A 57,671-nucleotide genomic window follows, 5' to 3' on the forward strand; every position below is an offset into this window, starting at 1 on the left:
CCTGTCCAGGCATCAGGGTCAGGTAGAAAAGAGAGTTTTCCTTGTCAATATCAGGATGGATAGTTATTTTTTTATTATTATCTTCTGTGTTGCCGGTGTAAAGTCCCCAAAGAAGGTCGAAAAAACTGTTGCCGTACAAGTTGAAATCATCTTTATCCCAGAAAACCTTTGCAGGATTTTCACAATCCAGATTAACCAGAATCAGCAATTTTTTTTGCAAATCTTTGTGAACACGTAAAAGAGCAAGTGTTTGGAGCTTTTTGTCATCCTGATTGTTGTTTTTATGGATAAAGGTGATTGTGCTGTTATTGAAAAATACAGGATGATTTCTAAGAAGAAGGTTCAATGTACGAATTTGGCTTACTTGATTTGATGGAGAACCCCAGTTAAGGGAAGGAGATTGATGCACATCAATTTTTTCAGTTGCAAACCACTCCACTCCGGCAGTAAAACCAAATCCCCCTGAAACGGAAAAAAGAGCACAAAGAGCCGTGCGCATCATGGCATATCTGGAAGAGACAGAGGCAAGCCTTGGATTGTCATGGGTCTCTGCAAAATGGATCATCAATCCATATTTTTGGGAAATATCTGTGGATAGAGGCAGGTATTTTTCAATTTCATCTTTCTGATAATTTTGAAAAAGTTCTGAATATGCCCAGTTCATGTTGGCTTTGTTCAAAAGATCACATGTTGCCTGTATGCTGCCCCCAAGTCCTTCCAGAAAAAAAAGGGTGTCAGGAAACTCCCGTCGTACCCTTGCAACAATATATTCCCAGGTAGGAACAGGAATCATGTAGGCAGCGTCGCACCGAAATCCATCCACACCACGACGGCACCACACAAGGAACATTTCTCCCATATACTGCCAAAGATCTTTGCACGAATAATCAAGGCGGGTCAAATCTTCCCATTTGACCCCCCATGCCCCGGGAACTTCAATTTTTCCCTCTTTATCTCTGACAAGCCAGTGGGGATGGCTCTGGTGTATGCCCGATGCCCATCCTGTATGGTTGATTGCAATATCAAGAATAAGATAGCCACAATGGGAGTGAACTTTATCTGCAAGCTCCATGAACTGCTCCATTGGTGTGGCAGAAGTATCAAATATGGCAAGTGCCGGATCCACATCCATGAAATCAAGTGCTGCATAGGGGCTTCCAAAACGCCCCATACGGGCGTAGGTGGTAGGCGTGGGATGAATCGGAAGAAGCTGTAGTACCCTGCATCCAAGTTCAGAAAATACAAAATCAACATGTTGAATAAGATCCCTGAATGTACCGGATGGCGGAATAACTGTGTAGCCAAGGGCATCAAGATTTTCAACCATTTCATTGATATGGCTATTTTTTGAGGAAGTCAGATTTGATGGGGATAGTTTATTACACTTAGCTTCTTTTGGGGAAGAAGGTGGGGAAGGAGATAAGGTGTTGTTGTTCCCACAAGATTCTTTGTGGGAATCTGCATTAGAAGAGATGTTATTGTAATATTGGTTTGATGCATTTTTTTGGGGTGAATCTGCATCAAATAAGATGTTATTGCTCCATTTTGTATTGCCAAACTGTCTTGTAAAAGCATTATATATTATATTGGCGCAGCATGCTCCGGCTGTATCAACATTTATGACGCAGTTTTCACCTTCCGGCCACATTGGCTGCATACAGGAACCAGGCATACAGTGTGAATCCGTTGCAGAATCTGGTTCAAAAAAGCATTTTGCCTGGAAATGGCCTGTTTCAAAAATTGGAAGGGTTATGGAAAAAAGAGTGTTGGAGAGGCGTGTCATCTTTATGTCATGCCACGCCTCATTAAGCTTGATCTCATCCAGCTCAACCCGGTTGATAATCTCCTGCCTTGATATGGATGCCCGTCCAAGATCTGTCCGTATCCAGGCGTTGCCGGCAATATTTTCAGGAACTGTGAGGGTAAAGGTGATGCAATCCCCGCAGAACATCACCATTGATCGTCCGGGTTCAGGATGCTGGATCACCATATTGTTATTTTTTCTCCCATCCGCCTATCAGATGAAGATGAATATGAAAAATCACCTGGCCACCGCCTTTTTCAACATTGAAAAGCAGTTTGTAGCCTGATTCATTCACGCCTTCACTCTTTGCCATCTGTTTTGCCACAAGAAAGAGTCTGCCTAAAAGGTCTGTGTCTCCATCTTGCAGATCATTGATGCTCCGGATGTGTCTTTTGGGAACAATCAAAATATGTACAGGTGCATGGGGGTTGATATCCCTGAATACTACGCAGTCATCATCCTCATAAAGAAATTCAGAAGGGATCTGGCGATTTACAATTTTGCAGAACAGACAATCTTCACTCATTTAATAAACTCCTTTTTTAAATGTTACAATAGATCTTCATAAAAATAATTTTACAGTGGAAATAGATACATTGTTTCCATGTTCGGGGGTGGCTGACTTCCAGCCATGATCGTTTACCATGAAAATGAGGCATCCTTCATATGAACCCAACAGTACTTTACACTTTTTTGTGAGAGATTCCCACCACTCAGAGCTTTCTCTCAGGAAAGTGTAAACTGGAAAATGAAGCATGCCGAAAATGACTATCATTTTTATATTTGGGGGTGATTAATACCTTAAAATCGACACCTATAACATCTTAAGCCTTGTCAATACTGTCTGAATCAGGATTCTCAAGATTAACAAGATAAGGCAGGATTATCTATCCTTAACATCCTATCCATCCTGGTTATCCTGATTCAGACAAATGCAATAACTGCTGATAAAGTAGTAAGATGTCGATTTTGAGTAATACGCAATCATGTCCGTTTAATAGTAGGGTTGGGATCTTTTGATCTATGCAGATTTAGAACTTGTTTCAACTGGCTCAACCCTAAATCTTAGCTTTGACGAAGCACTAACATTCGCACCGATAAAATTATTAATCTGGAATGTTATTATTCAGAATCAATGGCTTCAACAAGCAGTTCCATCATCTCTGTTGCCTTTCCCTGAAGAAATATATCTGTGACACTGCCGGTATAAGATGATTCTGCTATGTTGATTTCAATAATTTTTGCACCATTTCCCTTTGCCATTCGAGGAATCATGTTTGCCGGTGCAACCTCCCCGGTTGAGCCTATGAGTATAAACAGATTCGACCTTTCAGCTTCCCTGAATGCGCTGGTATAGGGATTTTCAGGAATGCCTTCACCAAAAAAAACCGCATCTGGTTTTAAAATCCCCTGACATTTTGTGCATCGGGGAGGAAGTATATCAAGAGAAACCTTTTCAACAGGAATTTTTTTGTTGCACTTAATGCAGACAAGTTTTTTAAGTGAACCGTGGAATTCGTGGACAACTGCACTTCCGGCATCTGTGTGAAGATTGTCAACATTCTGGGTGATAATGCCTTGAAGCATGCCCCTTGCTTCAAGTTCAGCAAGTGCATAATGGGCAGCATTGGGCTTTACATTGCCAAACAGATCATAAAAGATATCACGCATCACTGTCCATGATTGCTGTGGGTTGCTCATAAAATAATTTATGTCAAATGTAGCTGGATCATATCGGTTCCACAGGCCGTTTTCACCCCTGAAGGGCGGAATACCGCTTTCTACGGAGATGCCTGCGCCGGTAAATGCAATTGTTCTTCTGGATGTCCTGATAAGTTTTGCAGCTTCCTCAAACATATTTTCCTCCTCACGAGTGACGCCTATACTAAATTATCTTATTTGATGATCTCGTAAAAAGTCCACAACATCAAGATGGCTATTTATAATTTCAGTGGGTTAAGAGTAAAAAAAATCTCGAAATCGGATTTTTTTATACTCGATGTTCGAGTTTTTTTATGAGTATATTGGTATGATTATTGCTGAAACACTGAATACTCAAGAAAACCTGAAATAAACTGATCAATTTAAACATTTAATCTGTAAAATAATAATGTTTTATGGATTTTTACACTCAAGCTATAAACTTAGATTTTTTTTGATATAAAAATAAAATATGCTTATTTGAATTATAATATCAGGGTCTTACAAGCCAATAGCAAGTTTTATACCATTTATTGAAACTAAAAACTCGAACATCGAGTTTATATGTTCATCTTATTTCAATTCTGGGCTTTCTTTTTTTACAGGTTCATCATTATTTCAATTCTGGGCTTTCTTTGGGTATCACTATTGAAGTGTCATTATATCAAAAGTATTTGTCATAAGATCAGCTATAAAAAGACGATTTCTGAGGGTATTTCCTCTGTTTAAAATCACTTTGAGAGTTTCCGAAGCCTGAATAGAAGCAATAAAAAGGGCACAGTAAGATAGATTTCCAAGAAGGCTTTCAATGCCTTTTTCACTATATCTGGTGTCAGTTGTTTTACCATATATAAGCTCAAAACCGCTGTCATCAGGGTAAATTGTGGTTACCTGTCCCGATGTTCCGGCAATGGCACCGGATACAAGGGGAATTTTTGCCTTTTGGGCTGCTTTCTGAAGCATGAAACGATCATTGATGGAGTCCAGGCAATCCACAACAAGATTATTGCCATTAAGAATTTTATTGCAGTTTTCATGTGTCAGGAAAGTTTCGTATATTGTGACATTGACATCGGAATTAATAGCTTTTACACGTTGAAGTGCAACAGAAGCTTTGGATGCTCCTATTGTGGCCTCTGTGGAAAAAAGCTGCCGGTTAAGGTTGCTTGCTTCAAAGATATCTCCATCAACAAGGGTTAAATATCCAACCCCCACTCTTGCAAGCATCTCTGTTACAGCTCCCCCAAGTCCGCCAAGACCTGCAATGCACACTTTTGCTTTTAAAAGCAAAGATTGCTCTTGTTCAGTTAATGTATTGAAATTACGGCTGTATCGTTCAATTAGTTTGTTTTTTTTCATTTTATTTTTTCTTGTCCACAAAGTACCATGCAAGGTGAACCAGTTTGATATTTCATTTTTGAAAATCAATTGCTATTGAAGTAAATATCATGGATATTGGTTGTATGAAATCAAAAAAAACTGTTACTGATGAGTTAAGAAGTAGTAACCCAGGAGACATTAATATGCCTTATAAAAATATAATGGCTGATATTATAGCACAGGAGATCATTGATTCAGGAATAAAAATTCCCTCCCTGCCTTCTTCTGCTGAACATCTTATGAAAATGGTTCAACAACCAGTTGACAAAATTGATATAATTGAGCTTGAAAAACTGGTTGAAAGAGACCCTGTACTTTTTGCCCAGATTCTGAACCTTGCCAATTCACCATATTATGGCACTGGTATTGAAATAACAGGTCTTCGCACGGCACTGATGCGTATTGGTCTAAGTGAAAGCATCTTTGCACTATATATGTACCTTTTTAAAAGTGCATTGCCACCATTTCCTGATTTAAGTGGATTTTCCGACAAGGAGTTCTGGGAAGAGTCCTGGGCATGTGCAATTGCAAACAGAAGGCTTGGTGACCCAAGGCTTCTTGTTGAATCATTGCCGGGAGAGCTTTACATTTCAGGGTTGCTACAGGGAATAGGCAAATTGATACTTGCTGTTTATGATCCCGCAGCTTTTAATAAATGTATTGCTGTTGCCAGAAAAACCGGAACACCTCTTCATGAGGCTGAATTCAAGATATTTAAAACCACAGGAGGTCTTCTTGCAAGTAAAATTCTTGCTTCATGGCATCTTCCGGAAAAGATATGTGCAGCAGTTGCATATTGGCCATCCCCTGAATTCGCAGACCCTGAATATAGGGAAATAGCAGCTCTTACCCAGTTTGCCTGTTCCATAGTGCGATTATCAGGACTTGTGGAAACCTGCGAAAATACTCCTGGTGTCTCAACAAGTTCAGCTCTTGCCGATCTTTCAAATACTTATCTTCTTAAAAATGGTTCATCTTCGTTTGCAAGTACTGGTAAACAATACAAGATTGTTCAGGAGATTGTATCGTTACTGGAAAATCATTTTGATCTGGTCAACAAAGAGAAGTCAGAAAACAGTCCTGATAAAAATAGAAAAGAAAAAAATATAAAAAATGAAAAGAAACGTTCATTGAAAAGAGAGACTGAAAAACATCATGGTTTCACTGAAAATAGTGATTTTTTTTCATGGGTACGGGCATTTTTCAAGTAGTAGAAAACGGTCATGGCCGGCATTCAGCCACCCCCGAATATGGAAATTTGTATCTATTTCCACGGTAAATAAAAGAACATGGGTTTTAAGTTATCAAGTAATCATTTCTAATTATTCCTCGTCAGTTATAACTCCTCTGGATGGCGATCATAAAGTTGCCTCTTTATATTCTTTACAGGCAGGTAAAAATCGGCTTGACAGCGGAGCTAAAATTCTATACTTGTAAATACAAGTTTATACAACTACCTTTCGTAAGCGATAATTTATCATTTTTTAGTTCTACTTTGTTATCTTCTTATATTGTCTGAATCAGTATAGTCAGGATTCACAGGATAAAAGTTAATTATGCAAATCTTGTTAATCCTGAACATCCTGGGCATCCTGATTCAGACACCAAAAATAGGAAGCTAAGATAAGCTAACAAAGTAGTATTAGTAATACCTCAAGAATACAATTTAGGGGATCAAACATGTACAACCTGTCAAATTTTGAAATTGGATTTGAACCAAAGCTTACCTTTTTAAGCGATGGAGACAAGGAAAAGCTCTATACCTCTGCACTGAAAATTATTGAGGAGACCGGAATGCTGGTTCTCCATGAAGATGCTGTAAAATTGTTGAAAGCGGCAGGAAGTAAAGTTGAGGATAGAAGTGAGGGAGCCTGGGTTAAAATACCTGCAACTCTGGTGGAAAAGGCAAGAGAGACCGTTCCCAACAATATTGCAATGTATGATAGAGAAGGCAACCATGCCATGGATCTTGGAGGACGTCGAGCCTATTTTGGAACCGGCTCTGACCTTATGTGGTCTGTGGACTCCAGAACCATGGAACGCCATCACACAAAACTTGAGGACATCAAAAGGGCAGCAAAGGTGTGCGATGCTCTTCCCAATATTGATTTTATCATGTCCTTTGCTCATCCTCATGATGTAACGCCATCCCGTTCCTATCTTGAAAGTTTTAAAGCCATGTCGGAGAACTGTACCAAACCCATTGTCAATACAGCAGAAGGGAGAAGGGATCTCAAGGCCATGTGGGAAATCTCCAAAGCCCTACGGGGAGGAGAAAAGGAGTTGAGGGAGAAACCCTACTGGATTCAGTACGATGAACCCATAAGCCCCTTAAAACACCCCTTTGACAGCATGGACAAACTTATCTTTTGTGCAGAAACAGGTTCCCCTGTGATTTACTCCCCGGCACCAATTGCTTGTTCAACTGCCCCCATGACAGTTGCAGGCCATACTGTGCAGGGTCTTGCAGAATCGTTTTTTGGTATGGTTGTGCATCAGCTTGCAGCACCAGGAGCACCTTTTCTCATGGGAGTGGGCGCAGCAGTTCTTGACATGGCCACAAGTCAGTGTTCCTACAATGCTCCGGAATATATGATGACTTACATGGCAATGGTGGAGATGAGCAAATGGCTTGATATTCCTAACTGGGGCTATGGCGGAACAAGTGATGCCCAGATTCCTGATATGCAGGCATCCTATGAGGCTGGCCTTGAGGCTTTCATGTCCGTGTTTGCTGGTTCAAACCTTAATCATGATGTGGGATATCTGGATTTTGGACTTAGCGGAAGCCTTGATATGATCGTCATAGTCAATGAAATGATTGATCAGATTCGTCGGATGTACAAAGGTATTCCAGTTAATGATGATACCCTTGCTTTAAATGTTATTCCCGAAGGGGCTTCACAGAATCAGTTTTTGACCCATCCGCATACCTTTAAACATTTGAGGAAGGTACAGTGGAAACCTGAACTTTTTTGTCGTCAAAGCCATGATAAATGGGTGGCGCAGGGCAGAACAACACTTCTGGATCGTGCCCGTGCAAGGCTTGATGAGATTCTTAAAAATCACAGACCCATGCCCATTGCTTCTGAAAAGCAAAAGGCCATTGATAAAATCGTTAGTCAGTTCGATTAAACCTTCATAACGGTTTTTTACGGTAAATTTAAGAAATATCAGGAGTATATAAAATGACAACCATTTTTCTTGATAAAGAGATCATCACCAATGATGATCTTGTGGCAGTGGCACGCCATAATGCTGTTGCTGCTTTCTCTTCCAAAGGTGAGGCCAGGGTGGAGAAGACCAGTGCCCTTATCCGGCGCTGGATAGCTGAAAAAAAGGTGATTTACGGCATAACAACAGGTTTTGGGGCACTTTGCAATGTAACAATACCTGAAGCTGACACCCATCAGCTTCAGGAAAATATTATCATGAGCCATGCAGCAGGTGTTGGAAATCCTCTTCCCGAGGAGGTTGTGCGGGCAATAATGGCTTTGCGTATCCATGATCTTTCCATGGGATATTCCGGATGCCGCATTGATACCATACGCCACATGCTGACTCTTTTAAACAAAGGAGTTAGCCCCATTATCCCTGAAAAAGGTTCTGTGGGTTCCAGTGGAGATCTTGCTCCCACAGCTCATCTTGGGCTTGTGCTGATAGGTCAGGGAGAAGCTATCTACAATGGAGAACGCAGGCCAGGAGGTGAAATTCTCAAAGAGATCTGCCTTGAACCTTTGAGACTGGAAGGGGGGGAAGGGCTTGCTCTTATCAACGGAACACAGGTGATGACTGCAATAGGTGTTCTTGTTGTAAATGATGCTGTACAGCTTTCCAAAACAGCAGACATTGCATGTGCAATGAGCCTTGAGGTACTCATGGGCAGCAACTCTGAATTTGATCCCAGAATTCACCAGGTTCGCCCCCACCCGGGTCAGATTGCAACTGCGGATAATATTCTCAAAATGATTCAGGAGAGTGAACTTATTGATTCCCACAGGGGATGTGCAAGGGTTCAGGATGCCTACACCCTTCGATGTTCTCCCCAGATTCATGGTGCCAGCAAGGATGCTGTTGCCCATGCAAAAAAGGTGATTGATATAGAGATCAACTCCACCACCACCAATCCGCTTATCTTTGCTGATACAGAAGAGATTCGTCTTGGAGGTAATTTCCATGGTCAGCCCGTTGCAATGGCTGCCGACTATCTCTCCATGGGTATTGCAGAGCTTGGAAGTGTATCTGAAAGAAGGATTGAACGCATGGTCAATCCACAGCTAAGTGATCTTCCGGCCTTTCTTGTCAAAAATGGTGGTCTTAATTCCGGCTACATGATTGCCCAGTATGCAGCCGCAGCTCTGGTATCGGAAAATAAGGTGCTTGCCCATCCTGCCTGCGTGGACTCCATCCCCACATCTGCCAACAAGGAGGATCATGTGAGCATGGGCACCATCGGCATTCGCCAGACCCGAGAGATTCTTGGTAATGTTGAAAATGTTGTGGCCATTGAGCTTTTGTGTGCAGCCCAGGCATATGATCTGATAACAGAAACTAAACCCATGAAAGGAGGGCTTGGCACCCGTGTGGCCTATGATGTGATCAGAAGACATGTGCCCTACCTTGAGAAGGACAGGGATCTTTCCAAAGATATTGAAACCATGGTAAAGGTTCTGAAAAGTGGTGAGATTGTTGAAGCGGTTGAAAAGGCTATTGGAAACATTAAAGGAAGCTGAACCTTGAAGCAACAGTACTGACAAAAATAATGGAGTTGATTTATATGTCACTGAAAGCCCCTAAAGCACTTTACGAGCAGGTAAAAGACCATATAATGTCCCGTATCCAGTCCGGAGAGTGGCTACCTGACAGCCGTATCCCCTCTGAAAATCAACTGGTAAAGGAGCTTTCCGTTTCAAGAATGACCGTAAACCGAGCTTTAAGAGAGCTTTCCAACAGCGGTCATCTTGTCAGAATCCAGGGGGTGGGAACCTATGTGGCACAGCCTAAACCCCTTACAGCGCTTTTTGAAATTACCAGCATTGACGAGGAGATCCGGAGCAGGGGAGGAGTTCATACCTGTAAGGTGCATCTTCTTCAGGAGGAGGAGGCTAATCCTGAGCTTGCCGCAGCCATGGAAATTATGCCTGGAACTCCGGTCTATCATTCAATTATTGTGCATCAAAATTGTGGAAAACCTGTTATGCTTGCAGATCGCTATGTAAACCCGTTGTCTGCCCCTGATTATCTGAAGCAGGATTTTACCCTTATCACACCATCTAATTATCTTTTGAATGTTGCACCTGTAACTGATGTTGAGCACATTGTGGAGGCAGTAGTGCCGGACGCAATGACACGGCAGCTACTCAACATTTCATCCAGTGAGCCTTGTCTGGTGCTGCACCGACAGACCTGGGATGATCAGCGGGTGGTAACCCACAGCCGAATGACATATCCTGGTTCCACCTATCGTATTGGTGGAAGATTTAAACCATTGTCTAATGGGTATAACAACAAGATAAAATAACAATAAGATAAATAATGTTAAGGAATAGTAATGATGAAACAATCTATATGGATAAGTTTTGACCTTGGAGTCAGAGGGGATTATGAAGGTTTGTATCAGTGGCTTGATTCAAAAGGGGCGATTGAGTGCGGAGATAATTTTGCATTTTTCAAATATGAAAGTTCAGGAGATATCATTGAAAACCTGAAAAACGAGATTGAAGAGAGCATTGAAATAAATAAAAAAACCCGCATATACATAATATACCGCAATGGTGTGGACGCAAAAATGAAGGGCAGATTTATCTTCGGTACAAGGAAAGCAGCTCCATGGACAGGCTACGCAGAGCATCAGGAGTTCATTGAGGAAGAAGAAGGTTGATTAATCAAAGGAGATTTAGATATAATGAATATAATTAATAATTTTAATAGTAGTGATGTAGCACAGTCCATGAAAATCCGCCTTGATGATGAACTTCCTGAACCTAAAGCATTCAGGGAGGGCATTCGACGTGCACCGGACAGGGGGTTTAGGTTAACGGAAAGCCAGACTCGTACCGCCTTGAAGAATGCCTTGCGTTACATTCCGGAACAGCATCATGCCGCTCTAATACCGGAATTTCTGGAGGAACTCAAAACCCGTGGCCGCATTTACGGATATCGCTTCAGACCCAACGGTGCCGTTAAGGCAAAAGCCATTGATGAGTATAAGGGAAATTGCCAAGCCGGCAGGGCATTTCAGTTGATGATGGACAATAACCTTGATTTTGATGTGGCTCTTTACCCTTACGAGCTTGTGACCTATGGCGAGACCGGCAGTGTCTGCCAGAACTGGATGCAGTATTGCCTTATCAAAAAATATCTTGAAGTTATGACAGAATATCAGACCCTTGTTATGCAGTCCGGCCACCCTTTGGGGCTTTTCAGATCATCTCCTGACAACCCGAGGGTCATTATCACCAATGGTCTTATGGTGGGGCTTTATGACAATCCGGATGACTGGGAGGTTGCCGCACAGATGGGGGTCTCGTCCTATGGCCAGATGACAGCCGGCGGCTGGATGTACATAGGCCCCCAGGGCATTGTTCACGGCACCTACAACACCCTTCTCAATGCCGGTAGAAAAATGTGCGGTGTGCCAGAAGACGGTGATCTTGCAGGACTTCTTTTTGTTTCATCAGGGCTTGGCGGTATGAGTGGCGCCCAGCCCAAGGCAGCAATGATTGCCGGTGCTGTCTCCATAACAGCCGAGGTTGATCTATCCCGCATTCTTACCCGACATGAGCAGGGATGGGTGGATCTTGTCTCCTCTGATCTGGACGAAATCGTCTCCCTTGCGTCAAAAGCCATTGATGAAAAAGCACCCACATCCATTGCCTACCATGGTAATATTGTGGATCTTCTGGAGTATCTAATTATAAATGGATCTAAAAAGGGGCTAAAGGTTGATCTTCTTTCTGATCAGACCTCATGCCATGTTGTATATGATGGCGGATACTGTCCCCAGGGAATCACCTTTGAGGAGCGCACACGTCTTTTGGCAGAGGATCGTTCGACCTTTAAAAAACTTGTGGACAAGAGCCTTCGTCGTCACTATGAACTGATTCAAGAGATTTCACAGCAGGGCACATTCTTTTTTGATTATGGCAATGCCTTTTTAAAGGCCGTGTTTGATGCCGGTGTCACTGAAGTTGTCAAAAATGGCGTGGATGCCAAGGATGGTTTTCTCTTTCCATCCTATTTTGAAGATATCATGGGGCCAATTTTTGATTATGGATACGGCCCTTTTCGCTGGGTTTGCCTGAGTGGAAAGCCCGAAGATCTGAAAAAGACAGATGAGGCTGCCATGTCGTGCATCAATCCTGATCGCAGGCCCGAAGATCGTGACAACTATATCTGGATACGTGATGCCGATGCAAACAAGCTTGTTGTGGGAAGTCAGGCAAGAATTTTGTATCAGGATGCGGGGGGCAGGGTAGCAATTGCACTTAAATTCAATGATATGGTTAGAAATGGAGAAGTTGGGCCCATAATGCTTGGGCGGGATCATCATGATCCAGGTGGTACTGATTCGCCTTTCAGGGAGACCGCAAATATCAAGGACGGCAGCAATGTGTGTGCAGATATGGCAACCCACTGTTTTGCCGGAAATGCCGCACGGGGCATGTCCCTTGTGGCGCTTCATAACGGTGGCGGTACAGGTATTGGCAAGGCAATCAATGGTGGCTTTGGCCTGGTGCTGGACGGCAGTGAAAGAGTGGATGAGATCATAAAATCAGCCATGTCATGGGATGTAATGGGAGGCGTTGCCCGTCGCAACTGGGCAGGAAATCCCAATGCAGTTGAAGTTGCCATTGCCTACAATCGGAATAATGAAAACGGGGATCAGGTTACCATTCCCTTTGTTGCAGATGATAAACTTGTTGGCCGGGCAGTGGAAGATATTTTTAAATAACGGCCAGGCAGACACTTCTGCGACAACGAACATTGAAACGTACTTGGCGGATTACCGCCACAATGGAAAGAATCAAAGTCATTTTTAAACAGTTAGTTATGGACGTTTTTATATGACTTGCATGGCGGCGATGAGGTTTCCCATGATCCGAAAATTATTCAAGAATGCAAATATATATACACCCGTTGATTACGGCAGACCCGCTGCCGGTGAGGCACAAACTGTGCTGAACCATTTTCCCCATGGTGCCATTATTGTTGAAGATGGCCTTATTAAGGCTGTGGGAAATGAACCGGAGCTTTTTGCCGGTGTTGAGAAGTCATGCGCAGGTTCCTGTGATGTTCATATGGAAATTGACTGTGCTGGAAAATGCCTGATTCCTGGATTTGTTGACCCGCACACACATATGTGCTTTGCTGAAAGGCGTGAAGGTGAATTTGAGATGAGAATAGGGGGGACTCCCTATCTTGAGATCCTTGGAAAAGGCGGAGGCATACTCTCATCTGTCAGAGCGGTTGCAGATTCAGGCGAAGAAAAACTATATGCTGTAACCCTCAAAAATGTTTTATCAGCTCTCAAATTCGGCACCACAACCGTTGAGATTAAAAGCGGTTACGGCCTTGATACACAAAATGAACTTAAAATGCTAAATGTGATTGACAAAGTTGCAAGAACCACTCCTCTTGATGTGGTTGCAACATTTCTTGGTGCCCACGCTGTTCCGCCAGAATACAGAAATGACAAGGATGGTTTTATTGATCTTGTGATAAGGGAGATGCTGCCGGCTGTCAAGGCACAGGGTGTTGCAATGTTCTGTGATATTTTCTGTGAAAAGGGCGTTTTTACAATTGAACAGGGAAGAAGGCTTCTGAAGGCTGCCAGAAAACTTGGGTTCGGAACAAAAATTCATGCAGATGAAGTGCACGATTTGGGTGGTGCAGCTCTTGCCGCTGAAATATCCTCCATATCTGCTGACCATCTGCTGGCAGCAAGTGATGAAAATATGGAAAAAATGGCAGCAGCCGGTGTGGTGGCAACCCTTTTACCGGCAACTGCATACAGTTTAAGAAAGCCCTATGCCCGTGCAAGAAAGATGATAGAAACAAATCTTCCGGTGGCACTTGCAACGGATTGCAATCCAGGATCAAGTTTTACCGAGTCCATGCCTTTCATTATCGGCCTTGCCGTCCTTAATATGGAGATGACTCCGGCTGAGGCTTTGACAGCAGCCACTCTTAATTCAGCATACGCAATTGACATGGCATCCAGGGTGGGAAGCCTTGATGTTGGAAAACAGGCAGATTTTCTGCTTCTGGATGGGAAATCTCCGGCTGTTCTTGCATATCATGCCGGTGTTTCTCCTGTAAGTTCGGTGTACAAATTGGGTGAAAAGATTGTTTGATAAATGAAGTATTACGCGGATTTTTTCAATGAGTGTAATCGTTTAATCCGTTTAATCAGTGATTCAGACAAATAGACCGAGACAGAAAAAGTTTAAAAAATTTCAAAAAGATATCATAATTTCAAAAAATATAAAAAAACAATAAGAAAAAATAGAAATAAGGATTAAAAATGAAAAAAATAGTTGAATGCGTCCCTAATTTTTCAGAGGGGCGTGACCGTGATGTGATCAATGCAATTGCCGATGCCATAAGTAAGACAGAAGGGTGTACCCTTCTTGATGTTGATCCAGGAAAATCCACACACAGAACTGTATATACCTTTGTGGGAGATCCAGAAAGTGTAATTGAGGGAGCACTTGCAGCGGCTCGTGTGGCTTTTAAAAGAATTGACATGCGAAAGCACAAGGGAGAACATCCAAGATTTGGTGCCATGGATGTCTGTCCGTTTATTCCGGTGGCAGGTGTTACAATGGAGGAGTGTGCAAAGATTGCAAAAAAGTTTGCTCAACGGGCAGCAGAAGCCTTGAATGTTCCGTTTTTTCTCTACGAAGAGGCTGCAGAACATGAATATCGGCGCAAGCTTCCGGATGTACGCAAGGGTGAATACGAAGCCTTAGAGGAGCGCCTCAAAGATCCAAAATGGAAACCTGATTTCGGCCCTGCCAGTTTTGTTCCCACCTGGGGTGCCACAGCTACAGGTGCCCGCATGTTCCTTATAGCTTATAATGTCAATATTCTTGGCACCTCCAACCAGGCCCACCGTATTGCCCTGAATCTCCGTGAAGCCGGCAGGGGAGAGGATGAACCAGGCCGCATGAAGGATGTAAAGGGTATGGGATGGTTTGTGGATGAATACAACATGGCCCAGGTAACCGTCAACCTTAATAACTACCATGTGACCGCCATCCATGAACTCTTTGAATCAGTCAAGGAGGAGGCTGCTGCCTTAAATGTTGGTGTTGCTGGTTCTGAAATTGTGGGAATCGTGCCCCTTGAATCCCTTATCATGGCGGCTGACTACTACATTGAAAAGGAAAATCTATTTATTTATGAAGAGGATCAAAAGGTTCGACTGGCAATAGAACGTCTGGGGTTAAATTCTGTTGCCCCTTTTAATCCCAAAGAGAAGGTTATTGAATATATTGTTGCAGAACCACCGGATGAACCTTTAGCATCCTTGAGTGTCAGAGGATTTATTGAGGAGATTGCCGCTCGCACATCTGCTCCTGGAGGCGGTTCTGCATCGGCTGCAATGGCAGCCATTGGCACAGGCCTTGGTTCCATGGTGGCTAAGCTTACCTATGGTGTAAGAAAATTCGAGAATGTGGATGCACACATGAGAAAACATATTCCTCTGCTCCATGATCTGACACAAAAACTGATTCCCATGATCGACGCTGACACCTCTGCCTTTAACGAATATATGGAAGGTCTCAGAATGCCAAGGGGAACAGATGAAGAGAAGGCCGAACGACATGCCAAGATGCAGGCGGGTCTTAAAACAGCGATTAATGTTCCACTGACGACAATGAGGCTTGCAGATGCTGCATGGGATGCTCTTTGCGAGGTTGCCAGATATGGGAATCCAGCATCAAAATCAGATGTCCAGGTGGGGGCAAAGGCTCTTGAGACAGGCATCTGGGGTGCTTACCAGAATGTCCTTATCAATATGGAGGATGTGGAGGATGAGGCTTACAAATCCGAGATACTTAAAGAGTCTGAAGCCATAGAGAAAAGAGCCAGGGAGAAATGCTCTGAAGTGCTTTCTTTGTTAGGTTGAACTTCTCTGAGTCTTAATTAAGTCTAAATCGTTGTATTTTTTAGCATCTTTCATTTGTCGGTTTACACTTTTTTTGAACCATGATTTTCATGATTAAGGGATTATCTTGATTTTTAATCGTGTTAATCCTTAAATCCTTTAATCATGGTTCAGCATAAGATCATAATTTATTGCAGATTCACGGCTTATAACTTCAAAGCGACTTTGGCTTATTTCTAAACCCAACAATTTGTTAAGAGAAATTTGGGATTCTTTGAAACTGTCGCGAATATTACAAATATTCATCCATTCTTGTAACAAATAAGAATAACATCTATCTGGAAGGTTAGCCATGGCATCTAAGGGCATGACGCCGGCTTCATATTCACTTCGATAACAACTCCTGGGAACTTTTAATTTTCCAAAAATTAAAAAATAATCTCGTCCGTAAAGACCTGGCTGTTTTGTCAGCACAGTACCATTTTCCAATAACGTACATGGCGGATTACCGCCACAATCGAAGGGATGAAAGTCGTTTTTAAAACAGGCTGTTACGGAGACTTTCATATAAATAATTCTTGCCCCTTATCCCCTGTCCCTATTGTCGCAAAATAGGCTGTCATAGCAGATAAGCCTATGTTCATTAATCTCGCAAAAATGGCTTTTTCCATTTCATAGGCTTCTAAATTAGAGCTCATGTTTACAACAAACTCAAAAAGATATAGTACTTGATTTTAACCTTTAATTCTGCTTTGTTCAATTGAAAAAGCTTGCATCGTAATCTCCTTTTTTAAAACGTTAATGATGGTCATTAATAATGCCACAAATTGGGGGATGAGTGTAAGCTTTTTTTTATAACGGCCATGGCAGACACACCTGCCACAACGAAGCATGAAAGTCCTTAGAACCTTAAAAGACAGGGACTTTCTTATAAAACAGAATATTATCTAATAGTTATGTGTTGATCGAAAAAGGGTACACTCAATTTAGAATTGCTGCATCATTGACAAAGATTATTGTTGTATTACTTTTCATTGAAACAACTAAAAACTCATGAAGGGAGAAGAGTATGCAATTTGATAAACTGACCATAAAATCACAACAGATGATCCAGAGTGCCCAGTCCATTGCATTGAGGAAAAACAACCAGGCCATTGAGACAATCCACCTTTTGAAGGCAATGCTGGAGGACAAAGATGGTATCGCTGTATCCATAATAAGGAAAGCCGGAGCAACACTTGAGCAGATTTCAGCTCTTCTGGATAATGCTATTAATAAGCTTGTTCAGGTGACAGGAGCCGGAGAGATTTATCTTTCAACATCATTGAAAAAAGTTATTGACAGAGCTTTTATTGAAGCTGACAAGATGAAGGATCAATATGTAAGCCTTGAACATCTGCTTCTGGCAATGCTTCATGTTCCTGGGATTCATCAGGATATACTTAAACAAAGTGGTGTATCCCTTGATATTGTGCTTACAGTTCTCAAGGAAATCCGAGGTAACCAGACCATCACTGACCAGAATCCTGAAGAGACATACCAGGCCCTTGAAAAATACGGTCGAAACCTTACAGAACTTGCAAGAACCGGAAAGCTTGATCCTGTAATTGGAAGGGACGAGGAGATAAGGCGTATTGTTCAGGTTCTATCAAGACGCAGAAAGAACAACCCTGTACTTATTGGAGAACCAGGAGTTGGCAAGACAGCAATTGTTGAGGGGCTTGCCCAGAGAATAGTGGCAGGAGATGTATCTGAAAGCCTTAAAAATCGTAAAGTGATTGAACTGAACATGGGCGCACTTGTAGCAGGAGCAAAGTATCGGGGGGAGTTTGAAGAGCGCCTAAAGGCAGTTTTAAAGGAGGTAGAAGCTTCCCAGGGCGAGATAGTTCTATTTATTGATGAACTTCATACAGTGGTTGGTGCCGGTGCCGCAGAAGGGTCAATGGATGCTTCAAACATGCTTAAGCCTGCCCTTGCAAGGGGTACTTTAAGGTGCGTTGGAGCAACAACCCTTGACGAGTACCGCAAATATATTGAAAAAGATGCTGCCCTTGAGCGCCGTTTTCAGCCTGTATATGCTTCAGAACCCTCTGTGGAGGATACTATATCAATATTGAGGGGGCTTAAGGAGAAATATGAGGTTCATCACGGAGTGAGGATTAAGGATTCAGCCATTGTTGCTGCAGCAGCCCTTTCAAATCGCTATATTGCCGATCGCTTTTTGCCTGACAAGGCAATTGATCTTGTCGATGAATCTGCTTCTCGCTTGAGAATTGAGATCGACAGCATGCCACTTGTGATTGATGAGGTGCAAAGAAGGATTACCCAGGCCGAAATTGAGAGACAGGCACTGAAAAAAGAGAAAGATCCTGCATCAATGGAGAGGCTTCATAAGCTTGAAAAGAAACTTGCAGAGATGCATGAAGAGATTGGCCCTATGAAACTGCACTGGGACAATGAAAAACGTTTGATTCAGGAGATAAGTAGCATAAGGGAGCGCATGGATCAGGCACAGACAGAAGCTCAGATTGCAGAGAGGGAAGGGGATCTTGCAAAGGTAGCTCAGATCAAATACGGCACCATTCAAGGATATCAGCGGGAACTTAACGAGAAAAAAAGCGAGCTTGACAAGGTACAATCTGAACGCAGAATGCTAAAAGAGGATGTTGAAGAGTCAGACATTGCTGATGTTGTCTCTTCCTGGACAGGCATTCCTGTTTCAAGGATGCTCAAAGGCGAGCAGGAGAAACTGATTCAGATGGAATCACATATCAGGAAGAGGGTGATTGGACAGACAAAGGCCATTGACGCTGTTTCCAATGCTGTCAGGCGTGCACGTTCAGGTTTGCAGTCTGCTGATCGTCCCATTGGAACATTTATTTTCATGGGACCGACTGGTGTTGGAAAAACCGAGCTTGCCAAGGCGCTTGCTGAGTTTATCTTTGACAGTGAACAGGCAATGGTAAGAATTGACATGTCAGAGTATATGGAAAAGCACTCTGTTGCCCGTCTTATTGGTGCGCCTCCAGGATATGTTGGCTATGAAGAGGGTGGTGCTCTTACCGAAGCTGTGAGAAGACGTCCCTATGCTGTTCTTCTTTTTGACGAAATTGAAAAAGCCCACCCTGATGTATTTAATATTCTGCTTCAGGTGTTAGATGATGGCAGAATGACCGATGGACATGGAAGAACTGTTGATTTTACAAACACCATAATCATAATGACATCCAATGTAGGCAGCCGTTTTATACAGGAAGCAGGAGTCTTGGGAAAAATTTCAGAGTCTTCAGATCAGGCTCTCTATGCCACAGGAATTGCTCAGGCTTTGAAAGACTCTTTTAAACCTGAGTTTCTTAACAGGATAGATGAGATAATCACCTTTGAAAATCTCTCAAGGGAAGATATAAAAGCAATCGCAATGATACAGATAAATGGATTAAACAGACGTCTTGCTTCAAAAAAGATTGAGGTGGAACTTACTGAAAGCGCCATGGATTTCATTGTTGATAAAGGGTATGACCCTGCATTTGGTGCAAGGCCATTAAAGCGGGTTATTCAGCAGCATATGGAAAATAGACTTGCCATGACCCTTTTGAAGGGAGATGTTAAAGATGGTGAGAAGATCGTTTTTGATGTTGAGCCCGAAGGGAACAGTCTGGTAACAATGAGGCTATAAAACGGCATTATTATAGACTTCCAGAAAAATATTTTTCCATCTCTACTTTGAAGGGCAACCACATAGGGTTGCCCCTACGTTGTGCTTGCAAATTTAATTATCTGGAAAACTATATAAGCTATGTTTTCCTGCCTTGATGTGAATATAACGTCTTATACTGTTCCAGATAATTAGAGCCTGTTTAAATATTACTGGCTCTTAACCTTTAATCCCGGGTATCATGCTTCAGACCAAACATGATCTTGCAACAAAAATATGCACAAACAGTTAAGTCACCTTTATTCAATAAGTATCGAAAAGACCATCAAGGTGTCGCTTTTGAGAAGGCAAATTCAGGCATTGAGACAGTTTGCTGGCAATAATACTGAATTTGCTGAAATTATGCGTGGTCTTGCACTGCTTTAATGAAAAACGGGAGAATTATTTTATTTATAGATGCTTCTAAATTACATTATTCTGACTCTGCTAACTACTATCTTTCAAAGTGAACAAAATCAATAAGAAAAACCGCTCCCATAAGCATCGCCTTTTGGCTTATGTCAGCATCATGTGGAAATTCAACTCCGAAATCATCAGCTTTACTGAAAGTTTCCTTAAAAAAGCCGCTCCATTTCTTTGTGATTTTTCCAACCTCCATTCCGTTTTTAATGATTTTAAATGTCCAGGGATGGAGAATAGGGCCAAAAAGCCTAAAGATTTCTCTTTCAAGAGCATTGTAGATAATATATTCCCTTCTTAATATTCCGAATTGCCGCCTGATGGTTCCAAGCAGTTCTCCATTGGAATTGAAAACATCGAGTTCGTGGAAAAAAAAACGGAAAGGTCTTTCAAGGCTTAGGGCAAGAGAGCCATCACGATTAAAAACTTCAAGTATAAATGGCCGCCAGTTTCCCATAAACAGTCTTGATAAAATTGCACTTATGGCAGTACTCGTTTCAACAGCTTCAAAAAGGTTGAAATTTACAGTGTAACGGTTACGGTTCTCAATCCCTAACCACACTTCTGATTTTTCCATATGTTGCTGAATAAACAATTTGCGGCTATCTTTTAGCCCTGCCAGTTCATGACCCTGGTTTGTATTACCCATAAGAGCCTGTCTTTCTAACTCTTTCGTTTTTCTTGCAATAAATTTTGAGACTATTATTCCACATTCTGGGCATTCAAAAAAATTTTCTTCCCCTGTGAAATTACATTTGGGACATTTATTGGTTGATTGTAAACTCTCCATCTTGATAATCCTCTATTGCTGGGCAAAATGGTTTTATGTTAGATCAATTGGATTATTAGATTCTTATCTCTAATTTTTAGCTGGGATGCAGCTATTTACATACAGTTAAACCTTGAAAGAGGATTAAGTGACTATCTAATTGCTATAAATGAGACAAAATTAAACCATTTTAGCCAAATATCTATTTTTTTGAATCCTGCCCGTCCAAGGCGTTCCATATGGGATTTTGTTGTTTCAGGAATCAGTATATTTTCAAGAGCCTCTCTTTTCCTGCTTATTTCAAGTTCTGAATATCCGTTATCCAGCTTGAAATTCTTGTAAAAATCCTGCTGAAGCCCGCAAATATCTCTATCTTCATGGGATATTTTTTCCGATAAAATAAGAATCCCGCCAGGAACCATGCCATCATGAATTCCCTTTATGAATTGATCTCTTTTGGAAAGCTTTATGAACTGCATGGTGAGGTTGACGATAACAGCAGATGCCCTGGAAATGACAATATCTTCTGCAAGAGAACATACCAGACATATTTTATTGTCGCTTTTCTTATTGCTATATCCGCCTTTATGAAGTCTGTTTTTGTATTTTGCAATCATGGGAAAAGAGCTGTCAACGGCAATCATTGTGAATGGGTGGCTATTTTGCATTGAAGGACGTGGATAAAGACCATTATTAATGCCGGAAAAGAAGTTCATCATCATTATCCCAAGATTGCCATGGGAGCAGCCAAGATCATACATAAAAGTACCTGGCTTGTAAAATCTTTGTGCCATCTGGCACTGACGCTGAATACTTTCCATATACAGGGGAACAGATCTTTTAATCATGTCATCAAATACTGCTGTTACCTCCTCATTGAATGCAAAGGGTGAAACCGGAGCCAGGTTATTTGCAAATATTGTATCTTTCCCAGAAGGGAAATCACTTTCCGCAGCTTTATTCTCGTCAGAAGCAGAATAAAATTGGGATTTAGTAATATTTGAAGGTGAAAAATTTTTATGATTTGTCATTTTATTTGCCATCAAAATTATTTGCCGTCAGATCATGTCACCAAGAATAATTTTCAGTGCTTCAAGGGCTGCAATATAACCAAAAATTCCGCTTATCATAGAGAGGCTTCCCATGGGATTTCTCTGTCTGCCGCTTTTAAGGAAATTCTCTTCAAGGGATTGGGAGACACTTTCCCTTGAAGCAATTTCTGTGGAATAGACACAGTGTATTCCCGACTCAATTCCTCTTCGTTTTAATCTTTTTCTCACGGATCTTGCAAGTGGACATCCCATTGTTTCAGAAATATCTCCGGTCTTTATGGCTCCAGGATCCTTACGTCGTGCAGCACCCATGCTTGAAACAACCGGAATCTCTCTTTTTACCATCTCAAATAGAATCGAAACTTTGGGATTAAGACTGTCTATTGCATCTATGACAACATGGCTGGGATGTGAAGGTTGTAAAGATTGGCAAGGGGGTGATGGTTTTTTGCAATTGCCATGATTGCCCGGGATATTATTGCCTGTGATATGAGGGGCTCTGCTATGATTACATTGGATATGATTGTCTTGGATACGATTGTGTGCAAGATGATTAGATGAATCGCGATTACAGGAGACATTACTGAATACCAGATCAAAGGTCTCCTCATGGCAAAGGGTGTTGAATATTTCAACCTTGATGTCGGGGTTGATCTGCTTCAGACGGTCAAAGGCGGCATCGGTTTTTTTGCGACCTATATTATTTTCAACAGCAAGAAGTTGACGGTTGAAATTACTTGTGCTGATTTCATCAAAGTCAACAATTCTAATGGTTCCTATGCCGCTTCTTGCAAGTGCTTCAATGGCGTGTGAACCTACTGCTCCAAGTCCTATGACTGTGACAGATGAATTCTCAAGTCTATCCATGGCAGAAGCGCCGAGCATAAGCTCTGTGCGTTTAAATTTATCTCTATTGAATGGCATATCTGAAAGTTAGGGTTACAAAATAAAAATTCCATTTTATCTCCTGCAAAAGCAGATAGTTATGGAAAAATCCGCCTAAAAAGTGCTTATGAAAGAATCCACCTAAAAAGTGCTTATGAAAGAATCCACCTAAACGGGCATGATTGATTACGTATTAATCATCCCCAAATACAAAAATGATAGTCATTTTCACGGTAAACGGGCATGATTGATTACGTATCAATCACCCCCAAATATAAAAATGATAGTCATTTTCACGGTAAAGTACTTATGAAAAATTCCGACCAGAAGAGTAGTCAATTTATTTCCAAAAAAAATTGACCATATATCTGCCTGTAAGTACTGCAAAAAGCCCGAGACAAAGGTGTGTTGTCACATTCAGTATGGCAAAATCAAGTTTTCGGTCATTTAAAAGCTGCACAGTTTCATTCCCGAATGTTGAAAATGTGGTAAAAGCTCCAAGCACTCCCATAAAAACAAGAAGCCTCAATTCAGGAGAAAATATATTTTTGAGTTCATCCCACCTTGAGAGCACCCCTATAATGATGCAGCCTGTTACATTGACAGCAAGTGTGCCAACAGGGAAGCCCCAGGAATATGTTGATTTATGGATATAACTGTTCAGGGCATATCTGAGAACTGCACCGGTAAAGCCACCTATTCCCACCAGCAGAATTTTTACCATGTGAAATATCCTTCTTTAAGAACAGTTCATAAACTAAAAAAGGGGATTGGCACTTTGCCAAACCCCCTTTAGTAAAATCAAATTTTGGTAGCGGGGAGAGGATTCGAACCTCTGACCTTCGGGTTATGAGCCCGACGAGCTACCAGACTGCTCCACCCCGCAACAACTCGGCTAATATAGGGGAAACTCTTTTTGAAGTCAAGAGGTTTTCTGAAAATTTTTTAACAACACATTTCTGATACCCCATTAATGAGTTTAATTCGTTTTCACCCTTTAAGGAAGGTATTCAGCTTTGCCTTAAGTTCATCATATGTCCGCGTTACATCAAATTGCGGAAACTCCTTGATCACGTTGTCAGGGGGTCGGAAGAAAAATGCATCATCAGCCTCTTTGAGCATGGCTGTATCATTATATGAATCCCCAAAAGCAACTGTTCGGTAATTAAGCCCCTTAAATGCCCTTACAGCATGTTTTTTCTGGCTGGCCTGCCTCAGTTTATAATCTGAAATTCGTCCCGAAGGATCAATTTCAAGGCTGTGGCACAGTAGAGCCGGGTAGTTGAGTTTTTTCATCAAAGGCCTTGCAAACTCCTCAAATGTGTCTGAAAGGATAATGATCTGAGAACGTTCCCTTATCCAGTTGAGAGTTTCAAATGCCCCTTCAAGTGGCTCCATTGTTTCAATGACCTCTGTAATATCCTTAAGCTTAAGGCCATGCTGATCCAGCACAGAGAGGCGTTTAGTCATAAGTACATCATAGTCACTGATCTCTCTTGTGGTGAGTTTTAGTTCATCAATACCTGTTTTTTTCGCAACATTAATCCAGATTTCAGGTACCCATACACCTTCAAGATCACAACAAATAAGATTCATTTTTTATTCTTCCTCAATTCTGATGACAACTGGTTTCTCGGGTATTGCGTCAAGGGAGGCAATTTCCGCTAAGGATTTCTGTATCTCTTTTTCCATGGCCTTGTGGGTGATCATTACCACCGGTACTGTACCGTTGGTTCTCCTGCCTTTCTGATGAACAGATTTTATGCTTATGCCCTGATCTCCCAGAATACCAGATATTTTTGACAGCACACCCGGGTGATCAGAAGCTTCAAGCCTTATGTAGTAACATGTACTGGTCTCCGTGAATGGCATAATCGGAATCTTTTTGATATTTTTTTGAGGGCTGCCAAGGATCGGCATCCGTTTTTTGCTTCCGGTCATTATATTTCTGGCAATGTCGGCAATATCGCTTACAACTGCGCTTGCAGTTGGCATCATGCCGGCACCGGCTCCGTAAAGCATTGTCCTACCTGTGGCATCACCATCAATTGTAACAGCATTCATGGAGCCGTTGACATGTGCAAGAGGGTGGCTTTCCGGTATCATGGTAGGATGTACCCTTGCTTCCACTGAATCTGAATGGTTTTTGCTTATGGCAAGCAGTTTGATGCTGTATCCAAACTCACGGGCATTCTGTATATCCATAGGCGTGATGCTGCTGATACCTTCAACATATATGTCATCAAGGTTTATCTCCATACCATAGGCAAGGGATGTAAGAATTGCCAGTTTGTGGGCAGAGTCATGGCCCTCAATATCAAGAAAAGGATCAGCTTCAGCATATCCTTTTTCCTGGGCCTCCTTTAGTGCTTCATCAAAAGGGCATCCTTCGCTGGTTATCTTGGTAAGAATATAGTTGCACGTACCATTTAGGATCCCTGTCATGGAGTCAATCCGGTTTGCAACAAGGGACTCTCTTATGCTTTTTATTACGGGCATACAGCCGCCAACACTTGCTTCAAAGGCAAAATCAAGCTCTTTTTCCCTTGCTGTCTGCACAATAATATTTCCAAAGGATGCAATAAGAGCCTTGTTGGCAGTGACAACGTGCTTTCCATTTTCAAGGGCCTTTAGTGTAAAGTCCTTGGCAACCTTTGTGCCGCCTATAAGCTCCACTATAATGTTGATATCCGGATCATTGATAACTGTTCCTGCATCTGATATAAATACACCTTCCGGAAATGAAATACCCCTGTCTGTTGTTGTGTCAAGATCCGCAACATATTTCAGGTTGACAGGTACTCCAATCCTTGACTCAAGCAACTCTGCCTTTTCCATCAAAAGCTTTGCCACTCCCGTTCCAACGACACCACATCCCAATATGCCGATATTGATCTTTTTTGTTTTCATACATATTTCTCCGGCTTTACCTTAAAAATGCATCTGATTTTTATATTTGGGGATGATTGAGACGTAACCATGCCCTTTTAGTTTTTTCTTCTACCGTGAAAATGACTATCATTTTTATATTTGGGGGTGATTGATACGTAATCAATCATGCCTGTTTAAACAAACAGAGTGTCTGCTTTAAATACAGTATAGCTTCGTTGATGTCAAAAAGGTTTTGACATTTCAGAATAATAAGACTACTCTTTTTTACTTAAAATTTTCGATTAAATTTAGTTTAAGTGAACGTCTTCATATATAGCTGATTTCTGAATAGAGGAGTATTTAATGGTTGAAGCATTGACATATGCTGATGCAGGGGTTGATATCAACAAGGCAAATGATCTTGTACAGAGGATCAAGCAAATTGCGAAAACAACCCCGAGAACAGGTGTTATGGGAGAGATTGGTGGCTTTGGCGGTCTCTTCTCCCTGAATTTATCTCATTACAAAAATCCTGTGCTGGTAAGCTCTACAGATGGCGTCGGTACCAAACTTAAAATTGCCTTTGCCATGGACAGACATAACACAATTGGAATTGATCTTGTAGCCATGTGTGTTAATGACATTATAGTCCAGGGTGCAAAACCTTTGTTTTTCCTTGACTATCTGGCAATGGGTAAGCTGGATACAGATGTGGCTGCCCAGATCATTGAGGGTATTGCAAGGGGATGCAGTGAGTCCCAATGCGCCCTTATTGGTGGAGAAACCGCTGAAATGCCAGGTATCTATAATGATGCTGAATATGACCTTTCAGGTTTTTCAGTAGGTATTGTGGATAACACAAGGATTATAGATGGCTCGGAAATCCGTAATGGACACAAGCTTATAGGACTTGCATCAAGCGGTGTCCACAGCAATGGTTTCTCCCTTGTAAGAAAAATCTGTTTTGACAAGTGCGGCTACAATGTTGAAACTCATATCCCAGACCTTGGAAAAACCCTTGGTGAAGAGCTGATTACTCCAACACGTATCTATACACAGACAATGCTTGGTCTTATTCGGGATCTTCCCATTCACGGTATTGCACATATCACCGGCGGCGGCATTGACGAAAACATTATTCGCATTATACCGGATGCATGTAAAGTGATAGTGGATAGGTCAAGCTGGGAGGTTCCGGCAGTTTTCAGGTTCCTTCAGGAGGCAGGCGGAGTCTCTGACCACGAAATGCACCGTACATTCAACAATGGTATAGGAATGATTGTGGTAGTTCCGGAAAACATTGCCCAGGATCTTATGGATCGTCTATCTGCCATGGAAGAAAAGGCATACCTCATAGGCGAAATTGCCTCAAGAACAGATTCTGAACCCCAGGTTGAGTGGGTGTGATAAAAAAATAAAGTTGGAGTTGTATTGTGATAATCCTTGGAGTTGAGTCCTCCTGTGATGAAACCGCTGCCGCAGTAATTGAAAATGGAACTGTCATAAGATCTTCTGTGGTATCTTCCCAGGTTGCTACACACCATAAATATGGTGGCGTTGTGCCTGAACTTGCCTCCAGAATGCACGTTGAATCTATTCTTCCTGTTGTAACAGAAGCCATATCATCTGCAGGAGTTAAAATGGATGATATTGAAGGTGTTGCAGTAACCCGTGGCCCAGGCCTTATTGGAGCTCTTCTTGTTGGTTTCTCTTTTGCAAAGGCATTTGCCTGGGCAAGGGGTATCCCATGGACAGGGGTAAATCACCTTGAAGGTCACATATACTCTGTGCTTCTTTCAGACGATCCACCACCATTTCCTTTTGTTGTTCTTCTTGCTTCAGGCGGTCATACAAATTTGTATCATGTGACATCATTTAATGATTTTGAGTTGATGGGACAAACCAGGGATGATGCTGCAGGCGAAGCCTTTGACAAGGTGGCAAAAATGCTTGGACTTGGCTATCCAGGGGGAGCTGTTATTGAAAAACTTGCTCAAACAGGAGAACCATCAGCAATAGCCTTTCCAAGATCCTTCCTTGAAAAGGAGAGCTTTGACTTCAGTTTCAGCGGTCTAAAATCTGCTGTTTTAAGATATATTCATGAAAACAACGTAGATATAGACAGCCCGGATGATAAAGAGGGGATAAAGGCAGATATTGCAGCATCTTTTCAGGACTCTGTGGTTGATGTTTTGTCCCACAAGCTTATCCATGCCGCCGTCAGCAGAGGAGTTGCCCATATTGCAGTAGCAGGTGGAGTTGCAGCCAATGGAGTTCTAAGGAAAAGGCTTGATGAATTGATTTCATCACAACCATCTTCTGATGGGAATGGAAATAAATCTTTATGGTCAAATTCACCGGCCACCCCAGGCCATGAAAACAAGGGAATTTTTCGTGGTAATTGTTCTTTCAAATATGAATCCATGAAACTGCATACACCGTCCATAGAGCTTTGTGGTGATAATGCCGCAATGATTGCCGCAAGGGGATACAGAATGATTCTTGACGGAAACCTTTGCAACCTTGACCACGATGTCTTTTCCAGAACCAGGATAAAATGAGAAAAAATGAAGTTTGAAAAATATCATATATCACAGGAAATAAAGAATAACTTGAATCTTATGGGCTTTTTAAGGCCTACAGATATTCAGTTCAAGGCCATACCTCCCATAATGAACGGTGAAGATGTGCTTGCCATTGCCCAAACAGGAACAGGTAAGACAGCAGCCTTTGCCATCCCTGTAATTGACAGGATTCATAGAAACAAGAGCAGTAAACGCACATCCGGAATAAAGTGCCTTGTAATGGTTCCAACCCGTGAACTTGCTATGCAGATAGGAGATGTCTTTGAATCCATAGCAGGCCATACAAGGACAAAAATTTTTACCCTGTTCGGCGGTGTAGAGCAGGATGCCCAGATTAGAAAGCTTCAAAAAGGCATTGATATTTTAATTGCAACTCCTGGCAGAATGTTTGATCTTATTAGCCAAAACTACCTGAACCTTGATTTCATTGATACCCTTGTCCTTGACGAAGCAGATCACATGCTTGACCTTGGCTTCATTAACGATATCCGCTCTGTAAAAAGAAAATTAAGAAACAGGCACCAGACACTTTTCTTTTCCGCAACCATTAACAGTGAAATAAAGAAACTTGCCTACTCACAAGTAAACACATCGGCCATTCGTATTGAGATATCCCCTGAAGATCCGGTTTCTAAAAATGTTTCCCATGCAGTCATGTTTGTGGAGATGGATGACAAGCGTTTTTTTCTATCCCGTTTCATCAAAGAGCACCCTGAAAGCAGAATTATTGTTTTTGTCAGAACAAGGGTCAGGGCAGAACGGGTTGAAAAAGCCATGTCGAGAGCAGAGATTCCATCATTTAATCTGCACGGTGGAAAGGAGCAAAAAGATCGTACAGATGTTATGAACCGATTCAAGAGCGGAGATTTCAATATTCTCATTGCCACAGATGTTAGTGCCAGGGGGATTGATGTCGCCGATGTTGATTATGTAATAAATTATGATCTTCCTGAAAAAGCAGAAAATTATGTGCACAGGGTGGGCAGAACCGGCAGGGGAACCAAAAAGGGAATTGCATTATCTTTTTGCAGCCCTGAAGAACAATCCCGCCTTGAGGCAATAGAGAAGTTCATTACAAAAAAAATTGAAGTGTTTCCAATAACTAAAGAAGAGTATTCCTTCACACTTGCTTATCAGTATGATGAAGACAAAAGCCCCAAAGAGCTAATTGACGAAAACGAAGATTGGCTGAAGCAGAAGCGAAGAAAAAAGAACAAAAAGAATAAACGCCCCAGATAGTGCTGCCGTAAAAATGGAACATGAAATATGAAAAAAATACCTTATTATCCACAGTCTGTTGATATTGAGCTTGAACTGAGAGAATATCTTCATCCCATGTTTCAGGCACTTTCAGAAGGGATTTCCGAGTTCACATTTGCCAATATTTACCTTTTCAGGAAGGATCATTTATACGAGATTTCAAAAATTAAAGTTGATGGTTCAGAAAATAATGGGGATATCGTAGTCATTACAGGCAATGACAGCGGTGAAAAATTTTTTATGCTTCCCTTTGGCATTCCGCCGATTAAATATCTTCGCACTCTTTTTGAAAACCATCGTACATTAAAATGTGCATCCCGATCCCAGGTGGAGCTTCTTCTTGATATGGGATATACAGTATTTGAAGATCGTGATAATTTTGATTATCTTTACCATCGACAGCATCTCGCTGACCTTCCTGGAAGGAAATTCCATAAAAAAAGAAACCTTATAAAGGCATTTATCAATAATCACAGTTATGAAGGACGTCCTCTGCTTGATGAATATATTCCACATGCACTTGAGATACTTGAAAAGTGGCGGCGAAATCGTGACAATGACGGAGATTACTATCCTGCAAGGGAAGCGCTGGAAAAATGCCATCCTCTTCAGTTGTGCGGCGGCATATACTATGTTGACAGCAAGCCTGTGGCCTACTCTCTTGGAGAAGAGAATGCCTGTGGAAAAAGCTTTGTAATTCACTTTGAAAAAGCTGTGACAGGTTATAAGGGGCTGTGGCAGTTTGTAAATCAGGCGTTTGCCTCTATTATAACAGAATACTATGAGACAATTAATCGGGAACAGGATCTTGGTGATGAGGGCCTGAGAAAGGCAAAATTGAGTTATCAGCCATCTGGGTTTGTTAAAAAATATCGGATATGTCACAAATTGTAAAAGGTCAGCGCTGGATGAGCGAAATGGAGCCTGAGCTTGGGCTTGGTATTGTAACTGAAGTTGATAAAAGGGTACTTTCCCTCCTTTTTAAAACAAGTCAGTGTCTGAGGCAATACTCCGTTTTCAACGCACCTTTGAAAAGAATACGCTTTTCTCCTTCTGACCGCATTCATTTAACAAATAAAACAAGTTTGACTGTTGATTCTGTGTCTGAGCAGAACCAACTCTATTACTATCATGGAGATGGAAGGGTTATCTGTGAAACAGAGCTTTCAGATACCATGGTTTTTAATACCCCCCTTGATCGCCTTAATGCAGGCATTTCAGACTCTTCTCAACTTTTTGATTTAAGATATGAAGCCCTTGTTGCAAGGCATCGCTATCTCACATCCGATGTAATGGGCTTTACAGGTGCAAGAATTGACCTGATACCCCATCAGTTTTATATTGCACAAGAGGTTGCCTCACGCCATACTCCAAGGGTGATGCTTGCAGATGAAACAGGACTTGGTAAAACCATTGAGGCATCCCTTATTCTGAACCGCATGCTTTTGAGTGACCAGATACACCGTGTTCTGATCCTTGTCCCTCACTCACTTGTCCACCAGTGGTTTGTTGAGCTTTACCGCAGATTCCATCTGACATTCAGAATTATTGATGAAGATTACTGCGACTCCTTTGAGAAAAAAGAGCCTTTAATCAATCCGTTTGTTGAAGACCAGCTTGTTCTGTGCCATATAAATGATGTTGTTCTTAACAGAAAAAGAGCGCAACAGTGTATTGATGCCGGCTGGGATATGGTGGTGGTTGACGAGGCTCATCATGTTGACGAAAATTCCCCTGCTTACTCATTTCTTGCAGATCCTTCATTTTCAGACACGGCTCTTCTGCTGATTACTGCAACTCCGGAACAGCTTGGCATTGAGCGTCATTTTGCCCATCTTAAGCTTATTGATCCGGTACGCTATACAACACTTGAAAATTATCTTAAGGAGAGCAGGGATTACGCAAAAATTGCTGAATCCATTGAAGAAAGGATAAAAAATTATAACCAGAAGAAGAATTGCGATTGTTCAAAAAACGGTGATAATATAAGCGATCAATCCATTCATGCTCATAAACTCCAGGAGATAAACAAGTTACTGGATTGTTATGGCCCCGGAAGGGCTGTTTTCAGAAATACCAGAGCTTCCATAAAGGGTTTTCCCCAAAGAAAAGGTTTTTTGTATCCGATTGATGAAACATGCCGAGTTGATGAGTTCTATGGTAATATATTGTCTGAAACATTTCCGTTGTCTGAAACATTGATGTTTAATAACACCCTTTCGGTTGATAACACCCTGCCGGTTAATAACACCCTTTCGGTTGATAACACCCTGTCGGTTGATAACACCCTTTCGGTTGATAACACCCTGTCAGTTGATGGCATTTTACAGTCAAGGATTACGGAACAGAGGATTCAATGGCTTATTGATCTTATCAAAAAAAATCCTGAAGAGAAATTTCTTCTGATATGTCATCACCCTGAGAATGTCCTTGAGATTTTTGAGGCGCTGCAGCAGAAAATAACCCTTGATGTTGCACTGTTTCATGAAAGAATGACACTTATTCAAAGGGACAGAAATGCTGCATGGTTTTCCCATAAAAAGGGTGCAAGGCTTATGATTTGCTCTGAAATCGGCAGCGAAGGGCGAAATTTTCAGTTTGCAAGTCATCTTATTATGTTTGACCTGCCCCTTAATCCTGAGCTTATAGAACAGCGCATCGGACGGCTGGACAGAATAGGGCAAAAAGGCAATATTATGATTCATCTGCCTTATGCCGGAAATACAGCCCAGGAGGTTCTTGTCAGATGGTACAACGAAGGAACCGGAATTTTTGAGCATTATAACAGTGGCATTCTCTCTGTTTACGAAAAGTTTTCGTCAAGGCTTTGTGATCTTTTTGCAGATTTTCTACCTGATGCCCTTGAAAATCTTATCAAGGATACAAAAGTATTTTCAAAAAAAGTCATGGAGACTCTTACAAAAGGGAAGGATAAGCTTCTGGAGCTTAACTCATTTAACCCTGATGCGGCAAAAGAGTTGATCGACACTGTCCATGCCCTTGATGAGGATACCTGCTTTGACATGTTTGCCTTAAAACTTTTTGGTTACTTTGGCATTCAGGCTGAAGATACAATGAAAAGATCATATCGCCTTCACTTTACTGATCCTGATAATATTGATATCCCTATACCAGTATTAAAAAAAAACGGCATGGAGATAACATTTGATCGAAAAATTGCAGTATCGCGGGATGATATTGAGTTTATTACATGGGATCATCCAATGGTATCCGGGAGTATGGATATGCTCTTTGGTTCCGGAGCAGGCAATTCCTGTGTCGCAGAAGTTGAAGGTTATGGTGAATTTGCAATTATTCTTGAGGCTATTCACGTAATTGAGTGTATAGCTCCTGTATCTCTGAATCTTAACCGTTTTTTGCCATCTATTCCTGTAAGAACGGTTGTTTCTCATGAAATGAAAGATGTAAACAGGGTATTTACTACGGAATTTATAAAAAAACATACCTGTAAAGATAAAGTTATAGGTATAGGTATAGGTAATGATACTACCTGGATTAATGCCTTTCCTGAGATCAAAGAGACTCTTTTGCCCAAAATGGTTGAAACATCCCGTGAACATGCCATGAAAAAAGCATCTGAAATTATCAAAAATGCAAAACAGAGTGTGATCGAAAGGATGGGGGCTGAAATGGCAAGGCTCAAAGAGCTGAAAATGAAAAATCCTGCGATCAGGGATGATGAAATAATCTGGACCGAAAAAGAGAAAGATCGTTATCTTGAATATATCGCAAAAGCGTCTATCCGTCTTGATTCATTACGATTGTTGAAGGTTCAATAGAAAATTAGATTTTTTTAAATTGCCAAAATAAATATCTTTACCGTGAAAATGACTATCATTTTTATATTTGGGGGCGATTGATACGTAATCAATCATGCCTGTTTAATCTGCTGAATATCTGAGGAATGATTTTGGAAAGGCCAATTGAAACACAGCATCTGGATTCAATAAAACTGCCACTTTACGGCACCAGAATGATTGAAGCAAGTGCAGGAACCGGCAAAACATACACCATTGCAGCACTTTACCTGCGGCTGATTCTCGGTCATGGCGGTGAAAATGCTTTTTCAAGACCTTTGACACCACCGGAAATTTTAGTTGTAACCTTTACCAATGCTGCAACTGAAGAACTCCGTGATCGTATTCGCTCCCGTCTTGTTGAGGCTGCTTCTTTTTTTCGCAATGAAGTAGAAGGTGACCCCTTTCTTGAGCGGTTAAAAGCAGACTATTCCGATGATGCACTTTTAGGCAAAGCAAGACTTCTTGACAATGCAGCAAGATGGATGGATGAATCTGCCATACATACAATCCATGCATGGTGCCGTAGAATGTTGCAGCAGCACGCCTTTGACAGTGGAAGCCTGTTTGATATGAAACTTGAGAATAATGATCAAGGGATTTTGCATACAGCTTCCTGTGATTACTGGCGCACATTTTTTTATGATCTTGACGTTGAAGAATTAAATGAAATACTATCCCAGACAGGAATCAAGACCCCTACTGAGCTTCTAAACAAGGTTCTTCCTTTTATTTATCATACATCTTCAGGAAAAAAATCTGCCTCATTACAAGGTACAGTACCCACTCAGGATGAAACAGCTCCCCTTAATGGAGAAATGGAGCCCCTTCAGACAGAGTTGAAACATGAATTTGATACAATGACTCCCTTTGCAATGGCAAAATATCGCCTTGAAGCCATCAAAAGGGCAAAAGATTGCTTGGCTTCAGATTTTTCAGGTGCAGTATCAGCGATTTATGGTGTTTTGGAAAATAAAACGATTAATGGTAATAAATATAGAAAAGCATCTTTAGAAAAATGGATCAGAGAGATAAGAAACTGGGTTGAGGATGACGGTCCGCTTCCTCAAGAGACATCTCTTTTGAAATTTTCTGCATCCGGCATTGCTGATGGAATGAAAAAGGGCGCTTTGCCACCAGAGCACCCTGCATTTAATGCAATGGAAGAGCTCCTTGAAACCTTTAAAGCAACAGATATTAAAAGCTCTCTGTTTTTACATGCATCTGAATTCATCAGAGCAAGGGTAAGGTATGAAAAAGAGCGCCTTGCAATGATGGGCTTTGATGATCTTTTAACCCGTTTTGGAAGTGCATTGAAAAGAGATGGCGCAGATACACTTGCATCTCTTGTCCGCCAGCAGTTTCCGGTTGCAATGATTGATGAATTTCAGGACACTGATCCTGTGCAGTATGAATCATTTCGCCGTATTTATGGAAAAAGCAAATCTGAAAAAGAGAACTTTTTTTTAATGATAGGTGACCCCAAGCAGGCTATATATGCATTTCGGGGCGCTGACATTCATACATACCTTGAGGCTAGGAAGGAGAGTCAGGGAGCTGTTTACACTCTTGATACAAATTATAGATCCACCAGAGGTGTTGTGGATGCCGTTAATCGTATCTTTGGTGTGGCTTCCGCCTATCCGGAAGATTATCCTGAAGGTGCCTTTCTTTTAAAAGATAAAATTGTTTTTGAGCCTGTTTCAGCAAAGGGACGGGATAATATCTTTTTTGTTAAGGCTAATCCTGTCAAAAGCATTACATTCTGGCAGATGCAGCAGAGCATCCCTGTGAATAAAAAAGATTATATTGCTGCAATGGCTGAGGGAGCTGCAGATGAGATTGCAAAAATCTTGAACCTTGCATCTTTGGATCCGCCAATGGCAGGATTTGGAACATCTTCAGATGATCTGGTTCCACTTTATCAGTCTGATATTGCAATTCTTGTTAGAAACGGTGAGGAAGCCAAATACATAAGGGATGCACTTTCCAAAAGAGGCCTTCGATCTGTATATCTTTCTGACAGGGATTTTGTATTTGATACACAGGAGGCTTCTGATCTGCTTTATCTCATACGGGCATGTGCGGAACCTTCCAATGCAGCTTTTATCAGAACTGCTCTTTCAGCTTCAGTACTTGACTGCTCCTTTGAATGGCTTGAAACTCTTAATCATGACGAATCTGCCTGGGAATATGAACTTGATCGTTTCAGGGAATATCAGCATATATGGCAGAATCAGGGCATTTTGCCAATGATCCGCCGTATTCTGCTCGACTTTAAGGTACCATCCAGACTTTTGTCGCGTATTGATGGTGAAAGGTTGTTGTACTCTGATGGAGAACGCACTCTTACCAATTTACTTCATCTTTCAGAGATACTTCAGTCTGAATCATCCCGTGTTGAGGGTGAAAAAGCACTTGTGAGGTGGTTTTCAGGGGAACTTGCTAACGCAAACGGCAAAGGAGATTCCGAGGAGCTTGTTCTGAGGCTGGAAAGTGATGAAAAGCTTATTAAGGTCATAACTGTTCATAAATCAAAAGGACTGGAATATCCTCTGGTATTTTTGCCATTTATATGCACATATCGTGAAGTGACAGGAAGAAACGCCTCTGTTATTAAATACCGTGATGAAGAGGGAATTGTACATCTATCCCATAATCCTGATGATGAGATGTTGCAAAAAGCTGACAGAGAGAGGCTTGAAGAGGATATGAGAATGCTGTATGTGGCTTTAACCCGTGCATGTCACGCATCTTTCCTTGGTATTGGGGTGATTGGAAAAGTGAGCGACAAACATGGTGAAACCAGCTATCTTCATCTTTCAGGGATTGGCACTCTTCTGTCAGGTGGAAAAATTCTCCCCCTTGCAGGGGTTACTGAAGCTCTTGAAAAGGTTGCCGGAGACTCCGTTGATATCAGGATTGAAAAACTTCCGGAAATCAAGAATCACTTTTACAACCAACGTGATATTTCTTCTGATGATCTGTCACCTGCCGAGGTTTTTAAGGGAGCCATATCAAGGCAGTGGTGGGTATCAAGTTATACTGGGATCCTTAGAAATTCTATAGTGAGAGAAAGCGGGCAGACTCAAAGGAAGAGTGTGCCTGATATCATGGAATATGAAATGCCGTTCTCCCCGGCAGAGGATCAATTGCTTGAATCAGAAACAGAAGCTTACGAAACTGTTGATATACAATTTCATGAAAACCCAGATGTTTTTTATACTCAAGTCTCCGCAAGTGACCGTTTTTGTGAAAACGTGCACCTTTTCGAATGTGACTGTGAACAGCCATGTACGTTAATAAAAAATTCCCCCCCTTTTAAGGACATTAAGGAATATGATCTTCCCGACTTTCCATCAATATGCGATTTTCCACGTGGACCTGAGCCAGGTATTTTTTTGCATGATCTTCTGGAATGGGCAGCCAGAGAAGGTTTTGACATAGTTGCCAGTGATAAGGAGAAGCTTTCTGAAAAAATTAGGGATATGAGCGGTCGCAGAGGATTGGAGGCCTGGACTGATACACTTATAATATGGATTACATCTGTTATGAATGCACCGCTTATGAAAAATATGAAACTTGGAGATTTAAACACCACTGTTTGTCAGGCCGAGATGGAGTTCATGTTTGCAGCAAAACATGTTAATACTAATATGATGGATCAATTGATTAATATGGGGCTTTTTCCTGGTTTTAAACGCCCTGCCTTAAGAGACAATGATATTCATGGTATGTTGAAAGGGTTCATTGATCTTGTGTTTTTTTACCATGGAAAATACTATATAATGGATTACAAGTCCAACTATCTTGGTGAACACCTTGATGCCTATGGAATGGACTCCATGCTGACAGCCATGTTGGCGCATCGCTATGATCTTCAATATACTATTTATACCATAGCTCTCCATCGTCTTCTGAAAGCAAGACTTAAAGGTTATGACTATGACTCCCATGCAGGGGGCGTTATATATCTTTTTCTCAGAGGTTTTAATGGAAGGGGCCAGGGTGTTTTTTTTGATCGTCCCCCCAAAGATCTGGTTGAAAAGCTGAGTGACTCTTTTGCAGGAAAATAGTGGGCATCCTTCATTTGCCGGTTTACACTTTTCCAATGGCAAAACAACCCAACGGTAGAGACGCAATGCATTGCGCCTCTACTCCAGACAAGAAGTGTAAACTACTTTAACCTGATATGAAGGATGCCAAATAGTGGCATCATAATTAAAATCAAAGAGATGAAAGTTGTTTTAAAAATAGGTTGTTACAACTGCTTTCATACAAAATTCACACTCATAAAACAAAATTCCACAAGACATTTTGAAATAGTTACATTTTTTTGAATAGTTTTTTGTTGACACGAACTTAAAAAGCCTATATGTAAATTGTCTAAAGGTTTAACCATTTCACTGATATGTGAAACTCTTCAATTTTCATTTTAACATTTTCGCATTCAAAAACAGAATTCAGGGTTTTTAAGTACCTTTGCAAATAAGTTATTTTTTTGCAAATCAGTTTTTTACAGATTCATTTATGATTGATTCTGCCTGGATACTTGTTACCCTTTTTTCTGTCCTGCTGCGACAAATCACTTATGGTTGAAAAAACATGGCACATTTAGAACTAAAGAATATCACAGTTAGGTTTGGCGGGCTTTACGCCCTTACTGATTTGAGTTTTGCCATCAATTCAGGAGAAATTGTGGGATTAATCGGCCCCAACGGAGCAGGGAAAACCACCATTTTCAATGTTCTGACAGGTGTTTACAAGGCAACGGAAGGAGATGTTCTTTTTGAAGGGAACTCTATTCTTGGAAGCAGGCCATACCATATATTTTCAATGGGTATTGCCAGAACTTTCCAGAATATTCGCCTGTTTGCCAATATGACCGCAGTTGAAAATACCATGGTGGGTCGGCATTGCCGGTCAAATGCCGGCGTCATAGGCTCCCTGCTCAGAACAAAATCACAGAGAGCTGAAGAGGAGTATATACATGAAAAGGGAATGGAAGCCTTGAGATTCATGAAGATTGACAAATTTGCCGATACTGTATCGTCAAATCTTGCATATGGAATCCAGAGGCGTCTTGAAATTGCAAGGGCTTTAGCATCAGAGCCGAAAGTTCTGCTTCTTGATGAACCTGCGGCCGGCATGAATCCCTCTGAAAGTTCTGAACTTATGAAAGATATTGCGCGCATATCACAGCTTGGCATTGATGTTCTGCTTGTTGAGCATGATATGAAGGTTGTGATGGGAGTATGCAGTCGAATTGTCTGTGTTGACCACGGCGTTAAAATTGCAGAAGGAACCCCTGAAGAGATTCAGAAGGATCCCAATGTTATTGAGGCTTATCTGGGGCAGCCTGCTGATTAATTTCCAATATCATATTTAAGGGAATTGCAACGCAGGTGATGAAATATGCCACAAGCGTTTGATTTTAGTTGATTTTACCAAAACAACGGGACGTTGTTTCGTGGTGCCGGTGTAGTATAGTATTCCAGATAATTAAATTGATAATGGAAAAGTCTAACTATCTGTTATCTGGATTAATTTTTTTGACGAAAAAATAAAATATTTTTCTGGAAAGCTATGGTTTTATCGGAGATCGCCTGATCTGTCGTCCAGTGAACTTCAATTATCTATTAATTTAAGGAGAAAAAAATGAGTAAAAAAAGTTTTTCCATGCTGGTAGTGGGTATGCTGGTTATCCCTTTTATCTTTTCAACAGCTTATGCCAAAACACTTAAAATCGGTTCCATGAGTCCATTGACAGGCCCATATGCTTCTGACGGAACAGATATCAAAAATGGTGTTCAGACAGCCATTGACGTATTTGAAGAAGCAGGCGGCATGCCAGGTTACGATAAAATTGAATTATTTCCCCAGGATACAGCGTGCGATCCAAGACAGGCTGTGGCTGCTGCAAATAAGCTTATAAATCTTGAGGTTGTAGGGGTTATCGGAGCATATTGCTCATCTTCAACCATTCCTTCTTCAGAAACCCTTGCTGAAGAGGATATTATAATGATTACCCCTGCATCCACAAATGAAAAGGTAACTGACAGAGGTCTTCCTTATATGTTCAGAATGTGCGGCCGTGATGATGATCAGGCCCCAGCTGCTGCAAAATTCATGAAAGAAGCCCTTAATGCAAAGACCATTTTTATTGTGGATGACAAGACCACATATTCCCAGGGACTTGCTGACGGTGTATCTAAAAGCTGCAAGGAGCTTGGCATTGAAGTTCTTTCACATGACCATGTAAATCAGGGAGACAAGGATTTCTCAGCAGTTATTACAAAAGCAAAAACCATGAATCCCGATATTTTCTATATGTCTCTTCAGGGTTACTCTCCTGCTGCTATGATGACTATACAGGCCAAACGTTTTGGTCTTGCTGCACAGATTGTCACCCAGGATGCTGTTTTTCAGCCCAAATATATGGAAGTTGCCAAAGATGCAGCAGAAGGCGTTTATCTGACATACGGATATACCGATCCTACAACTCCTGAATATAAGGCATTTGAAGATATCTATGTTCCAAAGTATGGAAAAATAGCTGCATATGCCACATACGCCTATGATTCAGCAACTGCCCTTCTTAAAGCCATCAAAGCTGCCGGAACAACCGACTCTGCCAAAGTAAAAGAAGAGTTGATGAAACTTGATTTCAACGGTGTTTCCAAACATGTTAAATTTAAGGCTAACGGTGATTCAGGATCATCCTATATCGCTTTTAAGGTTACAGGAAACGAATTTGTACCTTACTGGGAACCTGTAATGGGGCTGATTAAAAAATAATTAATCAGGATAAAAGATTCATCGTTTTTAAATGAGTGTACCCTTTTTGCAGTATTCTTCCCCTCTTCAGTCATGGAGAGGGGGCCTGGAGCATTTTCATGGTCTGGGATGGCAGTTGAATTCGGCCATGACGGTTTAGATTCATATCTTCTGATTATCGTTTTATTTAGGACAGTTCAGATTCATATCTTCTGATTATCGTCTTATTTAGGACAGTTCAGATTCATATCTTCTGATTATCGTCTTATTTAGGACAGTTTAGATTCATATCTTCTGATTATCGTCTTATTTAGGACGGTTCAGATTCAGATCTTCTGATTATCGTTTTATTTAGGAATGTGGGTTAAATAACGTGCCCATTTAAACCCCGGTGCCCCGTGCATCCCGACCGTTTCTTTACCGTGGAAATAGATACAAATTTCCATATTCGGGGGTGGCTGAATGCCGGCCATGACCGTTTAATCAAAATGGGAAAGTTATTTCGTGTTCATTCCTTAGTCTTGAGAATCAGAAAAAACTATTATGATCACCAAAATGTGAAAAAAGACAATATGGACTATTTTATTCAGCAATTAATAAATGGTATTACCCTTGGCGGCATCTATGCTTTGATAGCCCTTGGCTATACCATGGTATATGGCGTCATACAGTTGATTAACTTTGCCCACGGTGAATTTTTTGCTGCCGGAGGGTACGTTGGTGTTATCTTCTTGAGTTTTTTTACAGGCCTTGGATATATGGAGACATATCCTGTGGTATGCCTTACAGCATCATTTGGTCTTGCAATGGCATATTGTGCCTACCTTGCCATTGGTGTCGAGAAGATTGCATATAAACCTTTAAGAAAAGAGTCAAGGCTTGCGGCACTTCTCTCTGCACTGGGAATGTCCATATTTCTGTCCAACGGTCTTATGCTGACCCAAGGGGTATATGACAAGGCCTATCCCAGTGAGCTGTTCCAGGGTGGAATGCATTTTGGAATGGTGACAGTAAGTTATCTGCAGGTTTTGATTCTGGTACTTACAGGAGTGCTTCTTGTTGCACTCAACTTTCTTGTTTTCAAGACAAAAATGGGTATGGCCATGCGTGCCACAGCCCAGGATAAGACCATGTCAGCGCTTGTTGCCATAAGCAGCAACAGAATTATCTCCCTGACATTTGCCATTGGAGCAGGGCTTGCTGCTGCTGCCGGTATCATGGTGGGACTCTATTATGGTTCAGTAAGATATGACATGGGATTTATCCCTGGTATAAAAGCGTTCTCTGCTGCTGTTCTTGGAGGTATCGGAAACATAACAGGTGCAATGGTTGGTGGCTTGATCATTGGCATGGTTGAAGTGTTTGGAGCCGGGTATATTTCCGGAGAGTATAAGGACGTATTTGCTTTTATTATTTTGATTTCGGTTCTCTATTTTAAACCGACAGGAATTATGGGCGAGAATATCGATGATACAAGAGTTTAAGAAAGTCTGGAAAAATTATACAATTGGTATGCTGTGGCTGCTGGGAGTGCTGTGGCCCCTTCTTGGGATACATCCAGATGGCACAATCACATTTCAGAAAACAGTCAGTGTCTGGCTCTATATTTTGGCAGGGACTTTTGTCTGTCTCATTCTCTATGTGATCAACACCAGTGGAAATCTTAAACCTGTTACAACCCCTGTTGCAGGAGCTGCCCGTAAAATCGGTTCAATGATAGAGGTTATGCCTTCCTGGATATGGATATCGGCACTGCTGATCTGTGCGTTCATATATCCCCTTGTAACAGGGCGATATGCAACAGATGTAGCCATTACTGTGCTTTTCTATATCTGCCTCGGGCTGGGGTTGAACGTGGTTGTCGGCCTTGCAGGAATGCTGGATCTTGGATACATTGCATTTTACGGTGTCGGTGCTTACACCTATGCACTTTTAAATGTCAATTTCGGACTTGGTTTCTGGGTTTGTCTTCCTGTGTCCGGTTTTTTGGCATGTATTGCAGGATGTATTGTTGGATACCCAACCCTTAGAATGCGTGGAGATTATCTTGCCATTGTAACCCTTGGTTTTGGGGAGATCATCAGAATTATTCTGAACAACTGGATGGAACTGACCAACGGTCCCAACGGAATTTTAGGGGTTAAAACCATTGGTATTTTAATGCCGTTTTTTGAAAACGGCATGACCCTTGAGACCTTATGGGTCAAAAAACTTCAGTGGTTCTACTATTTTGTTCTGGGTCTTGCAATTGTTGCCATCATTGCTGTAAGGCGCCTCAACTATTCAAGGGTTGGCAGGGCATGGGAGTCCATCCGTGAGGATGAAACCGCAGCAGAGCTTATGGGTGTCAATACATTTAACTATAAACTTCTGGCTTATGCAATGGGGGCGATTTTTGCCGGACTTGCCGGTGCCTTTTTTGCTGCCAGGATGAAATTCGTAAGTCCTGAAAGTTTTACATTCCTTGAATCGGCCATGGTTCTCTGTATGGTTGTACTTGGGGGTATGGGTTCCATTCCTGGAATCATACTTGGAGTTGTTGCGCTGATAGCTTTGCCCGAGGCATTCCGTGAGTTTGAATCATACAGGATGCTGGTTTTTGGTGCCACCATGATAATCATGATGCTGTTCAGGCCTGCCGGACTGATTCCAGCCAAACGCGTTGGAAAACGATCCGAAGATAAGGAGTAATCAATGTCTGATCAACCGATTCTTGAATTAAAAAATATTCACTCAGGCTATGGGAGCATCAAGGCTCTCAGGGATGTCTCCCTTAAAGTATATCCAGGAGAAGTTGTTGCAATTATCGGAGCCAATGGTGCAGGAAAATCCACTACACTTATGACCATCTGCGGTATTGTTTCCCCTGAAAAGGGAGAAGTCTATTACCAGGGAGAGCCAATTACCAAGATTAACCCTGAAAATCTGCCGCCAATGGGATTGTGTCAGGTTCCGGAAGGACGCAGGATTTTTCCAAGGCTTACAGTTGAAGAAAATCTTATCCTTGGAGCTTTTTACAGGGATGACCAGGAGGGCATACTAAAGGATATAAAGCATGTTTATGAGCTTTTTCCTGTTCTTGGAGAGCGAAGCAAACAGCATGGTGGAACCCTATCTGGGGGAGAGCAGCAGATGCTTGCCATAGGAAGGGCACTTATGACAAAACCGAAAGTGCTTCTTCTGGATGAGCCTTCATTGGGACTTGCTCCCATTATTATCCATCAGATTTTTGATATTATTGCAGATATCAACAAAAATGATGGAACAACAATTCTTCTTGTTGAGCAAAATGCAAATCTTGCATTAAAAGCTGCAACAAGGGGTTATGTTCTTGAAACTGGCGAGATCACCCTGGAAGACAAGGCAGATGCGCTGCTGCACAATCCTGAAATACGGAAGGCATATCTTGGAGAATAGGCCTTAATTTTTGGGCATTTATCACTTTATCCTTTTTATTATTTTAGCAAAAAAGACCACTTCCTTACGGGATTGGTCTTTTTTTGCTTAAAAAACATGATTAATAAAAAATGTAAACCGATAAATAAAATATGCTGATAAAATCTGCATGCTTCATTTACCGTTTTACACTCTCCAGGGAAGCAACCTTAAGTTTAAGGATTCTTTCTCAAAAAAGTGTAAAGTACTTTTGATGCGATATGAAGGACGCCAAAAAAACATCGGAAAAAAATAGATGGCTGAAAATGTTAAATGTACAATCTTTGATATTAAAAAATATGCTATACATGATGGGCCAGGAATTCGTACCACCTTGTTTTTCAAGGGGTGTCCCATGTCTTGTATCTGGTGTCATAACCCTGAGGGTATCTCAATGTTGCCGGAAGTTGTGTATGATTCTTCCAGATGCATAGGGTGCGGTGAGTGTGTGGCAATATGCCCGGAAAAGGCACTGACCATCCATTCAGCTTTTGCCATGGAAAATTCAGGTAATGACACTGAAGATTTAACTTTTTTTAATGAGACTTCGGACTCTGTCACGGAAGCTTCAGCTTTTGTAATGAAGCATTCGGGTTCTGTCACTGAAGGTTCTGTCTCTGTTGTAAAAAATAAAATACTTTGTGCTTTTTGTGGTGAATGTGTGAAAAGATGCCCTTCAACAGCACAGGAGAGAGTCGGAAAAGTATTTCGTGTGGCCGAACTTTTGCAGTTGATTGAAAATGATCTTCCGTTTTATGAAACATCAGGTGGTGGAGTTACCTTTTCAGGAGGTGAGCCTCTGATGCAATGGAAAGCCCTTCTTGCTCTTTTGAAAGGTTGTAAAGATCTTGACATTCACACTGCGGTGGATACAAGCGGGTTTGCATCCAGAGATGTTATAAGAAGAGTTGCCCCATATACTGATCTGTTTTTGTTTGATTTGAAAATCATGGATGATAATCTGCATCGGAAATATACAGGTGTCTCCAATGAAATGATTTTGTCCAATCTTGAGCTTCTTGCTCTACTTGGTGCTTCAGTAATTATTCGTATTCCCCTTATCCATAAGGTAAATGACGATGATAAAAATCTGAATGCATGTGGTTCTTTTTTAGCTTCTTTGACTGGAATAAAGGATGTTAATCTGCTTCCCTTTCATGATTTTCAAAAATCCAAATATAAAAAATTTGGCATTACATACAGAGCAGAAAACTTATCATCACCCACGGAATCAGGGATTGCAGATGCAATTAAAAAATTATCTTCTTTTGGCTTGAATGTTAATTGTTAAAAATAAAAATTCATCAGCAAAAAGGCATGCTTCATATCATCCCAAAATTACCTTACACTTTACAGATGTCAAGACTATGAAAAAGGCAATGTCAATCTTGAAAGTGTAAAATGGGAAATTAAAAATGCCAGCAAAAATAAGGAAAATCAACAATGAAAATTAAATTTTATCCAGCTTTTATTATCACCCTTTTTCTTTACCTTTGTTCACCATTTTGCTTATTTTCTTCAGATACTTTGATGATTCCTGACTCTTTTACCCTTTCCACTGCCTTTGCAGAAGAAAACTTGCATGATGAACACCTTAAAACATCAATGCGGAGCAGCAGCACAACCCCTCGTGTAAGGCTTAAAACAGACTCTGCTGTTTATGAAAAAAATAGTGATGTCAAATTTCAGGTTGAACTTGGCGGTACTGGAAATGCAGATATCTACTCAATAGTTGTATATCCTGATGGAACATTCAGAGGCGTTGTGTTTGGAAGCTCGGGTATAGGCTTGTCAGGTATCAAAACCCTTGGTGTGGACACTATCCCCCTTTTTGTTTCAGGTCTCTCTCTTTTTGAACTTCCAATGTCTGACCTTTTTTCAGCCGACAGTTCCATGTTTGACAAGAAAAACGGAGGGGAGTATGCATGGTATATGGCGCTGGTTGAACCTGGAAGCAATCCTTTTGATCTTAACAACTGGCTTGCCTTTGACATCTGCTTTTTTTATCACAACGGCAGCTCTTCATCATTATCTGTAAAAACTACAAATGAGATTGAAGCAGAATTTGGAGATGGTCTATATGCCCAGATTGTAACTGCAAAAGGTGTGATTATCTGTCAGCTTGAATTTGAAAAAACACCACTTACTGTAACAAGCTTTGTGGGACTTGCAGAAGGCACAATAAATCATATACTTGGTGAGGGTGTGCCTTTCTATGACGGACTTACCTTTCACAGGGTAATAAAGGATTTCATGATTCAGGGAGGATGCCCCTGGGGAACAGGAACCGGCAATCCTGGTTACACATTTATAGATGAATTTCATACTGATCTTACCCATTCAGGCCCGGGTATTCTATCCATGGCAAATTCCGGAAGCAATACCAACGGCAGCCAGTTTTTCATAACCCATGTAGCAACCCCGTGGCTTGACCAAAAACACACCGTGTTTGGTCATGTGGTTGATGGTCAGGAGACTGTTGACGCCATTGAAGTTAATGACAGGATATTTACTATTGTGATAAGTCGTGTGGGGCAAAAGGCTCTATCCTTTAAATCAGATCAGGCAGCTCTGGAAGCATTTAATTAATAAACAGGCATGAATGATTACGTATCAATCATCCCCAAATATAAAAATGATAGTCATTTTCGGCATGCTTCATTTACCGTTTTACACTCTCCAGGGAAGCAACCTTATTTTTAAGGATTATTTCTCAAAAAAGTGTAAAGTACTTTTGATTCGATATGAAGGACGCCTCATTTTCACGGTAAACTGGCATGGCTGCCATCCAGCAACCCCCGAATAAGGAAAATTGTATCCATTTCTACGGTAAACGGTCATGGCCGGCATTCAGCCACCCCCGAATATGGAAATTTGTATCTATTTCCACGGTAAATAAAAATATGTTTTCACGGTAAAAATGTGTTTTCACGGTAAAGGTAAAAGTTATGATTAAAGGTCGTATTGACAGTTTAAGGCGGCAAAGCTTTGAAGCAGCTCCAACCATCTCCATTGAAAGGGCGCTTCTTACTACCAGATTTTATAAAGAAAATTTTGGAAAATATTCCATACCTGTGATGCGTGCCCTAAATTTTAGGTATCTTTGTGAACACAAGAGCATCTATATTGGTGAAAATGAGCTGATTGTGGGCGAAAGAGGCCCTTTCCCCAAGGCTGTCTCCACGTTTCCGGAGCTTAACTGCCACTCTGTAAAGGATCTTGAAACCCTTAACACACGTTCAATGACTCCTTTCAAGGTATCTGCCGAAGATATAAAAGTTTACGCAGATGAGGTTATACCTTACTGGCAAGGTCGCTCCATGCGGGACAGAGTATTTGACCATGTTCCTGATGAATGGAAAAAAGCATACAGGGCAGGACTTTTTACAGAGTTCATGGAGCAGCGTGCCCCAGGCCATACAGCTCTTGACGGTATTATCTATGAAAAAGGGATGCTTGATTTTAAGGCTGACATTGATAAAGCACTTGCAAAGCTTGATTACCTCAATGACCCTGAGGCCCTTGATAAGGCAGAAGAGCTTAAAGCCATGTCAATTTCCTGCGATGCTGTGATACTTTTTGCAGAACGTCATGCAGAACTTGCAGAAAAAATGGCGGAGGAAGTTCTTCTTGATGAAAGTGCAGGAAAAAAACCTGAAGAACTTCATCTTAATAAAGAGAAGGGAAAACAATTTTGTAAATCAGCAAAAAAGAGGAAGAAGGATGCAATTGATGAGAGAAAAAAGCGGCGTGATGAACTTTTGAAAATCGCTGCTGTGTGTCGCCGTGTACCTGCCCACAGACCTGAAACTCTATGGGAAGCAATCCAGATGTACTGGTTTGTCCATCTGGGAACAATTACAGAACTTAATGGCTGGGATGCCATGAGCCCAGGCCACCTTGATCAGCACCTATATCCTTTTTATAAAAAAGAGATTGATAAGACCTGTGACTCTTCAGAATTTGCTGATGATGTAGAATCCAGTCAGAATAGTGCAAAAGAGCTAATAAGCTGCCTTTGGATAAAGTTCAATAACCATCCAGCCCCCCCAAAGGTTGGGGTAACTGCAAAAGAGAGCGGAACCTACAATGATTTTACCAACATAAATCTTGGAGGATTAAAAGCAGATGGCTCCGATGGAACCAACCCGCTGTCATACCTTATGCTTGAAATAGTTGACGAACTTAAGCTCCTTCAGCCACAGAGCAACGTGCAGATCAGCCAGAAGACACCACAACGTTTTCTTAAAGCCGCATGTAATGTTATAAAAAAAGGGTATGGATATCCATCTGTGTTCAATGCTGATACAGTTATAATGGAGCAGGTAAGGGCAGGAAAGAGTATTGAAGATGCCAGGGAAGGCGGATGCTCAGGCTGTATTGAGACAGGTGCCTTTGGCAAGGAGGCATATATTCTTACAGGTTATCTCAATGTTCCAAAGATACTGGAGCTTGCCCTTAACAATGGATATGACCCGGTAAGCAGAAAACAGATATCTCTTGAAACAGGAGATCCTGAAGATTTTAATACCTTTGAGGATCTCTATGATGCCTTTGTCAGGCAGCTTGAATATATTGTGGAGCTTAAGATCAGGGTCAACAACTACATTGAGCGCATGTTTGCAACGTTGTCGCCTGCACCATTTCTCTCTGTTGTTATCAGGGACTGCATTGAAAAGGGAAAGGATTACTACAATGGCGGGCCACGCTACAACACCAATTATATACAGTGCTGCGGTATCGGAACCGTCACAGACAGCCTTTCGGCCATAAAAAAGCATATATATGAAGAGGAAAATGTGAGCATGGAGACTCTGCTCAAGGCCCTTGACAGCAATTTTCAGGGTTATGAGGCTCTAAGGGGGAGACTCTGGAACCACACTCCTTTTTTTGGAAATGACGATGATGCAGCCGATGATATCATGAAGATGGTCTATGCATCTCTTCTTAAGTCCATTGACGGAAAACCCAACACCAAGGGGACAATATATCACCTTAATATGCTCTCCACCACATGTCATGTCTATTTCGGGAAAATGCTTGGAGCAACGCCAAATGGGCGTTTTGCCGGAAAACCTGAATCTGATGGAACATCCCCTTCCCACGGAGCAGACAGAAACGGTCCTACAGCAGTAATAAAGTCCCTTGCCAAGATGGATCAGTCAATGTCGGGGGGAACACTTCTCAATCAACGTTTTCTGCCGGATGTTCTTAAAACATCAGAGGATCTTGACAAACTTGCTGGTCTTATAAGAACTTACTTTAAACTTCAGGGTCACCATATACAGTTTAATGTTGTGGATACAGAGACTCTTAAAAAAGCAAGAGAGTTTCCGGATGACTACAGAAATCTTCTTGTAAGGGTTGCAGGCTACAGTGACTACTTTGTGGATCTGGATCTGGATCATCAGGAAGAGATTATAAATCGGAGGGAACATCAGGGTTTTTAGCTCCAATATTTTTCCCCCGGGTATCATTATCACTCCCCCTATCCATTCCTGGAGAGGGGGAGTTAATAGTTTCAGGGGGCAGTCTTTTGTGATCGAAAACAAGCCGGCAAATTAAATTCTGCTGACTCCCCATGCGACTTTCTAAACAAACTTTTTCAATGCATGGTCTGCCTCTTCCCTTGTGGCATAGATGTGAGGATCAACATTCTGCTGCTGAAGAGCATCCCCTATCTTCATGCGGTGAAAGGCGCTTGATGTATAACGTGTGACTCCTGAGTAGAATTCATCCACAAGTCCCTTGACCATTGATGTGTATTTATATAGAAGTTCAGGATGAATGGAAAAATTATCATAGTTAACAATGGTATAAACTTTTTTATTCAAAGGTTTCAGGATATCTTCCACAATTTTTTTGATCTTCTTTATCTCTTCATTGCTTCTGACAGAAAATCCCTCAAAATTGACAAAAAAGAGATTCTCTTCCTTATTATATGTAAGTCTCTCTTCAAGGGGCATTTTCACAATATCATCCACAAGCCCCATTGGCTCCTGCCTAAAAATCCTTGCATCCATCAGAGGCAGTGGTTCTGTAATTATTGGGGTAAAGTCCATATGGGAGAGGATATCCTTTTCCAGATCTATACCTGGTGCTATTTCCGCAAGAACCATTCCATCTGGAGTTAGGCGGAATACACAGCGTTCAGTGATGTAAAGCACAGTCTGTCCCTTTTCCACAGCATATTTGCCGCTGAAGGTCACATGTTCAACATGTTCGATGAATTTTTTTGCCTTTCCTTCTTCTGTAATGGAAAGTTTTTCGTCATTTATGGCAACCTTAAGCCCCCCAGCGGTAAAGGTACCTGTAAAAACAACCTTTCTTGCATTTTGACTTATGTTTATAAATCCGCCTGCTCCCGCAAGTTTTGGCCCGAATTTGCTGACATTAAGATTTCCCTCTTTATCTGACTGGGCAAGTCCGAGAAATGCAATATCAAGTCCGCCGCCATCATAAAAATCAAACTGGGAGGGTTGGTCAATCAAGGCTTCTGTATTAATGGCAGCACCAAAATTAAGCCCGCCGGCAGGAAGGCCGCCTATAACACCTGGTTCTGCGGTAAGGGTCAGATAGTCAAGTATTTTTTCTTCATTGGCGACATTTGAAACTCCTTCCGGCATACCTATACCAAGGTTTACAATATCATTGGCATTGAGTTCAAGGGCAGCTCTTCTGGCAATGATTTTTCTTTCTCCCATTTTCATGGGTTCAAGGGATTGTACAGGAACCTTCAGCTCTCCGCTGTATGATGGATTATATATTTCTGCAAATGTCTGCCAGTGGTTTTCTTGTCTTGAAACAACAACGCAATCCACCATTATCCCAGGGATTTTCACATCTCTGGAGTTAAGGGTGCCTTTTTCAGCAATCCTTTCAACCTGAACTATCACAACACCTCCAGAGTTTCTGGCTGCAGTTGCAATTGCAAGGGACTCAAGAACAAGAGCCTCCTTTTCCATTGTGATATTTCCTTCGGTATCGGAAGTTGTACCCCTTAAAAGGGCTACATTTATGGGGATAGTCTTGTATGCAAGATATGTTTTTCCATCAAATTCAATAAGTTCTACAATATCCTCTGTTGTAATGGCATTAATTTTACCTCCGCCATTTCTTGGATCCACAAAGGTTCCAATACCCACTGTTGTAATTGTCCTTGGCTTTCCTGCTGCAATGTCTCTGTACATGTGGGAGATAACCCCCTGTGGGAGATTGTAGGATATTATCTTGTTTTCCACAGCAAGTTTCTGAAGTTTTGGAACAAGCCCCCAGTGTCCGCCAATTACCCTTTTTACAAGCCCTTCGTGCCCAAGGTGATTAAGACCTCTGGAGACACCGTCGCCCTGGCCTGCTGCATATAGAAGGGTAAGATTTTTTGGATTACCGCTGTTTTTGTAGTAATTTTCAAGGGCAATGGCAAGTTCTTCCGGAAATCCGATACCCACAAAACCGCCTGTGGCAACAGTATCACCTGATCGAATCAACTGCACAGCTTCCTGGCTTGATACTATTTTGCTCTTTTTGGCCCTGGCTGAAGAGTGGTAGGAAAGCAGTGGATGACCGCTTTTTGAGGTGTCAGTGGAATGTTGTTCTGCCATGTTAATGCTCCCGTGAATGATTTTTGCTTTTTTTAAATTACCGCCACAATCGAAGAGATGAAAGTCGTTTTAAAAACAGCCACTTACTGAGACTTTCATATAAAAAATCCTACATTTCTGAAGAGACAAGTTCTCCTGTAATACTGCCCACTATTACCTTGCATTCAATTCTGACCGGCAGCTTCCTCTCATCAGCAGTCATCCAGATTTTGAGTTCTGGATCTTTGCTTTTTTTGAAAACTCCGTCAAAATGTTCTAATTCCGGTTCAATAAGATACGTATCATATGTGGTGCCGTTAAGTTCAATCAGCTCCTTTTTTACAATATGGGCTTTTCCGATGAAACACCGTTTTCCGTCGGTAATGGGGAAGGTAATTTCTGATGCAACTGCAAACTCCTTGTTCCGTATGCCGAAAAGCGCTGAAAGTGGGTCAAATGAACCGGATTGAATGTCAATCGAATCTCTGGGGTTACCAAAATTTGAATATGATGCCTTCTGTTTTTCCCAGTCAAAGTTTATTACAATATCCTTTTTATCCTTGCCTGTGGCCTTTTTTCTGTAAAAAAGAGAGCGGCTGATGTCAACATCTGTGTAGGACTCTATCCTCTCCCTGATTTTGTAGAAAATATCTACGGTTGAAGATGTTTTAAGTTTAAGGACAAAATGGTGGGACTGGATTCCGTTGAGATATTGAAAGGGAAGGGACTCCAGAACGGCTTCACCTGCTTCAATAACTCCCCATCGGAGTTGAAATATCAGCTTCTCTCCGATGGATATGGGGAGAGAATTTTTTAAGGCACCGGAATTTGTAAATGCACCAACATTTGCAGATGTTCCAGAAAAAAAAATGCACCCAGATGCCATGATCATTACAATGAGGGACTTGATGCTAAGCATTGCTTTCTTCATTGGGATTTTACCTTTTTCATACTGTATGTGGTTTTAAAAACTCCAGTGTAACGCAATATTTGTTAGACAAGCAAATTAGGCTTCAATATCAGCCGTTTTTATCATAATATCAAGCATAAGGTAAAGTTTTTTTGGGTTTCTTTCAACATCCTCTCTCTGATGTTCAAAAATGAAATCAGCATTCAGGGTGTCATTTTTTTCTATCCAGAACATCTCGAATTGTTTTGGCAATCTCTTTGACCACAATGGGTTTCATTGTGTAGCCGTCAATACCAATTGATTTTGCTTTTTCTTCATCAATGAGGCTGTTGTAACCAGTACAAAGGATAACTGGAATATTTGGGTTAATCTCCTTAAGGCTTGCAGCAAGTTTGATACCGTTTATCTTGGGCATGGTCATATCAGTGAGTACAACATCGAAAGCGTAAGGTCTTGACCGAAATTTCTCCAGAGCTTTGATCGGGTTTGTTTCAGATTCTACATGGTAGCCCAGGCGCTTCAATATCTTTACAGCCATATCCACAATGGAAGCCTCATCATCGACAAACAGAATCTTTTCACCATTTCCAAAGGAAATATCCTCAGATCTTGTAACATTAGGCATATTTTTTTCAGCAACCACAGGAAAAAAGATGTTAAATGTTGCCCCTTGTTCAGGAGAAGTGTCAACATAGATGGCACCATGATGACTTTTGACAATGCCATGAACAACTGACAACCCCATACCGGAACCTTTGCCCACAGGTTTTGTTGTAAAATAAGGATCAAAGATGCGTTCAATTATATCATTGCTGATTCCCGGTCCTGAATCACTTATTGTTATTTTTAGCCATTGCCCAGGGGAGATATCTGGATAAATATGATCAATGCATTTGATTTGCATTTTGTCAACAGTAACATTCAGGGTTCCACCGTTTTCCTCCATGGCCTGTGCAGCATTTATGCAGATGTTCATCATTACCTGGTTAATCTGGGCAGAATCTGCATTGATAATTATTTCTTCATCTGGAAAATTATGTGTGATCTCAATGGTGGTGGGAATGGTTGATCGTATTAATTTAAGGGCATCTTTGATGACAGAGACAGCTCCCACAGGTTTTAACTCTTCATCAGTTCTGCGGCTGAAGTTAAGAAGTTGTCTGACAATGGCAGCCCCCCGGAACCCGGCGGTTTTGATCTCTTTAAGGGAGTCGTAAGCTGGGTTCCATTCAGGAATATCTGCCATGGCAAGCTCTGCATTTCCCGTAATAATATAAATAATATTGTTAAAATCGTGTGCGATTCCTCCTGCAATTGTGCCAATGGATTCCATTTTACTTGCATGGCGAAGCTGTGCTTCCATTGTTTTTATTCTGGTAATATCATGAAATATGGTTAGTTTTGAGACTTTTCCGGAGGGGTTGTAAATGGGAGAGTTTGTGACAGAATAATAGCAATCATTTACTGTTTTTGACAGTTCATAGTCAATATGTTCACCTTTCAGAATGTTGTCCAATACGCACCATGAGCATTTTTTATCATTTTCATATATTGCTTTATAGCATGGCTCTCCTGTTGCATCTCGTCCCACTCTGTCTATCATTTGGGGGTTCATGTATTCAATGACAAGCTCTGAAGAACAGATATACGCCGGATTTTTCATGGATTCCATCATGGAACGGTATTTTTCTTCACTTGATTTTAAGGCTTTTTCCACCTGTTTGCGCTCAGTGATGTCAAGGACGCTTCCGAGACAATAGAGAGGTCTGCCTGTGGAATCCCTTACAAGATTGGCATCAAGAATGCCGTGAATAAGGTTGCCGCTTTTGTGGATGAACTTTTTATCCATGCGGTAATGATCAATTTCCCCTGAAGCAAGTTGCGCCTGTTTTTCAAGATTTTCTTTAATAATTTCCGGATGGGTGATCTCCTTAAGATGTTTGCCAACAAGTTCTTTTTCACTGTATCCAAGCATTTGGCAATAGGCTTCGTTGGCATGTTCAATAAAAAAATCCATTGAAATCTGTGCAATACCCACCGACATGTGGGTGTAAATTTTTCGGAAACGCTCTTCGCTTTCTTTCAGGTTTTTTTCATAGTGTTTGAGTTCTGTTATATCATTGTAGGTAACAACAACCCCAAGTCCTTCAATGGGAAGAGGAGCTGCTGTAACGTTTATCCAGACCACCTCGTTCCCTGGTTTGACAATTCCCATTTCACAGTTTGTCACCAGCCGGTTTTCTTTTAAAGCAATAATACCTGCCCATTCCTCTTTTGGCATCTCAGAGCCATCAGGGCGAAGAATCCACCATTCATCTCCATCAATCATTCTTTTTTCATGTTGCTCTTTGCCCACACCCAGCAGCTTTTCTGCAACAGCGTTTGTTTCAATAATACCCCCGTTTTTATCCGAGACAGTTATTCCATACGGGAAAGAATCAAAAAGTGTCCTGTACTTAATTGCTTCAGAGTGGCACTTATCGGCACGTTCTTGAAGTTCGGCTATCTGCTTTTCCAGCTCTTCATATGTAGGCTTTTCAGACATGGTTTCTGCCTTTATATATTTTGTTAGTGACACTTCATCTCATACCAAAAGTACTTTACTTTTTCTGGATTGACGTTCCCGAAAAACGGTCATGCTATTCCGGAAAGTGTAAAGCAAAGAATGAAAGATGCCTTTTGTTAAAGGTTGATAGGTTGAGTCTCTGTATTGTTAAGTATTTTTGCTTTTTCATGTTGCGTTGTGTAAAAGCTTGATTTCATCTAAGCCATAGCATAAAATTCACAAAATATCATTTATTATCCATTGTGCTATGGAAAATAAATGATGCTGGATAAGAATGGAATAGATATAAGGAGAAAAATAGCATGGAGTTGATCAAAATTATACTTGCAGTACTTTTACCGCCATTAGGAGTTCTTTTGGAAGTTGGCTTTGGAATGCAGTTCTGGATTAACATCCTTCTGACACTTTTGGGCTATCTGCCGGGTGTTGTTCATGCTGTGTGGGTAATTGCAAAATCAAATGCCCCTGAGAAAAAGGAGATAGAGTAACTCTACTCTTAAAAACAGGCATCCTTCATATGAACCCAACAGTACTTTACACTTTGTTGTGAGAGATTCCCACCAATCAGAGCTTTCTCTCAAGAAAGTGTAAACTGGGAAATGAAGCATGCCTAAAAACAATAAGGATTTATATAATTGACTCCAGATATTAAAAAATTTATCTCACTTTTTGAAATCCCGCCTGCAATTCAACCCTATGTGGAAGTGTTTGCTGAACCTTTGGAAATTGAGCTTATAGTTACAATGAACGGCACTGTAATGAAACCGGAAGAGGTTGCAGAACGTTTGAGCATGGATTTGCAGCAGGCATCGGATTTCCTTGAGAAATGCTATTACAAGCATTTTGTGCATCGTGTGGTGGATGGTAAAAAAGTGGGTTATGTTTTTGATCATGTTGATACAGCCGGAAAATCCGTTGCCTATATGCCGGCTCGTTTTACTGATCGCCTTGATGAGCTTACCATGTATGGAAACTGGGACGATATCCCGGAGGATGTCCGGCAGGAAATTACAGACTGGTGGCTTGATGACTACGTGAAAAAAGTCTCTCCTGTTGTTGAAAATATCAAAAAAGATCCCGATGCATACCAGCAGATAAAGCAAAAGGATTTTCTGCTTCTTGAAGAGGCTCTTGAGCAGGTAGAAAAGGCAGAGGTTCATGCAGTGGTCAACTGCGACTGTCGATCCAGTACACAAGGATGCAATCGTATGGTTGAGGCATGCATTCGCCTTGATGATGGGGCAAGATACACCCTGGAAAGAGGGCTTGGCAGAAAACTTACGCGTGAAGAGTGCAAAAGCGTGGTTCTTAAAACCGATCGTGAAGGCCTAATGCACATTGGAACACTTCCCCATGAAGGAAAGGGGCTTTTTGGTTTTTGCAACTGCTGTACCTGCTGCTGTTTTCCAGTAAGGGCTTCCGAAAGACTTGACAGTGACAGGATTTATCCAAGGGTGCATTATGTGGCGTCAAGGAATGATGATACCTGCATCCATTGCGGCATATGCGTAAAGCGATGTCAGTACAATGCTTTTTATCATGATGGAAGTGATGTTATTGTAAAACTTGAAAAAAATTCAAAAAAATGCACGGAAAACACTGAAACAAAAAGCACGGAAAACACTGAAACAAAAAGCAGGGGAAACACTGTAACAAAAAGCAGGGGAAACACTGTAACAAAAAGCAGGGAAAACGCTGAAACAAAAAGAAGAGAAAAAGTAGAGATAAAAAGTAAAGATAGCTCTGAAAGCAGCATTATCATTAATAAAAAAGCCACCAAAGATAACAAGGACTTTAAGTTAAAAAAAGAAAAGCTGTGCTTTTTGATCCGTCAAGATGCTATGGATGCGGTTTGTGTCGTACCGGATGCCCCAATGACTGCATTGAGATGATATCAGTACATTAACCATTGTACAAAACAAAGAACAGATAAGAGGCACAATCATTGACAAAAAAAATAATAGAGGTAAGGCAGTCAGTAACCGCTGCCAATGACTCTGTTGCAGAAAAAATCAGAAAGTGCTTTGATCGTTACGGCATCTGGGTGCTAAACCTTATATCCTCTCCTGGTGCCGGAAAGACATCCCTGATTGAAAAAACCATTGAAGCTTTAAGCCCGAATATTGCAATAACTGTTATTGAAGGCGACCCATACACCAGCATGGACAGTGATCGAATCAATGCCGCAGGAGCACGGGGGATCCAGATCAATACCCATGGCGGATGCCACCTTGATGCCAGGATGATAGAAAATGCACTTTGTGAAACATCTGAAAAAATAATTGATTTTGGCACTGTAGATATGATCATAATTGAGAATGTCGGAAATCTTCTTTGTCCCGCGGTTTGGGATTTGGGTCAGGATAACACAACAGTTGTAACGAGCTTGACAGAAGGAAGCGATAAACCCTTTAAATATCCAGAAACCTTTATAAGGGCTGACACTCTTGTGATCAACAAAATGGATCTTAAACCCTATCTGCCTCCACCTTCTGCTGAACTCAAACCAAATGCCATGAGCATTAACCCAGCACTGAAGATTTTTGAACTAAGCTGTACAAACGGGGATGGCCTCTCTGACTGGTATGAATGGGTTAAAATGAACATCAGGAAAAAGAAAACAGGGATTCATGCTAAGGCTTGATATTTGTCTGAATCAGGACAACCATGATAAAGAGAATGCTCAGGATACTTAATCCTGCCTTATCCTGTTAATCTCGGGTATCCTGATTCAGACAACCGCAAAAAAGTTCATTAATGTACACAATGAACACAAAATGCAAAAAAAATTGATATCACTCCCAAAACTCAATCCTCAATCTTTTGGGAACAAAAAAAGGAAGTTACAATGCATGAAGAACCCTATGCCCAGTCAATTCTGGATATGGCCATTGAAAAAGCCGGCGATAGGTCAATAACCGAAATTGTTTTGGAAGTAGGGCGATTTAGTGCAATTGACCCCAAATCACTTGAGATGTTTTTTGTCTGTTTGAGCAAGGGGACAGTGGCTCAGAAAGCATCTCTTATTTTTGAAATTGTACCTGTAAC

Annotated in this window: 41 protein-coding genes, 1 tRNA gene and 1 pseudogene (1 of these 43 running past the window's edge); 28 read left to right on the forward strand and 15 right to left on the reverse strand. The window is 41.3% G+C overall.

Going from position 1 to position 57,671, the window contains the following annotated elements:
* The 4 genes from MTBBW1_RS00465 to MTBBW1_RS00485 all read right to left on the reverse strand — a co-directional run.
* The coding region (locus tag MTBBW1_RS00465; RefSeq protein ID WP_245809198.1) for an alpha-amylase family glycosyl hydrolase at positions 1–1,990 on the reverse strand (1,990 nt) is incomplete at its 3' end.
* Between the two features lie 4 nt (positions 1,991–1,994).
* Positions 1,995–2,330, reverse strand: a complete 336-nt coding sequence (locus MTBBW1_RS00470; protein WP_080797650.1) for a histidine triad nucleotide-binding protein — start codon at positions 2,328–2,330, stop codon at positions 1,995–1,997.
* 596 nt (positions 2,331–2,926) lie between these two features.
* Positions 2,927–3,661 carry an SIR2 family NAD-dependent protein deacylase gene (locus MTBBW1_RS00480; protein ID WP_080797654.1) on the reverse strand — a complete coding sequence of 245 codons (735 nt, stop codon included), beginning with the start codon at positions 3,659–3,661 and terminating at the stop codon, positions 2,927–2,929.
* A 489-nt stretch (positions 3,662–4,150) separates the two neighbouring features.
* Positions 4,151–4,864 (reverse strand): HesA/MoeB/ThiF family protein, encoded by a 714-nt coding sequence (locus MTBBW1_RS00485; protein WP_080797656.1) that lies wholly within the window; start codon positions 4,862–4,864, stop codon positions 4,151–4,153.
* A gap of 104 nt (positions 4,865–4,968) precedes the next feature.
* Between MTBBW1_RS00485 and MTBBW1_RS00490 the strand changes: the two genes are divergently transcribed.
* The 8 genes from MTBBW1_RS00490 (at position 4,969) to ftcD (ending at position 16,022) form a co-directional block, all read left to right on the forward strand.
* Positions 4,969–6,096, forward strand: coding sequence for an HDOD domain-containing protein (locus MTBBW1_RS00490; RefSeq protein ID WP_186441000.1), 1,128 nt, complete (start codon positions 4,969–4,971; stop codon positions 6,094–6,096).
* Positions 6,097–6,565: 469 nt separating this feature from the next.
* The gene (locus MTBBW1_RS00495; protein ID WP_080797659.1) at positions 6,566–8,020 is read left to right on the forward strand and encodes a trimethylamine methyltransferase family protein; all 1,455 of its coding nucleotides are present in this window, start codon (positions 6,566–6,568) and stop codon (positions 8,018–8,020) included.
* A gap of 53 nt (positions 8,021–8,073) precedes the next feature.
* Positions 8,074–9,618: a histidine ammonia-lyase gene (hutH, locus tag MTBBW1_RS00500; protein WP_080797661.1), complete on the forward strand. Its 1,545-nt coding sequence runs from the start codon at positions 8,074–8,076 to the stop codon at positions 9,616–9,618.
* 44 nt (positions 9,619–9,662) lie between these two features.
* Complete coding sequence (hutC, locus tag MTBBW1_RS00505) at positions 9,663–10,406, forward strand: histidine utilization transcriptional repressor HutC (RefSeq protein WP_245809199.1); 744 nt, start codon at positions 9,663–9,665, stop codon at positions 10,404–10,406.
* Positions 10,407–10,436: 30 nt separating this feature from the next.
* Positions 10,437–10,766 (forward strand): hypothetical protein, encoded by a 330-nt coding sequence (locus tag MTBBW1_RS00510; RefSeq protein ID WP_222423961.1) that lies wholly within the window; start codon positions 10,437–10,439, stop codon positions 10,764–10,766.
* 24 nt (positions 10,767–10,790) lie between these two features.
* Positions 10,791–12,839 carry a urocanate hydratase gene (locus tag MTBBW1_RS00515; RefSeq protein ID WP_080797666.1) on the forward strand — a complete coding sequence of 683 codons (2,049 nt, stop codon included), beginning with the start codon at positions 10,791–10,793 and terminating at the stop codon, positions 12,837–12,839.
* Between the two features lie 142 nt (positions 12,840–12,981).
* On the forward strand, positions 12,982–14,241 hold the full coding sequence (gene hutI / locus MTBBW1_RS00520) for an imidazolonepropionase (RefSeq protein ID WP_080799615.1): 1,260 nt from the start codon (positions 12,982–12,984) through the stop codon (positions 14,239–14,241).
* Between the two features lie 170 nt (positions 14,242–14,411).
* Complete coding sequence (ftcD, locus tag MTBBW1_RS00525) at positions 14,412–16,022, forward strand: glutamate formimidoyltransferase (RefSeq protein ID WP_080797668.1); 1,611 nt, start codon at positions 14,412–14,414, stop codon at positions 16,020–16,022.
* A 138-nt stretch (positions 16,023–16,160) separates the two neighbouring features.
* Here the strand turns inward: ftcD and MTBBW1_RS00530 are convergent, their stop codons facing one another.
* The gene (locus MTBBW1_RS00530) at positions 16,161–16,568 is read right to left on the reverse strand and encodes a hypothetical protein (RefSeq protein WP_080797669.1); all 408 of its coding nucleotides are present in this window, start codon (positions 16,566–16,568) and stop codon (positions 16,161–16,163) included.
* Between the two features lie 502 nt (positions 16,569–17,070).
* On the opposite strand from MTBBW1_RS00530, the gene clpB reads away from it, so the two are divergent.
* Positions 17,071–19,677: an ATP-dependent chaperone ClpB gene (gene clpB, locus MTBBW1_RS00535; RefSeq protein WP_080797670.1), complete on the forward strand. Its 2,607-nt coding sequence runs from the start codon at positions 17,071–17,073 to the stop codon at positions 19,675–19,677.
* Between the two features lie 472 nt (positions 19,678–20,149).
* Here clpB and MTBBW1_RS00540 read toward each other — a convergent pair whose 3' ends face one another.
* From MTBBW1_RS00540 to MTBBW1_RS00570, 7 genes are all read right to left on the reverse strand, one after another.
* Positions 20,150–20,905 carry a phospholipid scramblase-related protein gene (locus tag MTBBW1_RS00540; protein ID WP_080797672.1) on the reverse strand — a complete coding sequence of 252 codons (756 nt, stop codon included), beginning with the start codon at positions 20,903–20,905 and terminating at the stop codon, positions 20,150–20,152.
* A gap of 131 nt (positions 20,906–21,036) precedes the next feature.
* Positions 21,037–21,915: a carboxy-S-adenosyl-L-methionine synthase CmoA gene (gene cmoA / locus MTBBW1_RS00545; RefSeq protein ID WP_080799617.1), complete on the reverse strand. Its 879-nt coding sequence runs from the start codon at positions 21,913–21,915 to the stop codon at positions 21,037–21,039.
* Between the two features lie 27 nt (positions 21,916–21,942).
* The gene (locus MTBBW1_RS00550; protein ID WP_080797675.1) at positions 21,943–22,860 is read right to left on the reverse strand and encodes a tRNA threonylcarbamoyladenosine dehydratase; all 918 of its coding nucleotides are present in this window, start codon (positions 22,858–22,860) and stop codon (positions 21,943–21,945) included.
* 301 nt (positions 22,861–23,161) lie between these two features.
* Positions 23,162–23,545 carry a fluoride efflux transporter CrcB gene (gene crcB / locus MTBBW1_RS00555; protein WP_080797677.1) on the reverse strand — a complete coding sequence of 128 codons (384 nt, stop codon included), beginning with the start codon at positions 23,543–23,545 and terminating at the stop codon, positions 23,162–23,164.
* An 85-nt stretch (positions 23,546–23,630) separates the two neighbouring features.
* Positions 23,631–23,707: transfer RNA gene (locus MTBBW1_RS00560), tRNA-Met, on the reverse strand.
* A gap of 104 nt (positions 23,708–23,811) precedes the next feature.
* On the reverse strand, positions 23,812–24,417 hold the full coding sequence (thrH, locus tag MTBBW1_RS00565) for a bifunctional phosphoserine phosphatase/homoserine phosphotransferase ThrH (RefSeq protein ID WP_080797680.1): 606 nt from the start codon (positions 24,415–24,417) through the stop codon (positions 23,812–23,814).
* Between the two features lie 3 nt (positions 24,418–24,420).
* Positions 24,421–25,731 (reverse strand): homoserine dehydrogenase, encoded by a 1,311-nt coding sequence (locus tag MTBBW1_RS00570; RefSeq protein ID WP_080797683.1) that lies wholly within the window; start codon positions 25,729–25,731, stop codon positions 24,421–24,423.
* 324 nt (positions 25,732–26,055) lie between these two features.
* On the opposite strand from MTBBW1_RS00570, the gene purM reads away from it, so the two are divergent.
* The 14 genes from purM (at position 26,056) to MTBBW1_RS00640 (ending at position 49,017) form a co-directional block, all read left to right on the forward strand.
* Positions 26,056–27,099 (forward strand): phosphoribosylformylglycinamidine cyclo-ligase, encoded by a 1,044-nt coding sequence (gene purM, locus MTBBW1_RS00575; protein WP_080797686.1) that lies wholly within the window; start codon positions 26,056–26,058, stop codon positions 27,097–27,099.
* 26 nt (positions 27,100–27,125) lie between these two features.
* Positions 27,126–28,253 (forward strand): tRNA (adenosine(37)-N6)-threonylcarbamoyltransferase complex transferase subunit TsaD, encoded by a 1,128-nt coding sequence (gene tsaD, locus MTBBW1_RS00580; protein WP_080797689.1) that lies wholly within the window; start codon positions 27,126–27,128, stop codon positions 28,251–28,253.
* 6 nt (positions 28,254–28,259) lie between these two features.
* Entirely contained in the window at positions 28,260–29,516 is a 1,257-nt protein-coding gene (locus MTBBW1_RS00585; RefSeq protein ID WP_080797693.1) for a DEAD/DEAH box helicase, read from the forward strand.
* Between the two features lie 27 nt (positions 29,517–29,543).
* On the forward strand, positions 29,544–30,431 hold the full coding sequence (locus tag MTBBW1_RS00590) for a DUF2156 domain-containing protein (RefSeq protein WP_080797696.1): 888 nt from the start codon (positions 29,544–29,546) through the stop codon (positions 30,429–30,431).
* Positions 30,416–33,337: an RNA polymerase-associated protein RapA gene (rapA, locus tag MTBBW1_RS00595; RefSeq protein ID WP_080797699.1), complete on the forward strand. Its 2,922-nt coding sequence runs from the start codon at positions 30,416–30,418 to the stop codon at positions 33,335–33,337. Before MTBBW1_RS00590 ends, rapA begins: the two co-directional genes overlap by 16 nt.
* A gap of 131 nt (positions 33,338–33,468) precedes the next feature.
* A complete protein-coding gene (recB, locus tag MTBBW1_RS00600) occupies positions 33,469–37,431 on the forward strand; it encodes an exodeoxyribonuclease V subunit beta (RefSeq protein ID WP_186441002.1) in 3,963 nt (1,320 codons plus the stop codon).
* Between the two features lie 529 nt (positions 37,432–37,960).
* Positions 37,961–38,725, forward strand: coding sequence for an ABC transporter ATP-binding protein (locus tag MTBBW1_RS00605; protein ID WP_080797702.1), 765 nt, complete (start codon positions 37,961–37,963; stop codon positions 38,723–38,725).
* A gap of 288 nt (positions 38,726–39,013) precedes the next feature.
* Positions 39,014–40,153 carry a branched-chain amino acid ABC transporter substrate-binding protein gene (locus tag MTBBW1_RS00610; RefSeq protein WP_080797705.1) on the forward strand — a complete coding sequence of 380 codons (1,140 nt, stop codon included), beginning with the start codon at positions 39,014–39,016 and terminating at the stop codon, positions 40,151–40,153.
* Positions 40,154–40,689: 536 nt separating this feature from the next.
* Positions 40,690–41,616, forward strand: coding sequence for a branched-chain amino acid ABC transporter permease (locus MTBBW1_RS00615; RefSeq protein ID WP_245809200.1), 927 nt, complete (start codon positions 40,690–40,692; stop codon positions 41,614–41,616).
* Positions 41,600–42,823 (forward strand): ABC transporter permease subunit, encoded by a 1,224-nt coding sequence (locus tag MTBBW1_RS00620; protein ID WP_080797707.1) that lies wholly within the window; start codon positions 41,600–41,602, stop codon positions 42,821–42,823. The genes MTBBW1_RS00615 and MTBBW1_RS00620 overlap by 17 nt, the downstream gene beginning before the upstream one ends.
* 3 nt (positions 42,824–42,826) lie before the next feature.
* Positions 42,827–43,549, forward strand: a complete 723-nt coding sequence (locus MTBBW1_RS00625; protein ID WP_080797710.1) for an ABC transporter ATP-binding protein — start codon at positions 42,827–42,829, stop codon at positions 43,547–43,549.
* 274 nt (positions 43,550–43,823) lie between these two features.
* Positions 43,824–44,858, forward strand: a complete 1,035-nt coding sequence (locus MTBBW1_RS00630; protein ID WP_080797713.1) for a glycyl-radical enzyme activating protein — start codon at positions 43,824–43,826, stop codon at positions 44,856–44,858.
* Between the two features lie 152 nt (positions 44,859–45,010).
* The gene (locus MTBBW1_RS29330) at positions 45,011–46,156 is read left to right on the forward strand and encodes a peptidylprolyl isomerase (protein ID WP_245809201.1); all 1,146 of its coding nucleotides are present in this window, start codon (positions 45,011–45,013) and stop codon (positions 46,154–46,156) included.
* A gap of 359 nt (positions 46,157–46,515) precedes the next feature.
* Complete coding sequence (locus MTBBW1_RS00640; RefSeq protein ID WP_080797715.1) at positions 46,516–49,017, forward strand: glycyl radical protein; 2,502 nt, start codon at positions 46,516–46,518, stop codon at positions 49,015–49,017.
* Positions 49,018–49,158: 141 nt separating this feature from the next.
* Here MTBBW1_RS00640 and MTBBW1_RS00645 read toward each other — a convergent pair whose 3' ends face one another.
* The 3 genes from MTBBW1_RS00645 to MTBBW1_RS00655 form a co-directional block, all read right to left on the reverse strand.
* Entirely contained in the window at positions 49,159–51,168 is a 2,010-nt protein-coding gene (locus MTBBW1_RS00645; RefSeq protein WP_080797718.1) for an acyl CoA:acetate/3-ketoacid CoA transferase, read from the reverse strand.
* A gap of 109 nt (positions 51,169–51,277) precedes the next feature.
* On the reverse strand, positions 51,278–52,078 hold the full coding sequence (locus tag MTBBW1_RS00650) for a DUF3108 domain-containing protein (protein WP_080797720.1): 801 nt from the start codon (positions 52,076–52,078) through the stop codon (positions 51,278–51,280).
* Positions 52,079–52,268: 190 nt separating this feature from the next.
* On the reverse strand, positions 52,269–54,635 hold the full coding sequence (locus MTBBW1_RS00655; protein ID WP_139786609.1) for a hybrid sensor histidine kinase/response regulator: 2,367 nt from the start codon (positions 54,633–54,635) through the stop codon (positions 52,269–52,271).
* 290 nt (positions 54,636–54,925) lie between these two features.
* Here MTBBW1_RS00655 and MTBBW1_RS00660 point away from each other — a divergent pair, with 290 nt between their 5' ends.
* The 5 genes and pseudogenes from MTBBW1_RS00660 to MTBBW1_RS00675 all read left to right on the forward strand — a co-directional run.
* Positions 54,926–55,111, forward strand: a complete 186-nt coding sequence (locus MTBBW1_RS00660; RefSeq protein WP_080797725.1) for a YqaE/Pmp3 family membrane protein — start codon at positions 54,926–54,928, stop codon at positions 55,109–55,111.
* Between the two features lie 843 nt (positions 55,112–55,954).
* Positions 55,955–56,155: pseudogene (locus MTBBW1_RS30255) on the forward strand (4Fe-4S binding protein); the annotation flags it as partial.
* 284 nt (positions 56,156–56,439) lie between these two features.
* Complete coding sequence (locus MTBBW1_RS30260; RefSeq protein WP_080797728.1) at positions 56,440–56,529, forward strand: 4Fe-4S binding protein; 90 nt, start codon at positions 56,440–56,442, stop codon at positions 56,527–56,529.
* Between the two features lie 39 nt (positions 56,530–56,568).
* Positions 56,569–57,267, forward strand: coding sequence for a hydrogenase nickel incorporation protein HypB (gene hypB / locus MTBBW1_RS00670; protein WP_080797731.1), 699 nt, complete (start codon positions 56,569–56,571; stop codon positions 57,265–57,267).
* A gap of 204 nt (positions 57,268–57,471) precedes the next feature.
* Positions 57,472–57,671, forward strand: the 5' portion of a protein-coding gene (locus tag MTBBW1_RS00675) for a hydrogenase maturation nickel metallochaperone HypA/HybF (protein WP_080797734.1). 169 nt of this gene lie beyond the right edge of the window; only the first 200 of its 369 coding nucleotides appear in the window; the start codon lies at positions 57,472–57,474; the stop codon falls past the right edge of the window.

Origin of the sequence: Desulfamplus magnetovallimortis, from assembly GCF_900170035.1 — a bacterium.
GTDB classification, from domain to species: domain Bacteria; phylum Desulfobacterota; class Desulfobacteria; order Desulfobacterales; family Desulfobacteraceae; genus Desulfamplus; species Desulfamplus magnetovallimortis.

Bases quoted from the DNA above. Each gene is read 5' to 3' on its own strand.
- MTBBW1_RS00485 (WP_080797656.1), bottom strand. From the start codon at position 4,864: ATGAAAAAAAACAAACTAATTGAACGATACAGCCGTAATTTCAATACA.
- ftcD (WP_080797668.1), top strand. From the start codon at position 14,412: ATGAAAAAAATAGTTGAATGCGTCCCTAATTTTTCAGAGGGGCGTGAC.
- MTBBW1_RS29330 (WP_245809201.1), top strand. From the start codon at position 45,011: ATGAAAATTAAATTTTATCCAGCTTTTATTATCACCCTTTTTCTTTAC.
- clpB (WP_080797670.1), top strand. From the start codon at position 17,071: ATGCAATTTGATAAACTGACCATAAAATCACAACAGATGATCCAGAGT.
- hutH (WP_080797661.1), top strand. From the start codon at position 8,074: ATGACAACCATTTTTCTTGATAAAGAGATCATCACCAATGATGATCTT.
- crcB (WP_080797677.1), bottom strand. From the start codon at position 23,545: ATGGTAAAAATTCTGCTGGTGGGAATAGGTGGCTTTACCGGTGCAGTT.
- MTBBW1_RS00645 (WP_080797718.1), bottom strand. From the start codon at position 51,168: ATGGCAGAACAACATTCCACTGACACCTCAAAAAGCGGTCATCCACTG.
- MTBBW1_RS00620 (WP_080797707.1), top strand. From the start codon at position 41,600: ATGATACAAGAGTTTAAGAAAGTCTGGAAAAATTATACAATTGGTATG.
- MTBBW1_RS00530 (WP_080797669.1), bottom strand. From the start codon at position 16,568: ATGAAAGTCTCCGTAACAGCCTGTTTTAAAAACGACTTTCATCCCTTC.
- MTBBW1_RS00515 (WP_080797666.1), top strand. From the start codon at position 10,791: ATGAATATAATTAATAATTTTAATAGTAGTGATGTAGCACAGTCCATG.
- MTBBW1_RS00660 (WP_080797725.1), top strand. From the start codon at position 54,926: ATGGAGTTGATCAAAATTATACTTGCAGTACTTTTACCGCCATTAGGA.
- MTBBW1_RS00490 (WP_186441000.1), top strand. From the start codon at position 4,969: ATGAAATCAAAAAAAACTGTTACTGATGAGTTAAGAAGTAGTAACCCA.
- MTBBW1_RS00605 (WP_080797702.1), top strand. From the start codon at position 37,961: ATGGCACATTTAGAACTAAAGAATATCACAGTTAGGTTTGGCGGGCTT.
- MTBBW1_RS00610 (WP_080797705.1), top strand. From the start codon at position 39,014: ATGAGTAAAAAAAGTTTTTCCATGCTGGTAGTGGGTATGCTGGTTATC.
- rapA (WP_080797699.1), top strand. From the start codon at position 30,416: ATGTCACAAATTGTAAAAGGTCAGCGCTGGATGAGCGAAATGGAGCCT.
- purM (WP_080797686.1), top strand. From the start codon at position 26,056: ATGGTTGAAGCATTGACATATGCTGATGCAGGGGTTGATATCAACAAG.
- MTBBW1_RS00640 (WP_080797715.1), top strand. From the start codon at position 46,516: ATGATTAAAGGTCGTATTGACAGTTTAAGGCGGCAAAGCTTTGAAGCA.
- MTBBW1_RS00590 (WP_080797696.1), top strand. From the start codon at position 29,544: ATGAAAAAAATACCTTATTATCCACAGTCTGTTGATATTGAGCTTGAA.
- MTBBW1_RS00650 (WP_080797720.1), bottom strand. From the start codon at position 52,078: ATGAAGAAAGCAATGCTTAGCATCAAGTCCCTCATTGTAATGATCATG.
- MTBBW1_RS00510 (WP_222423961.1), top strand. From the start codon at position 10,437: ATGATGAAACAATCTATATGGATAAGTTTTGACCTTGGAGTCAGAGGG.
- hutC (WP_245809199.1), top strand. From the start codon at position 9,663: ATGTCACTGAAAGCCCCTAAAGCACTTTACGAGCAGGTAAAAGACCAT.
- cmoA (WP_080799617.1), bottom strand. From the start codon at position 21,915: ATGACAAATCATAAAAATTTTTCACCTTCAAATATTACTAAATCCCAA.
- MTBBW1_RS00495 (WP_080797659.1), top strand. From the start codon at position 6,566: ATGTACAACCTGTCAAATTTTGAAATTGGATTTGAACCAAAGCTTACC.
- MTBBW1_RS00585 (WP_080797693.1), top strand. From the start codon at position 28,260: ATGAAGTTTGAAAAATATCATATATCACAGGAAATAAAGAATAACTTG.
- thrH (WP_080797680.1), bottom strand. From the start codon at position 24,417: ATGAATCTTATTTGTTGTGATCTTGAAGGTGTATGGGTACCTGAAATC.
- MTBBW1_RS00550 (WP_080797675.1), bottom strand. From the start codon at position 22,860: ATGCCATTCAATAGAGATAAATTTAAACGCACAGAGCTTATGCTCGGC.
- MTBBW1_RS00470 (WP_080797650.1), bottom strand. From the start codon at position 2,330: ATGAGTGAAGATTGTCTGTTCTGCAAAATTGTAAATCGCCAGATCCCT.
- hutI (WP_080799615.1), top strand. From the start codon at position 12,982: ATGATCCGAAAATTATTCAAGAATGCAAATATATATACACCCGTTGAT.
- MTBBW1_RS00630 (WP_080797713.1), top strand. From the start codon at position 43,824: ATGGCTGAAAATGTTAAATGTACAATCTTTGATATTAAAAAATATGCT.
- MTBBW1_RS00570 (WP_080797683.1), bottom strand. From the start codon at position 25,731: ATGAAAACAAAAAAGATCAATATCGGCATATTGGGATGTGGTGTCGTT.
- MTBBW1_RS00625 (WP_080797710.1), top strand. From the start codon at position 42,827: ATGTCTGATCAACCGATTCTTGAATTAAAAAATATTCACTCAGGCTAT.
- MTBBW1_RS00540 (WP_080797672.1), bottom strand. From the start codon at position 20,905: ATGGAGAGTTTACAATCAACCAATAAATGTCCCAAATGTAATTTCACA.
- MTBBW1_RS00480 (WP_080797654.1), bottom strand. From the start codon at position 3,661: ATGTTTGAGGAAGCTGCAAAACTTATCAGGACATCCAGAAGAACAATT.